The following is a 54,735-nucleotide window of genomic DNA, read 5'->3' as shown; positions in this document are numbered from 1 at the left end:
GCGTGATGCTCACTGCCTCGCACAATCCACCGACCGACAACGGGATCAAAGTCTTCGTCGACGGCGAGGAGTACGACCGCGAGTTGGAACGTGGCATCGAGTCTCGGGTCGCAGGCGAGCAGACGCCGGCTGCCTGGGACGTGTGGGGCCGATCCGAGGACGTCGACGTCCTGGCGGCGTACCGAGACGCAGTCGTCGCATACGCTCAGGGGCACGGTGCGCGTGCGGACGGACTCGACGTCGCCGTCGACTGCGGGAACGGAATGGGAGCGCTGGGGACACCGCCGGTTCTCCGGGACCTCGGCGCGCGGGTCGTCACGCTCAACGGCCAGGTCGACGGCTACTTTCCCGGACGGGAGTCCAAGCCCACCCCCGAATCGCTGTCGGACCTGCGGGCGTTCGTCGCGGACGGTGCCTTCGATCTCGGGATTGGTCACGACGGCGACGCCGACCGGATCGTAATACTCGACGGCGATGGGGACGTCGTCCACGAAGATACCGTCGTCGCGATCCTGGCTGAACACTTCACTCGAGTCGCGGCCACCGACGACCCGGTCGTCGTGACGACACCGAACGCCTCGGGACGGATCGACGAGCGCGTCCGGGCCGCGGGCGGCCGCGTCGAACGGGTTCGACTGGGCGCGCTTCACGAGGGGATCGCCGCGGCTCGCGCCGCCGGCGGCGACGTCGTCTTCGCCGCCGAGCCCTGGAAGCACATCCACCCCTCACACGGCGGGTGGATCGACGGCGTGGCCTCCGCCGCCGTGTTGACAAGGCTGGTCGCAAGCGACGGTCTCGATGGCCTTCGTGGGCCAGTCACCGAGCGTCCCTATCGCAAGGTGAGCGTCGAATGTGCCGACGACCGAAAGCGCGAGGCGATGGCACGTCTCGAAACGACGCTCCCCGAGTCGTTCCCCGATGCCGACGTGGACACCGAGTACGGCGTTCGCCTGGAGTTCCCCGACGCCTCGTGGACGCTGGTCCGACCGTCGGGCACCGAACCGTACGTCCGCGTGTACGCCGAGGCCGACGACGTGGACGCCCTCGTCGACGAGGTGACCGGCGTCGTTGAGCGCGCGGTCGCAGACGGAGACTAACAAATCGGGACCGCAGGCCCCGGTCCGTCGAGTAATCGACCGGGCTATGCCACGAGTGTCCGGGTTCCGGAACGGAGCGACGAATTTATGCGCATCTCGGTTCCCATTACTCCGTAGGTGTCCATAGTAATGGATAGACGCACGTTCGTGAAGGCGACCGGAGTTGCAGGAATCGCAGGACTGGCCGGCTGTAGCGGCGGCCCGTCGGGTGGATCCGAAGAGTCGACAGAGACTGCCACCGAAGAAAGCGGTGGCGACGGCGAGACGGAGACGACCGCGGCGGAAACGACCGCTAGCGGGCCGGCGGCCAACATCGGGATGGTCTACGCGACCGGCGGGCTGGGAGACGGGTCGTTCAACGACCAGGCCCAGCAGGGTGCGATCGAGGCCGAAGAGGACCTCGGGATCTCGTTCAACGAGGCGCAGCCGGAACAGGTCTCCGAGTTCAGCACGTTCCAGCAGCAGTTCGCGCAGTCGACGGATCCGGTGTACGATCTGATCTGCGCGATCGGCTTCCTCCAGGCCGATGCGGTCACAGAGACCGCCGAGTCCTATCCCGATCAGGACCTGATGATCGTCGACTCCGTCGTCGACGCCCCGAACGTCGCGAGCTACACGTTCAAAGAACACGAGGGCTCGTACCTCGCGGGCCTGATGGCGAGTATGCTCACCACCCGTGACTACTCCGCGGGGGCCGGCTCGACGGCCGGAGACTCCACGAACGTCGGGTTCGTCGGCGGGGTCGAGTCCGACCTGATCCGGAAGTTCCAGGCCGGGTTCGAGGCGGGCGTGAGCGAGGGCGACGGCGACGTGGACGTCCTGACGAACTACGTCGGCGGCTTCAACGACGTCGCCGGCGGCCGCGAGGCTGCGACGGCGATGTTCAACAGCGGCGCGGACATCGTCTACCACGCGGCCGGTAACACCGGAACGGGCGTCTTCCAGGCCGCCCAAGAGCAGGGCGGATTCGCCATCGGCGTCGACCGCGATCAGTCGATCACGAAGCCCTCCTACTCGGATGTGATCCTCGGGAGTATGGTCAAGCGCGTCGACACGGCCGTCTACAACGCGATCGAATCTGTCGTCAACGACAACTTCCCCGGCGGCTCGGCCGTCTCGCTTGGACTCGAAGCGGAGGGCGTCGCGCTGGTCTACGGCGATGAACTCGGCTCGGAGATCCCCCAGGACGTCCAAGACGAGGTCGCGAGCGCCCGGGACAGCATCATCGCCGGCGACATCTCGGTCCCGTCCTCGGTGCAGTAAGCGGTCCCCTCCGGCGTACCGGATCATTTTTCCGGCCCGGATCCTCGGTCCGATCTTTGCTGATGAGTGAGCCGAACGCGGAGGGAGGACTGCGGACTGGCCACCCGGGGAAACATCCAAACCTATTCGGTCACCCCCTTACCAAGGGGAAATAGATCTATGGCCACTGCCGTCCACCTCGAGGAGATCACCAAGCGGTTCCCCGGGGTCGTGGCGAACGACGACGTCGACCTCGAGGTCGAGCGCGGCACCGTCCACGCCCTGCTCGGCGAGAACGGGGCGGGGAAGACGACGCTGATGAACGTCCTCTATGGACTCTACGAACCGACCTCAGGGCGGGTTCGCCTCGACGACGAGGTCAAGTCGTTCGACTCCCCGCGGGACGCAATCGACGCCGGCGTCGGGATGATCCACCAGCACTTCATGCTCGTGGATCCGATGACCGTCACCGAGAACATCACGCTCGGAAACGAGCCCCGGAAGTGGGGCGGCCTCGCCGTCGACCGCGAGGCGGCACGGGAAGCGGTCGTCGAACTCTCAGCGCGCTACGGCTTCGATGTCGACCCCGACGCGCCCGTCGAGGACGTCTCCGTCGGCGAACAACAGCGCGTCGAGATTCTCAAGGCGCTCTACCGGGGAGCCGACGTGCTCATCCTGGACGAACCAACGGCGGTTCTGACGCCACAGGAGGTCGAGGAACTGTTCGGCGTTATCGAGGAACTGACCGCTCAGGGCAAGACGATCATCTTCATCACGCACAAACTCGGCGAGGCGATGCGTGCGGCCGACGAGATCACCGTCCTCCGCGACGGGCGGAACGTCGGCACCGTCGCCGCGGACGCGACGACCCGCGAAGAGCTCGCAGAACTGATGGTCGGCCGCGAGGTGCTGTTAGACGTCGATCGGGAGCCGGCACAGGCCGGAGAGGTCGTCGCTTCGGCTGCAGACATCGTGGTCGAGGACGAACGCGGCGTCCGCGCGGTCGACGACGTCTCCTTCGAGGTCCGCGCGGGCGAGATTCTCGGCATTGCCGGCGTCGACGGCAACGGACAGGCCCCGCTCGTCGAGGCGCTGACCGGGATCGAGACGCCGGACGCGGGCGAGATCCGCTTCCTCGACGAGGACGTGACGAGCGCCTCTCGCCGCGAACGGATCGCCTCGGGAATGGCGTATATCCCCGAAGATAGACAGGAGCGAGGCCTGGTGATGGACTTCGGCCTGATCGAGAACGCGCTCCTCGGCAGCCAGCACAGCCAGGAGTTCGGCCCGGGTGGGCGAATCGACTGGCCGGCGACCCGCGAGCACGCCGAGGCGATTATCGACGAGTACGACGTGCGACCGCCGGATCCCGAGGCCGGCGCGGAGTCGCTGTCTGGCGGGAACCAACAGAAGTTCATCGTGGGCCGCGAGTTCGAGCGCGATCCGAAGCTCGTCGTCGCCTCACACCCGACCCGCGGGGTCGACGTCGGGTCGATCGAGTTCATCCACGAGCGCCTCTTGGAACTCCGGCGACAGGGGGTGGCTGTGTTGCTCGTTTCCTCGAAACTCGAGGAGGTACAGGGGCTCTCTGACCGCCTCGCCGTGATGTACGAGGGCGAGTTCAGCGGCGTCGTCGACCCCGCAGACACGACCGAAGAGGAACTCGGCCTCCTGATGGCGGGCGAACAGCCCGATTCGGTCGACGAGCGGATCGACTCGGGAACCGAACAGACGGCCGCAGCAGACTCGACGGGCGGTGAGGGGGCGTGAGCGCGGCGGACAGAGCACGCGCGGTGCTCACCCGGCTGGTCGAGGCCTCGGCGATCGAACGCATCCTGATCAGCACGGCTGCGCTCGTGCTCTCGATACTCATCGGGACCGCGATCGTCCTCGTCGCGGGGCGGATGACGACCTGCGCCGCCACCGACGCGGTCTACTACCTGGGCACGGGGTTCTGCTACGATCCGGTCGTCGTCTTCGATCGGCTCTTTCTGGGCGCTCTGGGGGAACCGTTCAGCGGAAACTGGTCGCCCGACGGGCAGTTCGCCGTCACGCTCCGTGAGACGACGCTCCTCGTCTTCACCGGGCTGTCGGTGGCGGTGGCCTTCCGTGCGGGGATCTTCAACATCGGCACGCAGGGGCAGATGGTCGTCGGCGCGATGGCGACAGCCGTCGCCGTCCTGTGGGCGTCCTCGTTCGTCTCCGGCGCGCTGGGGACGGTGCTCTTGATCCCCTTCGGGGTCCTCGTCGGAGCCGTCTTCGGTGGGCTCTACGGCACGCTGCCGGGGTTGTTGAAGGCGTACGCCGACGCCAACGAAGTCATCACGACAATTATGCTCAACTTCATCGCGACCGGCGTGACGCTGTATCTGGTCAGCGGCCCGTTCAAAGATCCGGGGAGCGCGGCGAACCAGACGGTCCCGCTGCCGGAGTTCGCGCGCTTCCCGTCGCTGTTGTTCGGCAGTCGTCAGGACTTCTCGCTCGTCGCGTTCGCCATCGGGATCCTCGCCATCGGCGGACTCTACTACGTTATCGAACACACGGCGTTCGGCTACGACGTCCGCACGAGCGGGATCCAGCCGGAGGCCGCCGAGTACGGCGGCGTCGACGCGGCGAAGACCGTGGTGGCGAGCCTGACGCTTTCGGGCGCGCTCGGCGGCGTCGCGGGTGCGATGTACGTGATGATGATCCTCGGGACGTTCCAGACGGGGCTGCCGTCGTACGGGTTCGACGGGATCACCGTCTCGATCCTCGCGGGCAACAACCCCCTGGGAGTCGGCGTCGCCGCCCTGCTCTTCGGGATCCTCAAGAGCGGGACGACGGTCGTCCAGTTCGCGACCGACGTGCCGCCGCAGCTGGTGGGCGTCCTTCGCGGGCTGATCATCCTGTTCGTCGCGATGCCCGAGTTCTTCCGGCTCCTCGGCAGACGGCTGTCCCCGTCGGGACCGGAGCGCAACCCCGTCGCCACCGATGGCGGCCGCCGGGAGGGAGAGACAGATGAGTGAGGCCGGTGCGGACGCGCCCGTCGGGAGCCGACTCACCGACACCGTGGCGGCGTACTCGACCCGGGCACTGGCCGGCGGCACGACGATCGCGGCCCTGTTCGTCCTCCTCGTCGCGGGAGCGATCTTTCCGGATTCGATCGCCGGAACGCTCGCGGACGTCCTCACGAGTCGGAACACGCTCGCCTCGGCGCTCAGGCTCTCCGTCCCGATCGCGTTCGCCGCGCTGGGCGGCATCTTCGCCGAGAAGTCCGGCGTCATCAACATCGGCCTCGAAGGCCTGCTCATCATCTCGGCGTTCACCGCCATCTACGTCACCGACCTCACGGGCGGGATCTGGATCGGGTTCGTTGGCGGCGTGCTCGCGAGTACGCTGCTGGCGGGCCTGTTCGCGATCGTGACCATCGAGTTCCGCGCGGACCAGATCATCGCCGGTCTGGCCGTCTGGCTGATCGCGCTCGGCCTCGCGCCCTTCGCCTCGCAGGTGATCTACAACGGCCCGAACACGCCGACGGTGCCGACGCCGGACGCGATCTCCGTGCCGGTGCTCGCTGAGCTCCCGTTCTTCGGCGCGCTCTTCTCGGCGTCGCCGTCGGTCTACCTGCTCTTCCTGTCGGTGGCCCTCTCGTGGTACGTCTTCGAACGAACGGCGTTCGGCCGGTGGATCCGTGCCAGCGGGGAGAATCCGAAGGCACTCGACACCGCAGGCGTGAGCGTCAGGGGCGTCAGATACGCCGCCGTGCTGCTCTCTGGCGTCCTGGCGGGGATGGGCGGCTCCGCCTTTTCACTGGATCTGGGACAGTTCACGGGCAACGGCCCGACGATGGTCAACGGGAAAGGCTTCATCGCCATCGTGGCCTACCTGTTCGGCAACTACAATCCCGTCGGCGCGTTTCTCTCGACGCTCCTGTTCGCGGGACTCGACGCGATCCAGACCGTGCTGCAGCTCCGGGGGATCGGGATCCCGCGGCAACTCATTCGCATCACGCCGTTCGTGGTCGTCATCGTCGTGCTCGCACTCGTCGGCCGAACCCAGACCCCCGAAGCCGCCGGCGACCACTACGAGTCGGGCGAAGAGTAACCGACCCGGCGCGTCGTTTTTCGAGTGTGTTACCGCTGTCGGGACAGCGACAGCCGTGAACGCCCGGCAGCGACGCGTCGGGACTGTCACTCGGCGACGAGGCGCTCTGCCGTCGGGACGGAGGGGTCGGCGTCGACCCGGAGAGACCGGAACGTCTAACAACTTGGTTGTATCACTAGGTAATATGTCGTTCAGTGGATTCAGCCACGCGACAGACGCACAGGTGACAGAGGCCATCACGAAGTCCTGGAGCGACGAGTTCCTCGACTTCACCGACACGGAGGTCATCGTCGTCGGCGGCGGTCCGTCCGGACTGGTCACGGCGAAGGAACTGGCCGAACGGGGCGTGGACGTGATGATCGTCGAGAAGAACAACTACCTCGGCGGCGGGTTCTGGCTCGGCGGCTTCCTGATGAACAAACTGACCGTTCGGGAACCGGCGGATACGGTCCTCGACGAACTCGGTGTGCCCTACGAGGAGTCCGACACGGAGGGACTGCACCTGGCTGACGGTCCACACGCCTGTTCGTCGCTCATCGCGGCCGCCTGCGACGCCGGCGCGCGGATCCAGAATATGACGGAGTTCACCGACGTCGTCGTCCGCGACGATCACCGCGTCGCGGGGATCGTGATGAACTGGTCGCCCGTGCACGCGCTTCCACGAGAACTGACCTGCGTCGATCCGATCGCCGTCGAGGCGGACCTGGTCGTCGACGCCACCGGCCACGACGCGGTCGTCGTCTCGAAACTGCAGGAGCAGGGCGTCGTCGACGCGCCGGGAATCGAACACGCGGCGGCCCACGAGACCGGGATGGACACGACCGACGACGGCGAGTACGGCGCGCCCGGCCACGACTCGCCCGGCCACGACTCGATGTGGGCCGCCGACAGCGAGGACAAGGTGGTCGAGAAGACCGGGAAGATCCACGAGGGCCTGCTCACGGCCGGCCTCTCGACGGCGACGACCCACGGGCTCACCCGGATGGGCCCGACGTTCGGAGCGATGCTGCTGTCCGGCAAGCGCGCGGCCCAGGTCGCGCTCGACGAACTCGGGACGAACGCCCCGACAGTCGACCTGCCGGGGGACACGCCCGCCTCCGCAGACGACTGATGACGGCGTTCAGCGATCGCTTGCTCGACGCGGGCGAGGAGATCTGGGCGGCGCAGAAAGCGCACCCGTTCGTCCGCGAACTGGCCGCCGGAACGCTCGAGGAAGCGGCGTTCCGTCACTGGGTCACGCAGGACTACCGCTACCTGCTGGACTACGCTCGCGTCTTCGCGGTGGCTGGGACGAAAGCGACCGACGAGGCGTCGATGACGCAGTTACTCGATATCGCTCATTCGGTCCTCGATCACGAACTCGATCTCCACCGGGAGTTCGCCGAGAACTACGGGCTGACGCCCGCGGACCTCGAGTCGACCGAGAAGGCGCCGACCTGCGTCGCGTACACGAACTTCCTCCTCCGGACGGCCCACGAGGGGTCGTTCGCGGAGACCGCAGCCGCCATCTATCCCTGCGGGCAGGGCTATCTGGACGTCGCGGAACATATGGCCTCGCTCGCCGACGACGAGCACCGGTACACCCCGTTCATCGAGAAATACACCAGCGAGGCGTTCTGCGAGTCCGTCACGTGGATGCGCGAACTGGTCGACCGCTGTGCAGCGGAGTATCCGGGCGAGCGCGACGCGATGCGTGAGGCCTTCCTCACGAGCGCCAAACTGGAGTACCGGTTCTGGGAGATGGCCTACACGCAGGAGACCTGGGGGGTGTCGGCCTGATGGCCCCTGAGACGAGCGGCCGTCCTGCCACCGAAGTGCGACGCCCGGCACCGGTCTCGCTCCCGACCGCGCTGACGATCGCGGGCAGCGATTCCGGCGGCGGGGCCGGGATCCAGGCGGATCTGCGCACGATGGCGGCACACGACACTTTCCCGACGAGCGTCGTGACGAGCGTCACCGCCCAGCACACGCGCGGCGTCGACCGATCGACAGTCCTCGACGAGGCCGACGTCCGGGCCCAATACGAGGCTGTCGTTGACGACTTCGACGTCGGGGCCGCCAAGACGGGGATGCTCGGCACGGCCGAGATCGTCCGGACGGTTTCGGACTGTCTCGCCACGGCGGACTTCCCCGTCGTGGTCGATCCGGTAATGGTGGCGACGTCCGGCGACCGACTGCTCTCCCGAGCGGGCGAACGGGCGTACGAGGACCTGCTCTCGGCGGCGACCGTCGTCACGCCGAACCGGCGGGAAGCGGCCGTTCTCGTCGGTGACGAGACCGACGCCGGTCCCAGCGCCCGTTCAGCGGGGGAGAGGCTGGTCGAACTGGGAGCCCACGCGGCACTGGTGACCGACGGGCACGGTGCGGAGGACACGGTCTGCGACGTCCTCGTGACGACCGAGGGCGTCCACGAGTTCGAACACCCACGGATCGACACCGAAGCGACCCACGGGACCGGGTGTTCGCTCTCGGCCGCCGTGGCCGCGAACCTGAGCACGGGACTGGGGGTAGAGGCCGCGGTCGCGGGGGCGATCGATTTCGTCGCCCGGGCCGTCCGGTATCCCCTCGACGTCGGACAGGGGGCAGGGGCTGTCCACCCGCTCGCCGGCCGTCGGAACCGGGCGAGCGAACGCGAGACGGTGGCGTCCGTCCGCGACCTCGTGCGGCGCTTCGTCGACGCGGACGTGTCACCGCTCGTTCCGGAGGTCGGTATGAACGTCGCCGGCGCAACGCCGTACGCTGAATCGACCGACGAGGTGGCGGCCGTAGAGGGTCGACTCACGCGGACGATGGGCGGCGTCGAACCCACCGCAGGCGTTCGGTTCGGCGCGTCGAGCCACCTCGCGCGGTTCCTGCTCGCGGCCCGCGATCACGAGCCATCCCTCCGATTCGCGACGAACTGCCGACTCTCGTCAGCGACGCGAGAGGGGCTTGCGTCGCTCGACGCCCCCGTCGAGTGGTTCGATCGGACGGCCGAACCCGAGGACGCCTCGACGATGGACTGGGCGGCCGATCGCGTGTTCGGGCGGCCGGGCGAGTCGCCCCGAGCGGTCGCCGACGAGGGAGCCGTCGGGAAGGAACCGATGATCCGGGTCGTCGGCGCGACCCCCGACGAAGTCGCCGGGATCGTCGGCCATCTTCGCGGGGTGGCTGCCCGGGGCACCCCGACGTCGTAGATCAACGGCATTCCCGGGTTCCGGTCCTGGAATTCCGACAGATAAAGAGTTTTCCGCACGCACGCGAGATTCGGAACGATGAGTATCTCCCACGAGTACGACGTCGTCGTCGTCGGCGCGGGGACGGCCGGCTGCTACGCCGCGGCCACCGTCGCCGACGAAGGCCTCGACGTCGCCGTCGTCGAGCGGAAGTCCGAAGAAGAGGCGGGGCACATCGCGTGTGGTGACGCCCTGAAGGGTGCGGACGCGTTCCCCGAGGCGATCCCGAAGTCGCAGATCGAAGGCGCGTTCACCAACACCGGCGTCGACCACGGTCGCTTCGAGATTCCGCAGGAAGACACCGTCCTCGACATTCCCGTCCCGGGCGAACTGGCCGTCATCGACCGCCTGAAGTACGGCCGGCTGCTGATCGAGGGCGCTGCATCGGCCGGGGCGGACTTCCACTACGATACAGTCGTACAGGACGTGACGCAGGCCGACGACGGGAGCGTCACGGGCATCCGTGCCAGGCGGTCGGGCGACGCCGCCACCTACGACGCCGACATCGTCATCGACGGCGCGGGGTCGCTCTCCCTCCTCCAGGACAAGACGGACTTCTCGAATACCCACTTCGACACCAACGTCTCCTACTCGCAGTTCTGTTCTGCCTACCGCGAGATCGTCGAGGTCCCAGAGCCGGTCGAGTGGGACGACGCGCTGGTGTTCAAACCGACCGAGCGCGCTGCGGGCTACCTCTGGTACTTCCCGCGGACGGAGACGACGATCAACGCTGGCCTGGGGTTCCAGATGACCGAGGAGCCGATGAAACTGGTCGAAGACCTCAAGCGCGACCTCCGGACCCGCCCGGAGTTCGAGGGCGCGACGGTGACCGACAAACTCGGCGCGGCGCTCCCGACCCGCCGTCCGTACGACTCGGCGGTCGCCGACGGGTTCCTCGCGGCCGGCGACGCGGCGGGGCACGTCAATCCCACGACCGGTGGCGGGATCGCCGGGGCGGCCTACGCGGGAACGTACGCGGCCGAACAGGCGGTCGAGGCTATCTCCGACGGGGACGTGAGCGAGGACGCGCTGTGGCGATACAACGAACGCGTGATGGATCACTTCGGCGCGCGGTACGCCGGCCTCGACGTGTACAACGTCCTCTCGACCGCGGTCGACGTCGACGATCTGATGGGGCTGCTTGCGTCGCTCCCGGGCGAGAAGCTCGCAGAGGCGCTGTACTCGGGGACGACGTCGTTCGGCCCGACGCTACTCGCGAAGACCGCGAAGGAGTCCTTCGGCTACTGGAGTCAGATCGTCGAATTCTACCGGACGAAGAACCTCGCGGACGAACTGATGGAGCACTACGCGCGCTACCCGGGGCGCGCAGAGGCGCTGCCCGTCTGGCAGGAGCAGCGGGACCAGCTGATGGACGACATCTACGAGATGACCGGCGCGGAGCCGAAGTACTGAGTTCGAGACTCGCGTGGTAGCTGGCCCTTACTCCAGCCCCCCGACCTCAACCGGGGTGCCCACTGTCGGCACAGACGGACCAGACTGTTCCACACCGGGCCTCAGCACCACCCGATCCGGGTAGTCGGTCCACCCGGTTCTCCCAGCGCACCGGACTCGACTCACACAGGGTCACCCGACCGATTCCCAGTTTCGGTACAGTGCCACTCCGAACGCCAGGACGATTCCGCCGACACCGACCTGTCGGGCAACGGTCCCGAAATCTCCATCAGCGACGGCGACGACGGCGCGGACCAGCATCACGAGCGTGACGACGGTGACGAGCGTCAAGACGGCAGACCGTGTCTCCATAGCCGCACGTAGTGCTCTCGGATCCCAAAGTGATCAGTTGGCGCAGGACAAGGACTTGCTCCGCGGTCACACGTTCCGTTCTCACGCGACCTCGCCGTGGTTGTCCTGTGCCAAACACGAGGTTAACTCCGTAAACTGCGTATCTGCGACGTACGTAGCGGACTGAGCCAGTACAGCCAGAGGACCGACACACCGCTCTCACGACGCACACAATGCTCGACCCAATCATCGCAAGCAGACTCCAGTTCGCCCTGACGACGATTGTCCACATCATCTTCCCGGTAATGAGTATGGGGCTCGCTCCCTTCCTCATCTACTTCACGTGGCGGGACATTCGGGGCGGTGCTCCCGTGTACGAACAGTTGCGTCGGTTCTGGACCAAGATTTTCGCTATCTCGTTCGTCGTTGGGACCGTCACGGGCATCGTCCTCGAGTTCGAGTTTGGGACGAACTTCGCGGCGTTTTCGACGGCCGCAGGCGAACTGTTCGGGGGTCCGCTGGCCGTCGAGGGGATGATGGCGTTTATGCTCGAAGCGACGTTCCTCGGAATCTTCGTTTTCGGTCGCGAACGCGTCTCAGACCGATTGTACCTCGTCTCCAGCGTCGCCGTCGGTCTGGGGACGTGGCTCTCAGCCGTCTGGATCCTCATCGCGAACTCGTGGATGCAGACGCCTCAAGGCTACGAGATTGCCACCGAGAACGGCCAGACGGTCATCCACCTCGTCGATCCCATCGCGGCGTATCTGAACCCGCGGTTCCCCTATATGTTCGTGCATATGCAGAACGCCGCTGTCGAGTCAGTCGCCCTGTTTATGGCCGGTGTCGCGGCGTACTACGTCTACCGACACCACGTCTGGGGCTACGCTGTCGAAAACGTCGAATTCTGGGAGAAGACGCTCAAAATCGCGCTCGTCGCCCTGTTGATCACCGCCCCGCTCCAGGCGGTTCACGGAGACCTGTACGCGCGTCACGTCTACGAAACCCAACCGCAGAAGTTCGCCGCAATGGAAGCGGTCTGGGACACTGAGGGGTACGTGCCTGAGTACATCTTCGCAATCCCAACGGACTTGAGCCAACTCACCGACCCCCGCGCTAAGGAGTTGTTCGGGATCGGGATCCCCGGAGGCGCGTCGTGGCTCGCCAGCGGAGGAGATCCGACCGCCGAAATACGCGGGCTGAACTCCTTCGAATCGGCAGCACCGCCTGTCGCCATCGTGTTTTGGTCGTTCCGTGCGATGGTCGGCATGGGCTTCTGGTTCATCGTGCTCGCGTTCTGGGGCGGCTACCGGTGGTACACCGGCGACCTGTTCGAGGATGGGTTACTGCACAAAGCACTGATGGCCTCTAGCGTGCTGGGGATCCTCGCGGTCGAACTCGGCTGGGTCGTCACTGAGGTCGGCAGACAGCCCTGGGTGATACAGGGAATCCTCAAGACCAGCGCGGGCGTCTCGCCCGGTCTCACCGGGGCCGAAGCGCTGACCACGCTGGTCGGATTCGTCGGCGTGCACGCGACGATTCTCGCGCTGTACACGTACGTCGTTGCCCGGATTATCCGCAGCGGACCGCCCGGCGAAGAGGAGTTGAATTCGACTCAAAACCGTCAACCCGAACAGGAAACGCCGTCGCAGGGGGTCGTCGGAGATGATTAGCGTCGAGTCGCTCACCGCGAATCCACTGTTCGGCCTTCCGCTTCCAGAACTCTGGTACGCGCTCGTGTTTGCGCTTCTGGGAACGTTCCTGTTCCTTGATGGGTTCGATTTCGGCGCTGGCGCCATCTTCGCGACACTGGACGATACGCAGGCGCGGGAGACGGTCCTGTCAGCGATCGGTCCGTTCTGGGACGGGAACGAAGTGTGGCTGGTCGTCTTCGGTGGCGCGCTGTTCGCCGCGTTCCCGGCGGTCTATGCTGGCCTCTTCAGTCGTCATTACCTGCTTATGTTCGGCATTCTCGGCGCGCTCATCCTCCGCGGCCTCGCCCCGGAAATGTACGAACAACGCCACGACGAGCGCTGGCAACGCTGGTGGGGGCGGTCCTTCGTCGTCGGCAGCGTGCTCGCGCCCTTCCTCCTCGGCGCGTTCGCGGGGAACTGGCTCGTCGGGAGTCCCCGGTCGTTAACCCTCGTCGGCGTCGTCGTCGGCGGAACCGTCACAGCCCTGACTATCGCGTCGGGGGCGGCGTTCCTGCGAGTCAAAGCCGCGAGAGCTCTCCCGCAGTCAGTCAAACGGATCGGGATTACCGCCGTCGTAATGTACCTCATCTTGACCGTCAGCAGTCTGGGAGTCCTCGCGGCCAGTCTTCCCAGCGGGGTCAACGCGTTCCTATCGATCCCGGTACTCGTTCTAGTCGCTGCCTCCGTCGCACTTGCGGGGGGATACGCCATCGCAATCCGACGGGGCGCAAACCTGGCCGCACTCGCCTCGGCCGCGGGGCTGACGTACGGGTTGGTGGCGCTCGTCGCGGTGCTGATGTATCCGCGTATCGATCCGGCAGCGGGGCTGACCGTCGAGGAGGCGATCGTATCGACGCTCCCACTGAATCTGATGTCGATCGGCACCGCGCTGTTGCTCCCACTGGTAGTGACGTACTTCGTCGTCCTGTACTCCGCGTTCAGCGGGCCGATCACCGGCGGGGAGGCGTACTGAGATGAATGCCGATTCAGGGCTGTCGGAACGCGAACCACGAGCCAACACGCGGTTGCTCTCGCGCGTCCTGATCACGTGGGCGGAACTCCTGGTCGCCGGCTTCGCTGGCGCCGCACTCGGCGGGGTCGCGTCGGGACCGCCGCAACTCCTCATCTATCTCGGAACGATCCTCGCGTCGGTCGCAGTGCTGCTGTACAACGTCGACCGTCTGATCGCGACCCGGACCCGAGGAGACTCGTGACTACGTCCCAGATCGACACTGCCGTCCGCTCCTGTCGCCTTCCGGGCCGGATCTGCCGCGAAGAGTCCGAATACGATACGCCGGTACTCCAGTCGCGATGGTGGCCGCCAAGTAGCGGCCGGTTCGATCAGCGTCGCGATGCAGTAAACGGCCCGATGCCGTGTCTCGTGGCGACGATCCCGAACAACAACAGCGCACTCGGAACGAACAACAGCGCCCCGAGTGCAGTGACGATGTCGTCGTGGGAAAGTCCGAAGACGATCCCTCCGATCCCGGCGCCGAGTGCGACGATGGCGGGGATCAACAGACCGTCTCGCAGTGTCTCTCGTCCCTGCTCGGCCGAACTCTGTAGGACCATACAGGACGAGATAAGTAGGATGGACCCATATCGTCAATGTTGTCGAGATCCAACCGGTCCGCTCCGTCGGAGACAGACACCCAGGTTTCCGGGATGAGCACAGCACGAACACAACCGATTCACTCAACAGTAACCGATAGATCAGTCCAGTCCCCGATGTACGATTTCAGCTTCGAAATCACGTACGACGCCGGTGTCGACGAGTTTGTCGACCTGTTCATCGATCGCGAATCCCTCCGATCGGAAGCGATTCACTCGTGTCTCGATCCCGTTGAACTGTGGACACTCGAGTCGGTGACGGGCGATCCGGACGACCTCGAAGCCATCGACACCCTGCTCTTCGACAAATCGGTTGATCGAGAGTCGATCAACGACCGCGAGTGCGATCCCACCCGAGCCACGAGCCTCTTGACTAACGAGCAACGGCAGCGGATCGTCTACACGTACGTGTCCGATGTGGACTTCTGCGAGGCCGTCCCGCTCATTGTTGCGAAGTACCTGGACAGTGGCGTACTCTTCGAACAGACCCGGACGGGAAATACGGTCCGGTGGCGTGTGTTACTGCAGGACGACTCGAAGGTCGGCCACCTGTACGACACGATATCTGCGAAACTCGGTGACGGACTCTCGTTCTCCTTCGAACACTTGACCGAGGTGGACTCCTGGGAGAGTAGCCTCTTACCGCAGGCCAACATCCGTGCCGAACAACGCGAGATACTGTTGGTCGCCGTCGAACGCGGCTACTTCGAGACGCCGCGGGAGGTGACGCTCGACGAACTTGCCGACGAGGTGGAGCTTCCACGGTCGACGGTGTCGTACCGCCTCCGACGCGCGACCGCAGAGTTAGCCAAACGATTCGCGGACAGACAACTATGACGACAGATCATAACCGCAATGGCGAGAACCGGGTGGAGACAGACGGCCCGCCCGAACCAGAGTACCCGACTGACGTACTCGTCAGTCCGGCGTGGGTCGAGTCACGGGTAGACCAGTTGGCCTCCGAAGGAACCGATATGAGGCTACTCGAAGTCGACGTGAACACCGCGTTCTACGAGGCCGGCCACGCCCCTGGTGCCGTCTCTGTCGACTGGCGGGAGGATCTTCGGTCGGCGGATGCCCACGACATCCTCAGTCCCCAGGAGATGAGGTCGTTTCTTGAATCCTGTGGCATCACTGAAGAGACAACAGTCGTCGTTTACGGGGACAACTCGAACTGGTTCGCGGCCCATCTCTACTGGCAACTCACCTACTACGGGCACCAGGACGTTCGGATTATGGACGGCGGTCGTCAGTGCTGGGTCGACTACGATTATCCCCTCACAGCAGATCCGGTAACGCCCCCGACGGTGGCGTACGAACGCTCGCTCGAACCGCCAGCCAGACCGGGTGTGCGGGCGTATCGTGACGACGTCCGTGACGCACTCGACACTGACACAGTGTTCGTCGACGTGCGTCTCCCCGCAGAGTTCCGTGGCGAGATCGTGAAGCCGCCGGGCATCGATGAGGGCGCCCGACGCGGAGGGCACGTTCCCGGTGCCACGAACGTCTTCTGGGCAGAGAACGTTCGTCCCGACGGTCGATTCAAGACGCCAGCGAGACTCCGCGCGCTCTACGATTCACGCGGAATCACGCCCGACGACGACATCATCGTGTACTGTCGGATCGGCGAGCGCTCGTCGGTCACGTGGTTCGTCTTGGAGGAACTGCTCGGATACGAGCGCGTCCGGAACTACGACGGTTCGTGGACCGAGTGGGGGAATATGATCGGCGTGCCGATCGAAGTCAGCGAATGATCACGACCGGAGCCGAGCGACGGTCGTGTCGTCCCGCTCTGCCACTGTGACGAGTCCGTCGTCCGCGAGGTCCGAGAGCAACGCTGAGAGCCACTCGCGGCCGTACTCTCCGTCCGGGGCGTAATCCACCCGTACCCGTGGCCCCAGCTCGTCCAGCCCGAGTTCGTTGTACTCCTTCAGCGTCGAGATCACCCGACCACGCATCTGTCGCCGGCTTCCCTCGAACTCCGGCTGAGTCGGCACGTCGGGGGCGGTAAAATCACCGGTGGCGTACGCGTGACACCACTTACGCCACGGACAGCCCGCTTCGTCGCAGCGTGGGTTCTTGCCGCAGGCGACGCCACCGAGTTCCATGATCGCGTTGTTCCAGACGCGGGACTGTCCCTCGGGCAGCAGTTCGGCCGCGACGCGTTCGAATTCGCTGTCGTCGTCCGGGATCTCGAACGCGCGGTAGAGGACTCGCTTGACGTTCGTGTCGACGACGGCATCCCCGTTGTTGAAGGCGAACGACGCCACTGCGTTCGCCGTGTAGGGGCCGACGCCCATCAGTTCGGCGAGTTCCTCCGGCGTGGTGGGGAACTCGCCGTCGTACTCCTCGCGGACCTGCTGTGCCGCCTCGTGGAGGTACTTCGCACGGTTGTTGTAGCCGAGCGAGTGATCGCTCCAGAAGGCGACGACGTCGGCGCGGTCGGCGGCCGCCAGCTCCGCACCCGTGGGCCACCGATCCAGGAAGTCCTCCCAGGCGTCGACGACGCGGTCGAGTTGCGTCTGTTGGCTCATCACCTCCGAGACCAGGATCTCGTAGGGCTCTTCGGTCTCGCGCCACGGGAACGATCGGTGGTCTGCTTCGTACCACGACACGAGGGCTTCCCGGACCGCCGCGACCTCCCCGGGGAGCGGATCCGTGGTAGCCTCCTCGCGTCCGGTGTCACCGTCCGTCATCGTCGGTGTCTCGGACCGGCAGGGCTTGGGGGTTCTGGTCTCGATTCGAGAACCGGCCCGCGAGGCAGTGAGTCGCCAGCGCGGGCGGGCACCGGTTCGGAGACGAAAGCCGTTTGCCCGCGCCACCCGAGAACCGGGGTATGAGCCTCGACGAACTCACCGGCGACGTCGAATCGACGTACACCGACATCGACGAGGAGCAATCGGTCTCGCTCGACCGCGAGACGCGACACGAACTGGCGATGCTCGGAGCGGCGTTCGGCACCGAAGACACCGACGAACTCCTCCGGCGCGCGGTGCACCTGTTGTTCCAGACGACCGTCGATCGCGGCACACTCGATTTCCACCTCCGACAAGCCTACGACGTGACCTACGACGAGTACCTCTCGGGGATGACCTACGAGGAGATGACGGGGCAGGACCAGTACCCCCAGCGCGACGATGAACGACGGTACCAGATGTGACGTACTCCGCGACGAAGGGTTATATACGGGGAGGCGGCCAGCCCCCCTGTGACCTAGGAGCGACTCTCGCGCTGAACAGCGGGTGTTCGGGACCTCGGCGCGGGAGCGAGACGGGACATCGAGGGACCGACTGTTCGCCAGAACCCACAGCGACCCAGTGATCGTCCAGCGGCCACAGACGCCAGCGGTCAGCAGCCCGGCAGCGGGACGGGGACTGAGAGTCGGCAGCGACGCCCGCTGGCGGGCGACGGTGAGGACCGAGAGAGACCAGAGCCTCTCGCATCGGTAGCGGCGGACTTTAAGCCGCTGAGTCACCGACACCGAGTATGGACACCGAGGAAGTCGAGCAGCGGATCGAAGCGGGGATCGAAGACGCCGACGCCAGCGTCACGCTTCCGCGCGTCCCCGACGAGGACCACGAGGACGCTCACTTCGCGGCCGTCGTCGTCTCACCGGCCTTCGAGAATAAGACCCTCGTCGAGCAACACCAGATGGTCTACGACGCGCTCGGAGAGGCGATGACGACCGATATCCACGCCCTGGAGATGAAGACGTTCACGCCCGAGGAGTACCGAAATCGGGACTAGAGCGGCGGCTCCGACGTGCCAGGTCCCGGAGGGATCCGTCTCCGACGACCTCTCAGTCGGCTACGCGAACACTCGCTCGAACTCGCGGACGCTCTGATCAGTCCCGGCGACGATCAGTCGGTCGTCGGCCTGAATACGGGTGTCCGGCCCGACGTCGGTCACGATGCCAGCGTCGCGTTCGATGGCGACGATGGTACTCCCGGTTCGGGCGCGGATGTCGGCGTTGCCGACCGTCTGTCCGACAGCCCTCGGCGCCTCCATTCGAATGACCTCGATCTGCTGGTCTAACGAGAGCACGTCCCGGTCCCGGAGCACCCGCGAGGCGATCATCCGCCCGGTCACCGTCGCCAGCGACAGGACGTAGTCGCCACCGGCGCGGAACGTCTTCGGAATGCTGGGGGCCTCTTCGACGCGAGCGATGATCTCTATCTCGGGCGCCAGGTCCCGGATCACGAGCGTCGCGAACTCCGTCGTGGTGTCGTCGGGGAGCGCGAGGACCACCGTTCGGGCATCGTTGATGCCGGCCCTCTTGAGTGTCTCGGGGTCTGTCGCGTCGCCGACGATGTCGACACCCGACTGCTCGGAGTCGTCGATCGTCGTGTAGGGAGCACCTGCTTCGTCAAGCACGCCCGCGATGGTCCGCCCCACCTGTCCGTGCCCCACGATGAGCGTCTGGCCGGTGCCGAACTGCCTGAGACCGGCCCGGGTCATAGTGAGGAGTTCGGCCAGTTGTTCGGACCGGCCGGAGACGAACAGGACCGTTCCGGCAGTCAGTTCGTCGTCCGGTGAGAGTCGGGCCGTGAACTCCCCGTGGAACCACGCGCCGATCACGTTCACACCGGTCTCTTCTCGGATCCCGCTGTCGGCGAGGGTCGTCCCCACGAGGGGACTGCCGTGGTGGACCGGCACCTCGGCGAGTTCTAAGTCGTCGCTGATCTCGATCGCCTCGTCGATCTCCGCGGTCAGCGCCGTCGTCACCTTGGCCGCGAGGCTCTCACCGAGCAGCGAGCGCGGCGAGAGGACCTGGTCGGCCCCGGCCAGCCGGTGATATTTCGCCCGCTCCGGTTCTTCGACGACACTGAGGACCTCGACGTCCTCGGCGACTTCCTTCGCCGCGAGGACGATACTCGCATCCACCTGATCGTCGCCGTCGGCGACGAGCGCCTGTGCCTCCGGCAACCCCGCCCGTGTCAGCCCCTCCGTCGATTCGGGGTCGGCGAGAATCACCCGTCGCCCGTCCTCGTACAGTTCGGTGGCCTGCGCTCGGTCCGATTCGACGATGACGTACGGCACGCCCTGGGAGTCGAGTTCGGTGGTGAGCGCCTCGACCCGGGGCGTGTACGAGCAGATGACGATGTGATCTTCGAGCGCATCTTCGAGGGCCTTCGGGACGGTCGTCGAGAAGGCACGCTCCAGAAACGGCGTCGCCAGAACCGGGAGCGTCCCGATCAGCAGCGCCATCCCCACCAGATCCATCACGGTGATGAAGACGTTCATCTGTGGACTCGTCCACGGCGAGTCGCCGCCGAACCCAGTCGTCGTGAACATCTCGACGACGACCTGAAGCGAGTGGAGAAACGTGACCGGATCTGCCTCGTACGTTCGCATCCCCCACTGATAAGTCAGCGCTGTCAGGAGCATCACCGCCACGAGAAACACGGTGTATCCGATGACGCGCCGTCCCCACGTGTTCACAGTTTCAGGTGGGCGGGGAGTCTCTTAAACGGACGGGAAGGGACTCCTGGATCAGGGGGCCGAGCCGCGTACACACCCAGCCCGACTGCGACCTCCGCACAGAGACCGACGGGTTTTACGCGCCGGCCCGCCGTCGATCCGCATATGTCCGACGACGAGTACCGCACCGAGCGGGACAGCCTCGGCGAGATGCAGGTACCGAAAGACGCCTACTGGGGGGCGCAAACGCAGCGCGCCGTCGAGAACTTCCCCATCTCGGGGATCTCGTTCGGACGCCGGTTCGTCCGCGCGCTCGGGATCGTCAAGAAGGCGGCCGCACAGGCCAACCGCGACCTCGACCTCCTCGATTCGGAGACCGCCGACGCCATCGTCGCGGCCGCCGACGAGGTCATCGCGGGCGACCACGACGAGGAGTTCCCGGTCGACGTGTTCCAGACCGGTTCGGGCACCTCGTCGAATATGAACGCCAACGAGGTGATCGCCAACCGCGCGGCCGAGATCCTCGGTGAGTCGATCGGCGACCGCGTCGTGCATCCGAACGACCACGTGAACTACGGGCAGTCCTCGAACGACGTGATTCCGACTGCGATGCACGTCGCCGCACTGGAATCCGTCCAGAAAGATCTGGTCCCGGCGCTGGAGACGCTCGCGGACGAACTCGGAGCCAAGGAGTCCGAGTTCGACGGCGTCGTCAAGACGGGCCGTACGCACCTGCAGGACGCGACGCCGGTCAGACTGGGCCAGGAGTTCGCCGGCTACCGGACCCAGGTCGAGAAGGGCGTGACGAGAGCCGAGCGCGTCAGCGATCACCTCGGTGAACTCGCCCTCGGCGGGACCGCTGTCGGCACGGGACTCAACACGCATCCGGAGTTCCCCGAGCGCGCCGCGGCGTACATCTCCGAGGAGACCGGCCTCGAGTTCCGGCCCGCCGACAGCCACTTCGAGGCGCAGGCCGCCCACGACGCGATGAACGAGGCCCACGGGGCGCTCCGGACCGTGGCGGGATCGCTGAACAAGATTGCGAACGACCTCAGGCTCCTCGCGTCGGGGCCCCGCAACGGCCTTGGCGAACTCGAGCAGCCGGAGAATCAGCCGGGCAGTTCGATTATGCCCGGGAAGATCAACCCAGTCGTCGCGGAGGCCGTCAATCAGGTCCACAAACAGGTCGTCGGCAACGACGCGGCCGTCGCCGCCGGGGCCGCCGAGGGCCAGATCGACCTGAACCTCTACAAGCCCGTCATCGCCCACAACTTCTTGCAGTCGAGCGAACTGCTCGCGAACGCCGCCGCGGTGTTCGCCGAGCGCTTCGTCGCGAAACTCGAAGCCAACGAGGCCGTCTGTGAGGAACAGGTCGAGCGCTCGATGGCGCTGGCGACCGCGTTGAACCCCACCATCGGCTACGACAAGGCCAGCGACGTCGCGAAGACGGCACTCAAAGAAGACAAGACGGTTCGCGAGGTCGTCGTCGAAAAAGGGTACCTCAGCGAGGCGGAGGCCGACGAAGTGCTCGATCCCGAGTCGATGACGCACCGCGGAATCCTGGGCGAGGACTGAGAACGCGGCGGCTCGCTTCCGTTCCGAACCGACGCGACGGCTGTCTGAGATTTTTGTGGCTTCGCCCGTACGTGAATCTATGGCAGGCCCGAGTCCCGATGATCTACGGCGGACTGTCGCGGACTTCCCAGCGCGCCCCGACGATGCTGCCGTCGAACGCATCGACGGACTGCTCGACGGCGCTTACAGCGCGATGATCGATCGCTGGCATCCGGAGTTGGACCGGTTGGCGACCGCCTACACCGAGGGCGACGTGCTGCGCGAACGGGTGCTCGAACACGTCGAGTCGGTGCCTTCGGTCCGACTCTCTGACGGCGCTGCGCCGCTTCAGGACCGACGCGACGACCTGCGGACCGCCGCGGAGATCCGTCCGGAGGTCGCGGCCGTGTCACGGTGGTACAACGAACTGAGAGGACTGTTGACCGACCGGCCGTCGGCGTTGACGCCGCTCGAACGGGTGCTCCACGGGTTCGGCTACGTGTTGGCACATGGACTGTTCCTCGGGGCGTCCTCGCCGGCGGCGGTCGTCCGCCGACTCAGACTCGCGTACCGATCCGTCGGCGTCCGCATCGACGACACCGACGCCGAGGCGGGCGCCGAGCGGACGACGTTCACCTGTCCGTACCGGGACGTCGCGGCCGGACAGTGCGGCGAACGGTGGGTCTGTCACGAGAAACTGGACCGCGTCGACGACGGGTACGTGACGTACCTTCGCGAGCGGGGCATCGACTATCAGCGGCCGCGGGGGTGTCCGGGCTCCGAACAGTGTTACTCGACGGTCGCCCGGGCCGGTCCCGAGCAGTGGTGGCCGAAGACCCCGCCCGGGTCGCTCGCCGGTGACCCGTGACGGGACGGGAGTCTCCCGCCGACCGCGCGGTCGACGACATCGCGTTTACCCTCGAGCAGGCCCGTCGCGTCCAGCGGAACTACGGCGCGTGGGCCCCGCTGTACGGTTGGTTCGCGCGGGCGACGGCCTCCGTCGGTGGGGTGCGCGAAGGTTGTGTCGACGCGCTCTCACTCACCCCCGGCGACACCGTCGTCGACTTCGGTTGCGGCCCCGGCGTCAACCTCCCCGCGCTCCGCCGCGCCGTCGGCCCCGACGGCCGCGTGGTCGGCGTCGACATCACCGGACCGATGCTGGAGCGCGCCGGCCGTCGGATCGACCGTCAGGGCTGGGCGAACGTCTCGCTCGTTCGGGGCGATGCCACGAGACCACCGATTCGGGACGCCGACGCCGTGCTCTCGACGTTCGTGACCTCGTTGTTTTCGGACCCCGCCCCGGTCGTCCGCCGGTGGTGTGCGTTCGCCGACAGCGTGGTCGTAGCCAACTTCGCGCCCCGCGGGACCCGTCCCGCGAATGCCGCGCTCGAGGCTTTCGCCCGGGTGAACGCACGACTGTTCGACGTCGAGGACGCAAATCCGCTCAGCCAACTCGACGAGCGAACGGCCGCCTCGCGCCGTGCCCTCGAAGCCGAGATGGACACCGTCACCACCCGGAGGTACGTGTGGGGGACGATCGAAGTGAACGCGGGACACCGGTCGAGCGAATGACGGGCGGAAGCCGCGGAGCCAGTCGGCTCGGCGTCGGCTGTAGAGCCACAGGAAAACCGACACGTTGATACTCGAAACCATCGATCTCAAGGTATGCAAGGGCTCCAATACAGTCGGGATCAGGGGCGCGACCTCCTCGAATGCCGGCACTGCGGCGAGACGTTTCCCGAAGGACAGGCGACGACCGACGGCTGGCACTACGCCTGTCCGGAATGCGAGGAAGGGCGCGGCATCGGCGACGGACTGCGACGACTGTAGCCCGCGGACCGCTCGCCCGGACGCGGACTGAATCATTTTTACCCCGGGCGTGCGCACCGTAGGATAATGACTGCGTACGACTACGACGATCTCGGCCTCGTCGCGGGCCTTGAGATCCACCAGCAACTCGATACCGCGACAAAACTGTTCTGTGGCTGTCCGACCGAAGAACGCGATCCCGACTCGGCGACGCGGTCGTTCACGCGGTATCTCCACCCGACGAAGAGCGAACTCGGCGAACTCGACGAGGCGGCGCTCGAAGAGAGCCAGGTCGAACGCGAGTTCGAGTATCTCGCTTACGACACCACGTGTCTCGTCGAGGAAGACGAAGAACCGCCACACCGCCTCGACGAGGAGGCCCGCGCGGTCGCCCTCCAGATCGCCGACCTGCTCGATATGGAACCCGTCGACCAGGCACACGTGATGCGAAAACTAGTCATCGACGGGTCGAACACCTCCGGGTTCCAGCGGACGTCGCTCGTCGCGCAGGACGGGCAGATCGAGACCGACGACGGCCCGGTCGGTGTCGAGGATCTACTGCTCGAAGAGGAGTCTGCCCAGCGCGTCGAAGAACGCGGCGACGGCGTCACGTTCTCGCTCGACCGCCTCGGCGTGCCGCTCGTCGAGATCGGAACGCGCCCCGACATCGACTCCCCCGCGCAGGCACAGGAAGCCGCCGAGACCATTGGGATGTTGCTCCGATCGACCGGCGCAGTCAAGCGCGGGCTCGGGACGATCCGGCAGGACGTCAACGTCTCGATCGCCGAGGGCGCTCGCGTCGAAATCAAGGGCGTCCAGGCGCTCGATCAGATCGCTGACATCGTCCGTCAGGAGGTCGGTCGACAGGTCGAACTGCTCGACATCCGCGAGGAACTGGCCGCGCGAGACGCCAGCGTCGGTGACGTGCAGGACGTCTCCGACGTCTTCGCCGGGACCGACTCCGGCGTTATCGGGGGCGCGCTCTCGGACGGCGGCTCGGTGCTGGCCGTCCCACTCTACGGCTTCGACGGCCTCGTGGGTCGCGAGATCCAGCCCGATCGCCGTCTCGGAACCGAACTCTCCGATCACGCCAAACGGCACGGCGCGGGCGGGATCTTCCACACGGACGAACTGCCCGCCTACGGCGTCACGGCAGCGGAAGTCGAGGCGCTCTCGGAAGCGGTCGGTGCCGGCGACGACGACGCCGTCGCGATCGTCGCCGACGACGACGAGACCGCCGCACAGGCGATCGAGGCGGCGGCCGAGCGCGCCGAGACGGCGCTCGAGGGCATCCCCGAGGAGACCCGCGGCGCCAACGACGACGGCACGACGCGGTATCTCCGCCCGCTGCCCGGCGCAGCGCGGATGTACCCGGAGACCGACGTGCCCCCCGTGGAACTGGACCCCTCGACCGTCGAGACCCCCGAACTGCTCACCGAGAAGGTCGACCGCTATCAGGCCGAGTTTGGACTCGACGCCGGACTGGCCGAGCAGGTCGCCTACGGGCGTCGGATGCCGCTGTTCGAGCGTGCCGTCGACGAGGGGATCGATGCGACGTTCGCGGCCGGACTCCTCGAATCGACGCTGACGGAACTGCGTCGTGACGACGTCGCAGTCGGTGAACTGACAGACGAGCACCTGCTCGCGACGATGCGGCTCGTCGAAGACGGCGACCTCGCGAAAGAGGGCGTCGGCGACGTGCTCACCGAGCTGGCGGCGGATCCGTCGCTGTCGGCCGAGGAAGCCGTCGAGGCGGCCGGACTCTCGGGCGTCTCGGAGGCCGACGTCCGCGACGCCGTCAGCGACGTCGTCGACCGGAACGCAGAGCAGGTCGAAGCGGAGGGAATGGGGGCGTTCTCGGCCCTGATGGGCGAAGCGATGGGCGCACTCCGTGGCAAGGCCGACGGCGAAGTCGTCAGCGACGTCCTCCGCGAAGAGATCCAGAAGCGCGCCTAAGCGCCGACCTCGCGGCGTTCAGAGAGTAATCACCTGATCGACGCCGACATCGCCGAGTGCCGCATACAGATCCGGGAAACAGCCGACGGTCGCCGGCTCGACCGTGTTCGTCGCCTCGAAGTGCTCTCGACCGGCGTCGTCGGTGTGATCGGACGCGGCGAGCCCACGCTTCTTCGCACACTGGTCACACAGCATCAAGAGCAGTTCCTGGTCGCTGGCGACGTCGGCGAGTCGCTCGCCGATCGGGTCACCTTCCCGGAGCGCGTAGGTGTTGTCGTGGAAGAAAAACATCCCCACGACCTCGGCGCCGTGGGTCCCGCTCTCGAGTTGTGGAAGAATCATCTCACCGAGCACGTAGTCGATCGTCTGGCCGGCCGTGGCAAATACGTATGCGACCTTCACACCCGGTCGTCTCGACCCAGGAGCATTCCTCTACCGACCCCGGTGCGAATAGCCGGTGTCTCTGACGAGCGACCGTCTCCGTAGACCCTACTCGGCCGAGATCTCGGGATCCGACTCGTGCGTGACGTCGATGGCGCAAGACGCCGTGTACTCGACGTCGTGGACCGAGTCGATCGCCGGGTCCTCGCCGCAGACGGGACAGTCGGCTTTCTTCGTGATCTCGACGGTGTCGAACTCCATATTCAGCGCGTCGTAGAACACCATCCGGCCGTCGAGGAGGTCGCCCTTGCCGATGATCGCCTTCACAGTCTCAGTGGCCTGAATACACCCGACCGTCCCCGGGAGGACGCCCAACACACCCGCAGTCGCGCAGTTGGGTACCATTCCCTCCGGCGGGGCCTCGGGGAACATACAGCGGTAACACGGCGAGTCGTCCCCGCCGGCGAAGGTGGTGATCTGGCCCTCGAATTTGAAGATCGAGCCGTGCGAGAACGGGACCCCCGCCAGTGTGCAGGCGTCGTTGACGAGATAGCGCGTCTGGAAGTTGTCGGTCCCGTCGACGACGAAGTCGTAGCCGTCGATGAGGCCCTCGATGTTGTCGGGTCGGACCCGGAGGTCGTGCTTTTCGACGTCGACATCCGGGTTGAGTTGCGAGACGAACTCCGCGGCGCTGTCGACCTTCTTGCGACCGACGTCGTCGTTGCCGTGGATGACCTGTCGCTGGAGGTTCGACAGTTCGACCTCGTCGTCGTCGGCGATGCCGAGGGTGCCCACACCGGCCGCCGCCAGGTACTGGATGATCGGCGCGCCGAGGCCGCCGGCCCCCAGGACGAGGACGTTCGCATCCAACAGGTCCTTCTGCCCCTCTGGACCGACATCGTCCATGATGATGTGTCGGGAGTACCGATCGAGCTGTGTCGGATCGAGGTCGAGGTCGCTCATACCGCAGACAGGATTTCGTGGCCGATAAGCGCGGCGGAGACGTGCACACCTGCCGCTATTCCGGTTGCCGCCGACACACCGCTTATGTGTGGGACCGGCCAAACGAGGGTATGCCCGAGATCAAGGTACCTGCGGTACTCGGGGGCGGCAGCGCCTCCTCTTCGGTCGAAGTCGCCGGCAGCACGCTCGCGGAACTGTTCGAGAACCACGCCGCGGAACACGGCCCCGAACTCCGCGACAGCGTGGTCGAAGACGGCGAGATCAAGGAGTTCATCAACGTCTACGTCGACGGCGACGAGGTCTCTAACCTGGATGCGTCGGTCGAGGACGACAGCCGGATCCGCGTCATTCCCGCCGCCAGCGGCGGGCGACGCTGAGGCGTCGAGACAGCGTCCGGACGGTTACGCCTCGCCGAGGTCGACGTCGAGGTACTCCGCCCACAGCGGGATGTCTGCGTACTTATCGCCGCGGTCACAGAGCACCATCACGACCGTATCGTCTGTATCGAGCGGCGAGTCCGCGTGCAGTTCGTGGATCGCCTGCACGCCAGCGCCTGAGGAGGTGCCGACGACGAACTGGCCGTCGACGCGGAGGTGTTCGCTGACGGTCGCTTCGTCGTACTGCCCGGGATCGACGATCGGAATCTCGCGATCCCGATACTGCTCACGGAGGGCCCGTGCGCGCTCGTACGCGTCGTCCGTGTTCACGTACACTTTCTCATCGAGGACGGAGTCGTCGTAGGTCTCGGGGTGGTAGTGGTCGCCCGTTTTGAGGTATTTGAGCCCGTCGATGGCGTGGAGCGCTTCGCCGGGCTCGAACCCGACGACCGTCACGTCGCCCCGGTCGTGGAGGCCGCGACCGGTACCGGTGATCGTCCCCCCTGTCCCCGCCCCGGCGACGAAGTGCGTCACCTCGCCGTCGGTCTGGTTCCATATCTCCGGGGCGGTCGTCCGCTCGTGCGTCCCCGGATTGTCCGGGTTCTCGTACTGATTCGGTCGGTAGTAGCCCTCAGGGTCGGCGGCGATCAGTTCCTCACAGCGCTCGATGACCGCGTCGTAGCCGAGGTCGGCGTCGACGAAGTGGATCTCCGCGCCCGCGTCCTCGACCGCGCCGATCTTCCCGCCGCTCGCGTTGTCTGGCATCACGATCTCGACGTCGTACCCGCGATCGGCTGCCAGGCGGGCGACTTCGCTGCCGGTGTTGCCGCTGGTCGGCTCGATGACGGTCTTGTCGGGCGTCAACGCGCCGCTCGCCTCGGCGCCGTCGAGCATCCCTTTCGCGATCCGGGATTTGATCGACCCGCCGCCGTACGGCGCTTCGTAGAGGTTCATCCACTCCACCTTGGCGTAGACCGTCGCCGGGACGTCGACGTCGAGTTCGACGAGCGGCGTCTCCCCGATGTGAGCCTCGTCGAACGAGGTCGCCTCGCTCATACGGGAATCACCGCTCTGCGGGCGCAAATGGCTGCCGCCTCCGGACGGGTCTCTCGGAGTCGGCCGGACCCTGTCGCCACCGGACGGATCGATCCGTCAGATCGCACAGCCCACCTCCCGGTAGAGCCAGTGAGTCATCACGTACGTCCCCAGGATGATCCCCGCACCGGCGAGAATGGAGTGCAGCGACAGGAGCGCGACGCCGCTGAAGAGGTTCGCGATGTTACACCCCGGCGCCAGGCGCGATCCGACGCCCATCAGGAGGCCGCCGACGACCGGGTTGGGAAGCCGCTCGACCTTCGGCCACCGGATCCGGAAGTCCCCGGACGCCCGCGCGGCGAGGAACGAGCCCACGACGACCGACAGCACCATCAGCATATCCACCGTGACCGAGATGCCGCCGCCGCGAAACAGGATCGAGCCCCAGTACTCGACGCCGGTGACGTCGACGCCGGCGCGCGAGAGAAGCCAGCCGGCCCACTTGGCCTCGGACCCGGTGATGGCCCACGCGCCGTAGACCCAGAACCACAGGCTGGCGACCAGTGCGAGGCCGATTCCGGCGGTCCGAGCGTCCCAGGAGTCCCGCAGCCGGTCAGCGAGCGGGCGGTCGTCCGTGCGGATCCCCTCGACGTAGGCCCGCGTCCCCTCGAACAGCTCCGTGAGGCCGATCGAGAGGGCGCTCACCGACCGCGTGGGGAGGCTCGCTTGAGCCCGGGCATCGGCGGGGGCATCGGTCCCGCCGCGTGGCTCGTCCGGCAATTGCGACCGCCCGCGTACGAACGCGTACAGAAGGACGATGGCGGCGGCGACCAGCACCCCGGTCAACGCGGGCGGCCAGGGCAGCGCCAGATAGAGCGTCGCCCCCGACCCGAAGCGAAGCGGTTCGAAGTAGACCGAGCGGAGCGTCGGGAACGCGTACGCGAAGGCGACGTAGCCGACCCCCATAAACAGGAGCGTGATCCAGAACTGCACGTACCCCTGGCCGGCCCGATAGAGCGTTCCCGAGGCGCAGCCGCCGGCCATCGTCATTCCGATGCCGAAGACGAAGCCGCCGAACAGCGACGCCAGTCCCCACGGCGGCGTCCAGAACCCCCGGAAGAAGCCCAGGGTCGCCTGGAGGCTCCAGAACAGCGTCATCACGATCACGCCCGCGATGACGCCCTTCAGCACCCGTGTGTCTTTGAACGCGACGAAGTCCCGGAACGCGCTGACGAAGCAGAAGCGCGCCTTCTGGAGGAGCACTCCGAAGGCGAGGCCGACCCCGATCGAGACGAGGACGTACCCCAGTGGCGAGAGCGAAGGCATACGAGGTCCCTCTCGCTCCCGCCGCGTCCCTTTGACGAAACAGATCAGTCTTGCCCGTTGACGTTGAAAACGGCAACATTTGCACGCGTCGGGGACAACGGGCAATGGCTGATCGCTCCGACGTACCTAACCGCATACGCGGAGTGTACCCGACAATGAGCGACGAGTCCACAGACGACATCCTGTATCCGAACCGGGGCACTTCGGGGGACGATGACGGCGGCCGGGTCTCCCGCCGGACGCTCCTCGCCAGTTCCGCGGCCGCCGGCACGGCCGCCACAGCGGGGTGCACCGGGTTGACGGGCAGTGACGGATCCGGAGACGGGAGCGGCGACGCCGGCCCGCCGACCGTGTTCGTCTTCAACACGGGCGATATGACTGTTAGCGTCATCGATGCCGCGGCCGACGAGTTGGTGACGACGACGTATCTGGGCGCGACGGCGTCGTTCCCCTCGAATCAGTACATCGTCGACCAACTCGACCAGGAGCGATCGGTGGCGTGGCTCAACGTCGACAACGGCGTCCGCGGCGTCGACGTCGCGTCACTCTCTGAGGAGACCGCCTTCGAGACCGGCTCGGGCGCCAACTGGCAAGAGGTCACGCCGGACGGATCCCACCTGGTCGTCAGTGCGCGCGAGCCGACCCACAAGCAGTTCCGACTCGACGCCGACCCGAGTTCGGACACGTTCGGCGAGGTCACCGCAGAGATCGACCGGAAGCCCGAGGGCGGCCGCGGCGACAACGACGGCCCGGGACCGTGCGACATCACGGTCCACCCCGACGGCGAGTACGCGTTCGTTCCGGACATCTACAGCGACACGCTCACCGTGCTCCGGATCGATCCGTTCGAGATCGTCACCCAGGTCGACGTCGACCCGGTCGTCGACGGCGTCGACGCCGTCGCTCCGTGGATGGACACCGCCACCTGGGACGGCGAGACGCTCCTCGTCGAGAACAACGAGGGCGACCACGGGACCGAGAGCATCTGGGACGTCAGCGACCCGGAAAACCCCGAGGAGGTCACGCGACTGACCGCCGAAGACGACCTCGGAGCCCTGCCGCTGACCAGCGAGGTCGGCCCGGACTCCCAGACCGCGTACGTCTTCACGGCCAACTCCGAGGACGTGACCGTCATCGATCTGGAGGCAGCCGAGGTGACAGCCCGACTCGACGTCGGCGGCTCGGCCTTCGTGGGGACGTGGGGACCATCGCGGGAGAAACTCTACGTTCCCGTGCAGACGTCCGACGAGGTCAAAGTGATCGATCACGCGGCGGGCGAGATCACGGAGACGATCAGTGTCGGTTCGAAGCCGTACGGAGCGACTGCGGGGACCGTCCGCCCGGACACCGACACCGCGAGTGATCTGATGGCCACGATGGCAACGCTCGGCGTCGAGTTCTCGAACGCCGGGACGACGTACTGCATCGGGAACTGCGCGTGCGGCCACCAGCTGTAATGAGCGACGACAGTCCCGCCGACTCGTCGGCGACCAACCGGGCGCTGACCCGTCGCTCACTGCTGACGGCCGCCGCCGGCGCGGGCGTCGCCAGCACGGCGGGCTGTGCCGGCGTGAGCACACCCGCCGACGTCGCCGAAGCGGCCTCGATCAGCGGCAACGTGGCGTACTTCCGCGGCCCCGATCAAGTCGGCGCAGAGTCGGAGATCTTCCTCGACGCGAGGAGTCGGTCGCAGTACCGAACCGAGCACGTCTACGGCGCGCGCCACGTTTCGATCGACGACCTCACGCCGCAGACCGAGACTGATTCGGGACGAGTGCCGGATGCAGACGCGCTCGCCGACCGACTGGGCGCGCTCGGCGTGACCCGCGACACCGACGTCGTCGTGTACGGCAGCAGCGTCGGCTCCCGCGTCTCACGGGTCGTGTTCGTCCTCGAGTACCTCGGCCACGAAGGCGACGTCTCCGTCTTGAATGGCGGCTACGAGGCCTGGAACGGTCGCGTCGGGGTCGGCTCCCGATCGCCTCCCGAAGCCACGTACGAGGCGTCGCCACGCGAGGAACTCGTCGTGACGCGAGACTGGATCGCCGACCGGCTGGGTTCGTTCAACGCCGACGGCCCGGGACTCCTCGACGTGCGGTCGCCGGAGGCGTACCTGGGCGCGCGCAAGTCGCAGGCGTTAGTCGACACCAACGATCGTCACGGGCACATCCCGGGCGCGGTCGACGTCCACTGGACCGGCAACGTCGAAAGTCGGATGCTCGCGGAGCCGGGGACGCTCGCCGGGCTATACTTCGACAGCGCGGGACTGAGCCAGCAGGACCGGGTCGCCGTGTACGGGCAGGGGAACATCAATCCGACCCACACGTGGCTCGTGCTCCGGTCGCTCGGCGCGGCGGACGTCTGCCTGTACGACGGCGGCTTCTCCGAGTGGGCGAACGTCCCGGCCGACAGCCGTGGCCGCTACCCCGTGGAGACGAAGACCACGACCGTCGTCGAGACGTCAGGCAGCGCCGGCGGCGGGGGCGACGGCGGGTTCTCCTGCACTGGCTGATGCTGGTCGCCGTCCCCTGCGCGGGCGCGGACTGTGTGCTCCTCTGCGACGGCGAGGACGGCACCGAACGGGGCCGGATCGACGTGGGAGCGCACCCCGTTCACCTGGCCGCAGTCGGGAGCGCAGTGTTCGTCGCGACGATGGGTGCGCGTGCGATCAGCGTCGTCGACGGCGGAGCGGTTACGCGGATCGGGACGGGCACACTCGGCCCCTCACACTTCGCCGTGACGGACGACGGGCTGGTGTTGGTTCCCTGTACCGGCGGCGACGTTCTGGCGGTCATCGACGCCGGGTCACGCTCGCTCCGGCGGCGCGTCGGCGTCGGTCCAGAGCCGCACGACGTCGCCGTCACCGGCGGCTTAGCGTACGTCGGCAGTCGGGTCGACGGAACCGTCTCAGTCGTCGACCCGAACGCGGGACAGGTCCAGCGGACGATGGAAACCGACGGAGACGCGCGGATTCAGGGGGTCGACGCCGGATTCGGAGCGGTGTACGCCGTCGATCAGGCCGGGGCGCGGATCGTCCGCGTCGACGACACGGGGGTGACGGCGAGGGCGTCGGTGGGTGAGAACCCCTACGAGGCGGTCGTGGTCGCGAACCGCGTCCTCGTCGCCGGCAGAGATGACGGGACCGTGACGTCGCTCACGCCGGCTCTTTCGGACCCGACAGTACACGAGGTCGGCGGCCGGCCGACGGCGATTGCGGCCGTCGACGGGACGCCCTGGGTCCTCGACCGCGACCGGGACCGGATGCTGTCGCTCGACACCGAGCGCTCGATTCCGCTTCCGGCCCCGGCGTTCGCCGCGGCCCCGACGGGCGACGGCGACACCGTCGTGGTCGCTCACTACGACGACGACCTGATCAGTCTGGTCTCGACGGCTGACCGCGAGGTCATCTGGACCAGTGAGACGCCGGCGGATCCCTTCGAACCGCTGGTGCTGTGAGTATCGCGTCCACCACACTCGGTTCTGCGCTCGGTGGGACGAGAATCCGGATCGCACCTTGCTGAGTCCGCGTCAAAGATACGGGAGATGCCTGCGACGTCCGTAAAGAGTATGCTTGCAGATGACCGATAGTCCTGTATGTCAGAAAGCGGCTGGGAAGATGTCGTCGACCTTCCCGACGAACTCGACGACGGAACCGCCGAGGAGCTCTACGACACGGCCGACGAGGTACAGGATATGACCGGTGAGGTCTGTCCGTATCCGCAGGTCGAGGCCAAGAAGGCCATCCAGGGCCTGTCGTCCGGTGACCTTCTGGTCCAGGAGACCGACCACGTCCCGAGCACCGAGAACGTCCCGAAGGCCGTCGAGGATCTGGCCGAGGCCAACGTCTGGAAGAGCGGAGACGGACGCTACCGCATCTTCCTCCGGAAGCGATAACGATGGTCGACGAAGTCACCCCCGAGGAAGTCCACGAACGCCTCGAATCAGAGGACGCGCCGCAGGTCATCGACATCCGGAACGAGGCCGAGTTCGAACAGGGCCACATCCCCGGCGCCATCAACGTCCCGATGACCGAACTCCCGAGTCGCATCGACGAGATCGAGTGGGGCGACGACGTCGTCGTCGCGTGTCCCATCGGACAGTCATCCATCCAGGCCGCCCGGCTGATCGGGAGCTACGAGGACGTCGAAGACGCCGAGAACGTGCGGAGTATGTCCGGCGGCTATCAGGCGTGGGACTACGAGCTCGAATCGGGATCGGAGACGACGCCCGCAGAGGAGTAGTGTGAGCGCTCGCGACCTCGTCCTCGCACGGGACGCCTACGACGACATCGTCTATCAGGGCTACGACGGCGGTGCAGAGGAGATTTGCGGCGTCCTCGCCGGAGCATACGGCGACGACGAGAGCGTCGTCCACGAGGTCCACCAAACGGAGAACGTCGCTGAGACCCCCCAGATCCGGTACGCGATCGATCCCGAGGAACAGCTTCAGGTCATCGAGTCGGTCGAGGACGCCGGCCTCGAGATCGTCGGGTTCTATCACACGCACCCGTCGGGACCGCCGCACCCGAGCGAAACCGACGCCGAGCGCGCGACCTGGCCGGGCTACTCGTACGTGATCTGTGCCTTCGATGGCTACCCGTACCTCGGGTCGTGGCGGTGGACCGACGACGGCTTCGAGCGCGAGACCGTCGTCCTCGACGAAAGGAGCGGCTGAACCCACCGGAGTGGCGAATCTTCCCGCAAATAGGGAAGCCACCGTAATTATTATATTTGGTACTTAGCGGCAAAGTATTTTCCTCGGGGTAGCCTCGCTTAGTGTATGGTAAAGGCTACGGCCGGATCTGTGGGGGGAAGTCCGGGGCTGAGAAACATCGAATCTGCAATCCGGAATTACATCAGGTACATTCCGAGTGGGGACACGATCCCCGACGAGACGTGGCGAAAGCGGCATCGGAACATCGTGCTGGCACTGCTCGCACACATTCCGTTCTTACTCGCGCTCGGATTCTACGAAGGCACAGAGTCGTTCTCGGGGGCACAGATTCCAGCAATCGAACTGCAAACGATCGTTCTCCGCGTAGGGGTCGTCACCGCCATCGCGTTGCTGGCGGCCTATCCCGGACTCGGTCGGCGGGTCCGAACCTCGCTGGCGACGCTCGGGTTAGTGATGTCCTCGGCGGTCCTCGTGTACTTCTCGGGGGGGTACATCGAGGCCCACTTCCACTTCTTCGTCGTAATGGGGATCGTCGCGGTTTATGAGGACTGGGTCCCGTTCGGGCTGGCGATCATCTTCGTCGTGATCCAGCACGCGGTCTTCGGGTTCTTGATGCCGGAGATGGTCTACAATCACGCCGCGGGTGCCACGCGCCCGTTCATCTGGGCGGGCATCCACGCCGCGTTCGTGCTGATGCTCTGTACTGCGCTGATGACCAACTGGATCTCGATCGAGCGGTCGCGCGAAGAGGCGCGGGAGCAACTCGCCGAGACCGAGGCGGCCGAGGATCTGAAGGCCAAAGCCGAGGCTCGCCAGCGCGAGGTCGAAGAGATGAATCAGCACCTCGAGGCGAAGGCCGACGAGTTCAGTGCGAAGTTGGGGCGGGCGGCCGACGGCGACCTCAGCGTCAGGCTCGACACCGAGACCGAAAGCGAAGCGATGGCGCAGATCGGCGAGGACTTCAACGTGATGATGAACGAGATGGAGTCCGCCGTGCAGGACATTCAGGCGTTCTCCCAAGAGGTCGCCGCGGCCAGCGAGGAGGCCAGTGCTGGCGCGGGCGAGGTCAAGCAAGCCAGCGAGGACGTCAGTGAAGCGGTGCAGACGATCTCACGCGGCACCGACGACCAGCGCGAGATGCTCGAAGACGTCTACGACGAGATGACGGATCTCTCGGCGGCCGTCGAAGAGGTCGCCTCCTCGGCGGAGTCGGTCGCGGAGACGTCACACGAGACGGCGCAGGTGGCCGATGCCGGCGAGTCGACCGCTCGGGGGGCGATCGACGACGCACAGGAGGCACAGACCGCGATCGACTCGACGCTCTCGAACGTCGAACACCTCGACGAGCGGATGAGCGAGATCGGCGACATCGTGGAACTGATCAGCGACATCGCAGAGCAGACGAACCTCCTCGCACTGAACGCCAACATCGAGGCCGCACGTGTCAGCTCCGCAGGGAACGGCGACGGTGACGGGTTCGCCGTCGTCGCCGACGAGGTGAAGCAACTGGCCGAGGAGACCCAGGAGTCCGCGACCGAGATCGAGGAACTCATCCAGGAGACGCAGAGCCAGACCTCGACGACCGTCGAGCAGGCGCGGACGGCGCAGGAACATATGTCGGAAGGGGTCGAGGCCGTCGAAGAGGTCCTCGAAGCCTTCACGACGGTGTCTGCGAACACTGCGGAGACCGACAGTGGTATCCAGGAGATCAGCGATGCGACCGACGACCAGGCGAAGAGCGCCGAGGAGTCCGTCTCCGTGGTCGAAGAGGTCGCAGAGATCAGTCGGAAGACCGCAGACGAGGCGGGCGAAGTGTCCGCGGCCGCCGAGGAGCAGGCCGCGTCGATCTCTCAGGTCAGCTCGAACGTCGAGCAGTTGACCGAACAGGCCGAAGAACTGCAATCGCTCCTCTCGCGATTCAAAGTCGGCGGGGAGGCGATGGAGACGCCCGACCCCGACACCAACGCCGGGCCGGGGATGAACGTCGCGATGAACGACGGCGGTCGTCCGGAGTAACGCCGGTCACTCACCCCGGGCCTCGGACGCCGACCGCTCGGCCAGTTTTTGCAGCCGCGAAACCCGGTCTTCGGTCGGCGGATGTGTCGAAACGTACTGCCTGAGGCGACGCTCTTCTTCGGATTCGACCTCACCGTGCGTCCAGACCGGCGAGAGGGACCCGAACCGCGGCGCTGCGGCCCGGTCGATCTTCGTGAGCGCACTCGCGAGTGCGAGCGGGCGTCCCGTCACCTCGGCGGCCCGCTCGTCGGCCCCGAACTCCCGGCGACGCGCGTAGGCCCGAATGAGGAGCGTCACCGTCATACCGACGAGGGCGACGCCCGATTCGATCCGGCCCCGGATGCGTCCCGGGAGCGTCGCAGACCACGACCGGGGGTCACCGCGGATCCACGCGACGCACAGCGCCGTGCCGGTGAGGAGAAACACCGCCGGAGACAGCACGAGTTCCAAGACGACGATGACGAGTTGCGAGAGCGCGAGCGCGATGCTCCCGAGGAATCCGTCGCGGCGTTCGAGGTGCGCGAGTTCGTGCGCGAGCAACGCCTCGAGTTCCGGGCCGTCGAGCAGTCGAAAGAGCGAGGCGTCGAGGACCACCGTGTTCTGGCCGCCGGTTTCGAGCGCAAACGCGTTTGGCGACTCCAGCCGGGCCACGAGGAGTCGCGGGGACTCGATCGACATCGAGGCCGCGAGGTCTTCGAGCATCGCGTAGACCCGCGGGAGCCGTGACTTCGGGACTTCGCGGGCCGCAAGCGTCGAGAGGACGCGTCGCGTCCCGATCCGGAGCGACAGGAAGGCAGCGAGGACCGTTCCGATGAGGAGGCCGGCGACGGCCGCGACGGGGTCGAGTCGGATCTGCCACACCGCCAGGACGATGCCGAGACTCGCCGCGGCGAGCAAGCCGTAGAAACCGAACGCGGCGAGTCCGACGAGCACCGCCCCCAGACGGCTCACGCGACCGCGTCGGTATCGCTCGGCGGGATCGGGTGGGGATGCGGGCATCCTTCGGGTGACCAGTGGGCCGTTCAGTCGGGATCCGATTCGGCGGGGGTTCGACCGCGACCGGTAATATCGCCTTCGCCGGGAGCGGTGTCGTCGTCCGCAGCGTGAGCAGCGTCCCCGCTCTCGGCGGGGGTGGCTCCATCACTCGCTGGGTCCGAGCCGTCGGGATCGTCGTCGGTGTGATCGCCGAAGGAGCGATCGCCCAAGAGTTCGTTCGTCCGGCGGAAGATCCCCGTGAGCGTGGTGATCTCTCGCTCCGTCGGGTGGGCGCGGCCGAGCAGTCGCCGCATCATCACTTTCGTCTTCGCCCGTTTGTGCTCGCGCCCCTCGACCGATTCGTGGAACCGCTCGAAGAAGTCGTAAAAGCGGTCGATCTCCGCCTCGGCGGCGCGCTCGCGCTCGACGTCCGGGAGTTGCGTCTCTCCGACGGTGAGCGTTCGGAGTTCGTAGAGGAGAATTGTCGCTGCCTGTCCGAGGTTCAACACGGGGTACTCGGCGCTGGCGGGGATCGAACACACCTCGTCGAGCCGTCGCAACTCCTCGTTGTCGAGGCCGGTCCCCTCGCGACCGAACACCAGCGCCGTCTCCGTGTCGACGGTCGCGAGACTCTCGCGGATCTCGACCGGCGTCTTGAACGGAAATCGCGTGTGTTGTCTGCTGTCCTCGTTCGTGATCGCTGTCGTCCCGATCGTGTGATAGTTCTCGACGACCGCGTCGAAGGTGACCTCCTCGGCGTTCGGCAGGACGTCCTCGCGGGCGTGGCCGGCGAAGCCGTACGCCTCGCCGTCCTCGTCGAGTTCGGGCGGATCGACCAGTTTCAGATCAGTGAGCCCGAAGTTCTTCATCGCGCGGGCGATCGTCCCGACGTTGCCGGGTGTCTTGGGTTCGACGACGACGACGACGGGGTCCTGAGTGCGTGGCGCCATCGACTACTTGGTGGGGTAATCGCGGTCGAGTTCGGCGGCGTCGAGCGAGGGGACGTCGTCCTCCTCGTCCTCGACGACCGTGATCTCGCCGGTCCGAAGGTCGATCTTCTTGCGCTCGCCGTCGTAGTTCTCGTTGAGCCGCTGATTGAGTTCTTCGGGGTCCGGAGGTGATGGGAGGTCCTCGGGGTCGGTGTCGACGTACTCCAGACCGGCGTACCCCTCCGGGGCGCGGTTGCCGCTGGCGAACCACTCGTGGAACTCGTCGCGGAACGTCTCCGTCCCGGTGCGCTCGCTGCCGCCCGCCTCGCGGAACCAGTAGAGAAAGTCGGGTTCGTGCGTCTGACAGAGGAGGACCTCCTCCATCGGCTCGCCGTAGACGATTTCGGCCTGATTCGCCCGATTTTTCTCCGCCTCGCCGTGGATCAGGTAGCAGGCGTCGCAGGGCTTCCCCTGAAGATAGGTCAGTCGGATGAGCCGCTTTCGGGTGTCGTCCGATACCTCCTCGAGCGGGCGAAACTCCCCGTCCTCGGAGAACACCGCTTCCTCGTCGAATCGCCATCCTCGGAGGCCGATGCTGATCTTAGTCATTACCGGACGATAGCGTACCGGCAAATAAAAACAGCGTGTCTCCGGGGCGACCGTCCGATCACGGCCCCGGTGGGCGGTCGATCTGGCTCGACCGAAGTATGAAGAGCGGGCACGGGGAAGAACCCATTATGGGAGACAAAGATACGGGCGGGTCCGAGACGACAGCCGGGAATCGTGGCTCGCTCGGACTGTCGCCACGGGCCGAGCGACTGCTGCTCGGGCGTCGGCCGGGGACGGCCGTCAGACTCGCAGCGGTCGCTGGCGTGCTGTTCGCAGGGACGTTTCTGGTCCACCTCCCGCCTCGCCTCGTCGGGGGGGTCTCCTTCCCGTTCGGTCTCCTCTTACCGCTTCTCGTCGGACTGGCGTTCGTCGCCGCCGCGGCGGGGGCGTACCACAACGACGGCCTCGTAGTCAGCGTCGCGCTCGCCGGTGGTCCGAGTTTCGGCTTCTACCTCCCGCTTGGCCTGTTCGACCTCACGTACCCGAGTGCGACGATGTTGACCGCCCTGGGGATCGGAGCAGCGATCGCGGTCGGCGTGGGGACGGCGGGCTTCGTCGTCGGCGCCGGAGCGCGGCGACTCGTCGATCGGGCCGGGTGAACCGCTCGATCGCCGCGGCGACTCACGATGCAGACCCACTCGGCTGGACGGCGGTGACCGGAACGTGCGCCTTTTCTTTCCCCCGGGAGAATCAGGGGGTATGGATCCGAAGCGGGAACTCACGAGCGTCGATCTGGCCGCCCTCGTCACCGAACTGAACCGGTACGAGGGAGCAAAAGTCGACAAGGCCTATCTCTACGGCGACGACCTGCTCCGCTTTCGGATGCGCGATTTCGATCGCGGTCGGGTGGAACTCATCCTCGAAGTCGGCGACGTGAAGCGCGCGCATACCGCGGACCCCGAACACGTCCCCGACGCGCCGGGGCGGCCGCCGAACTTCGCGATGATGCTGCGGAATCGACTCTCCGGGGCCGACTTCGTCGGCGTCGAGCAGTTCGAGTTCGACCGGATTCTGGTCTTCGAGTTCGCCCGCGGCGACGAGAACACCCGACTCGTCGTCGAACTCTTCGGCCAGGGGAACGTCGCCGTGCTCGATGAGACCGGTGAGGTCGTCCAGAGCCTCGAGACCGTGCGACTGAAATCTCGGACGGTCGCGCCGGGGTCGCAGTACGAGTTCCCCGCATCGCGGCTCAATCCGCTCACCGTGGGGTACGAGACCCTCGAGCAGCGGATGGACGACTCCGATACCGACGTCGTGCGGACGCTCGCCACGCAGTTGAACCTCGGCGGACTCTACGCCGAGGAGCTCTGCACCCGTGCGGGCGTCGAGAAGACGATGTCGATCGAAGACGCGGGCGACGAACAGTACCGCGCGATCCACGACGCTATCGAGGAACTCCGAACGCGACTCCGGAGTGGCGATTTCGATCCTCGTGTCTACACCGACGACGAGGCGGTCGTCGACGTCACGCCGTTCCCGCTGGAGGAACGGGAGCGCGAGGGCCTCGACAGTGAGGGGTACGACAACTTCAACGACGCGCTGGACGAGTACTTCTACCGCCTCGATCTGGAAGACGACGACCCAGAAGAGATGGGGCAGCAGCGGCCGGATTTCGAGGCCGAGATCGAGAAGAAAAAGCGGATCATCGACCAGCAGGAGGGGGCGATCGAGAACTTCGAAGAGCAGGCCGAAGCCGAGCGCCGCCGCGCGGAACTCCTGTACGCGAACTACGATCTCGTCGACGAGGTCCTCTCGACTGTCCAGGAGGCACGCGGGAACGACGTCTCCTGGGACGAGATCCGCGAGACGCTGGAAGCCGGTGCCGAACAGGGAATTCCGGCGGCGGAGGCGGTCGTCGACGTCGACGGCGCGGACGGAACCGTGACGATCGAACTCGACGACACCGAGGTCGCGGTCACTGTCGACACCGGCGTCGAGAAGAATGCCGATCGTCTCTACACCGAGGCCAAACGGATCGAAGAGAAGAAGGAAGGCGCGATGACCGCGATCGAAAACACGCGCGAGGAACTCGAGGAAGTGAAGCGCCGGCGGGAGGCGTGGGAGGCAGACGACGAGGGCGAGGCGGAACCCGACGACGAGGCGGAGGGCGAGGACCGCGACTGGCTCTCCGTCGAGTCAGTCCCGATCCGGACCTCCGAACAGTGGTACGAACGGTTCCGGTGGTTCCGCACCTCAGACGGCTTCCTCGTGATCGGCGGCCGCAACGCCGACCAAAACGAGGAGATCGTCACCAAGTACCTCGACACGCACGACCTGTTCTTCCACACGCAGGCCCACGGCGGACCGGTGACGATCGTGAAGGCGACCGGCCCGTCCGAGCCCTCCGAGGCAGTCGAGTTCCCCGAGGCGACGAAGGAGGAAGCCGCTCAGTTCGCGGTCTCGTACTCGTCGACGTGGAAAGAGGGCCGCTTCGCCGGTGAGGCGTATATGGTGACGCCGGATCAGGTGTCGAAGACGCCCGAGTCGGGGGAGTACATCGAGAAGGGATCATTCGTGATCCGCGGGGACCGGACGTACTTCCGAGACGTCGAGGCCGAGGTGTCGATTGGCGTGCAGTGCGAGGGCGAGACGCGCGTCCTCGGTGGGCCGCCGGCGGCCATCGTAGACCGCGTCGAGACCTCGGTCCGACTGCAACCCGGACGCTACGCGCAGAACGACGCCGCGAAGATGCTCTACCGAAAGTTCAAGGAGCGATTCACCGATCAGTCGTTCCTCCGGAAGGTCGCGAGCCCCGACAAGATCCAAGAGTTCCTCCCGCCGGGCGGCAGCGAGATCGTCGAGGAGTGAGCGCACCGGCGGGCAGAGCGGGTACCGCGGCGGTGGGGAACGCGACGCTCCGTTGCTGTCGTGTCAACTGCTATTATCGTTCAGTATGTATTTATGCTGACTCACCGCGTCTCTGTAACTGAGCGAACATCGGAACAGACCACCTCCGTCGCTCGGTGAAGCCAATGATTCAACAATCCCTACAGTACCTCCGCAACGACGAAGACTCCTGGGTCACCACGGTTCTCATCGGGGGAATCTTGAGCCTGCTCAGCCCGCTCGTGATCCCTGCGATCCTCGTCCTCGGCTATCTCGTCCGGGTCGTCCGCGAGACGATGCACGGCAACGAGGACGCGCCGGTCTTCGACGACTGGGGCGACCTGTTCAGCGACGGCATCCGCGCCTTCATCGTCGTCTTCGTCTACGGGTTCGTCCCCGCACTCGTCGCGGCACTCGTCCTCGGCGGCGGGGTCCTCTCGTTCCTCGTGGTCGGCGGGTCGGCGAGCGGGGTGGCCGGTTCGCTCGGCCCCCGGAGCGGCCTCGCGGCCGGTCTCGGACTGCTCGTGGTCCTCGTCGGCGGCGTCGTCGCGTTCGCTGTGAGCCTGCTTGCGGCCTACGTCGTGCCCGCAGCACTCGCGAGCCTGGCCGAACGCGAGGATCTCAGCGGGGCCTTCTCGCTCCGCGAACTCCGTCCCGTGCTGACCACTGGAACCTACGCGACGGCCTGGGTTTCCGGGCTCGGGATCATCTTCGTGTTCGGCTTGGTCGCGAGCGCGCTGAACGCGATTCCCCCGGTCGGGTTCCTGGCTGGCGGCTTCCTCGGCTTCTACGGCGCGGTCGCTGCGTACTACCTCATCGGGCACGCCTGGGGCGAACTCCACGAGGTGAACGTGAACGACGAGCGTGACTCGATGGACGAACGGCCGGCGGTGTGAAGCCGCTCGGGCGTCACGGCTCCGCGCGCTCCTCATCGGTTGAGGAGGGGCGCACGACCCCTCCGGGCCAGATCACTCCGCGACCGATGGTCACTCTTTGTCCGCCGACGCGACGTGTGCGGAGATTTAATGCCCAGGTCGTGGTACCGTTTCTCACTCCAGTCAGGATGTCCGCAGATTCCCCACGGGACATAGCCGACGAAGTCACGCGCTTCTCGGGCGTGGCGTCCCTCCAGGGAGCCACCGGTCACGGTATCGGAAGTCTGGGGTTTCTCCTGGGAGGGATCGTCGGATTCGTCGTGCTCGACTCCCCAAGCGTGGGATTCGGGGGAGTGGTGTCGGCCAGCCTGCTGAGCGCCAACGGGGTCTCGATCTATCTGTGGGACCGAATCAGAGACGCCGTCATCGACGGGGCACCGAACGGGGGCGACACTGCGAATCAATCCCCCGACGAGGAATCCGGTCGGACGCTCTCACCGCCTTCGCTATCGGCAGAGCACAAGGCCGAGTTGGTAGGCGGCCTGGGACAGATCGTCGGACTGCTCGCGGTCCTCGCGGGGGTGATCGGCGCTGTTCGTCTACTGGGCGTCGAGCGGGGGTCCTACCTGCTGGGCGGCCTCCTCGCCGCCGGCAACCTCGCGGCGCTGGCGTTCGCGTGGCGAGACACCGACGGATAGCAGGATCTTTCCGCCGTGGCCGCGGAGCAGCACGTATGCGTATTTCGAGTCGCGGCCGCGGCGAGGAGGGCCGCGAGCGGATGACGTTGGTGCCCGAGAACGTCGACGACCTGTGGCACCTCTCGCACGTCCTCGAATCGGGAGACTTCGTCTCCGGGGACACGACCCGTCGCATCCAACGCAACGAGGACAATCTTCGGGACACGGGGGGACAGCGCGAACACCTCTTCGTCACGATCGAAGTCGACGACGTCGAGTTCGCCCGCTTCGCCAATCGGCTCCGGGTCGGTGGCGAAATCGTCGAGTGTTCCCGGGAGGACCAACTCGGACACCACCACACGATCAACGTCGAGGAGCACGACGAACTCACCATCGAGAAGCACTTCAAACCGGATCAGATCGAACGGATCGAAGCGGCCGAAGAGGCGGCTGAGAACGCTGACGTGGCGATCGCGACCGTCGAGGAGGGAGAAGCGCACATCCACACCGTCGCCCAGTACGGCACCGAAGAGCGCTTCTCGTTCACCGCTCCGACGGGGAAGGGAGCGTACGCCCGTCCGCGCTCGGAACTCTTCTCGGAACTCGCCGACGCGCTCGCGCGGATGGACGTCGACGCGATCATTCTCGCGGGTCCGGGCTTTACAAAGCAGGACGCCCGCGACCACATCGAGGAGACGCACCCCGAGACTGCGGACCTGATCACGATGGTCGATACCGCCGCCGTCGGGGACCGCGGCGTTCACGAAGTGCTCAAGCGCGGCGCGGTCGACGAGGTCCAGACACAGACGCGGATCTCGAAGGAGGCAGAACTGATCGACGACCTGATGGCGGGGATATCGCAGGGTGAGAAGGTTGCCTACGGGATCGAGGCGGTCGCCGAGGCCGCAGAGTTCGGTGCCGTCGAAGAACTGCTCGTGGTCGACGACCGCCTCCGCCAGGAGCGACAGGGCGAGGGCGACTGGGACGTCGACGTCAACGACGTCATCCAGTCGGTCGAACGCCAGGGCGGCGAGGTCACCGTCTTCTCCGGGGAGTTCGATCCGGGCCGACAGTTGCGGAACCTCGGTGGGATCGCGGCGTTACTCCGCTATCGACTGCAGTAGCGCTGGGTTCACGGATCACAGGAACGGGAGCGCCAGCGCCGACGTGAGGCAACTGATGAGAAACCAGCCGGCGAAGTTCCACCACGGGACGCCACGGAACCGCGGTCCGGGAAGCGAATCTCGGTACGTCCACTGCCCGTTTTCGACGCCGTAGTGGTCGGTCAGGACGTCGTACGTCGTCGCGAGCCCCGCGGCCAGGACGACGGCCGCCCAGCCGTCGGTAGCGAGGAGCGCGATCCGGAATGTCAGGTAGACGATGCCCGTCCAGCCAAACAGAACGTAGAGTGGCACGCCGAGGACCTTCGGCCCGATGTGGTGTTCGAGCCAGTCAAGTGCGATGACGAACCCCTCGGCGACGAAGGCGACGACTGCGCCGCCGCCGAAGAGGGCGGCCGTGGCAAACAGCGGCCACGTGACGGCCGCGTGAGCCAGTAGTATGACCCCCAGCACGACGGTCGTGACGGCAAATCTTCGAGTCCGTGACATCGTGGCGAGCGTCGCTCGCGTCACTCGCCGGTGAGTGCCTCGCTCCCGGGCGCGATGTCGAGCGTCGTCCCCAGGTCCTTCTCGACGGCCTTCTCATAGAGCAGAGATGCGCCGGCGACGGTCTCGATGCCCGTGCCGCCGCTGTCGAAGACCGTGATCTCCTCTGCGGACTCGCGGCCGGGGGCCTCGCCGGCGACAACCTCGCCGAGTTCGGCGTGGATGCCGTCCTCGTCGATCACGCCGGCCTCCTGGGCGTGGAGGAACGATCCCGCGTCCTGGAAGGCCCGCTCGCGGAGATCCGGCACGTACTTGGCCCGCTCGATGGTCGTCTGGTCGAGTTCGCGCTTCTCGGGGTCGTACTGTCCCATCGCCGTCACGTGCGTCCCGGGATCGAGCGCCTCGCCGTCGAACACAGGGTCGCTCGCGTTCGTCGCGGTGACGATGATGTCGGCCCCCTCCACAGCGGCCGCAGCGGAGGCGACGGCCGCGACGCTCGCTTCGAGCCGTCGATCCATCTCGCCGGCGAAGTCCTCACGGTGCGCCTTCGTGGGGGAGAACACCCACACGGTTTCGAGGTCGCGGACGGTCGACAGCGCCCGGAGTTGTCCCTTCGCCTGGGGTCCACTCCCGATGATCGCGACCGAGGATGCGTCGTCCCGAGCCAGCGCGTCGGCCCCGACGGCACCCGCTGCTCCCGTCTTGTAGGGGTTCATACTCGCGCCGTCGACGAGGGCGAGCGGCTCGCCCGACTCCGCATCGAACAGGGGCGTCATGAACCAGGCGTCCTCGGCTCCGAAGCCGGCGGAGTACATATAACCGCCCATCGCACCCGTGTCTGGCAGGACCGCGGCGTAGGCGGTGAAAAAGCCCGGCGGGTCGGCGTTCGTGAGTTTCGCCCTGGGTTCGGCGGGCGCGCCCTCCCCGCGCTGACGGTAGCCGTCGCGGACCGCCTCGACGAACTCTGCGGGCGTCGCGAGCCCGTCAACCGCCGAACTGGAGAGGAACAACGTTTCTGTCATACCCGGCGGTTCGACGGCCAGCGGTAAGAACGTGCGGGAACCCCTCGGTCGAGTGGAACGAACCGGAGGACAGCGGCGTCAACGGGGGGACCGGATGGCTCGGCTCGCGGCGATCAGTCGGCGCTGTGGACGGCCGAATTCTGTCGCGTCTCGCCGCCGTCGTAACTTGGAAGCGAACTGCGGGTCACCGGAGCGCGGACGAACATCGCGTGGCCCACGATGCCGGCGGCGACCGCCGCGGCGATGGGGACCGCCTGCGTCAGCGAGAGACTCGTCTGGACGAGGCCACCGGTCAGTCCGAGCAGTGCGAGTGGAATGAGGCCGAGAACGTAGTCGTAGTATCCGGTCATTGTATACGTAATAATTCGGGTATGGGGAATATAAATTTTTCTCGTTGCCAACCAGTTGATTCGGTGTGGGCCTTCCAGTACTTTCTCATAAGTTATCAGGGCAATTCACGATAGAGAACCTTTCTCACGAAAAATTCCGGAATACGGCGGAAGACGGACGCTACTCCGCCTTCTCGAGCTCGGTTCGGAGATCGGCGTGGCTCGCTGACTCAGCACTGCCGAAGCGCCCGGATCGAGCGGATCGGAGCGTTAAATTGACCCCTGCTCGGAAGGTCGTACGTGAACTCGAACGACCGGGCGATCGTCGGACTGGTCAGCCTCGCCCACGGGATGGTCCACACCTACGAACTGTCGATCCCGATCTTTGTCTCGATCTGGCTCGCCCAGTTCGACGTGCTGTCGCTCGGCTTCACGGAGGTCGAGGTGACGGCGGCGACGCTCGGGATCGTCGTGACAGCAGGCTACGGGCTGTTCGGCGTGGGGTCGTTGCCGGGCGGCGTCTTAGTCGATCGCATCGGTTCCTCGCGGCTCATCACAGTGTGTCTGTTCGGGATGGCCGGGTCCTTCGTCCTGCTCGGTCTCTCGCCGAATCTCCTGGTGGTGACCGCGGCGCTGCTACTGTGGGGCGCGGCCGCCAGCGTCTACCACCCGGCGGGGTTGACGCTGCTCTCGAAGGGTGTCGAAGAGCGCGGCACAGGGTTCGCGTACCACGGGATCGCCGGCAACGTCGGGACCGGCCTCGGCCCGCTGTTGACCGCGACGCTGCTGCTGTTCGTCGAGTGGTCAGTCGTCGCGATCGTGCTCGCTCTCCCCGCACTCCTCGCCGGGGCCTACGCGCTGCGCGCGTCGTTCGACGAGACGGCGGCAGTCCCCGGCCAGTCCGACGCCACCGAGGCCGACGGCGGCGATTCACGGGCGAGCAGCGTCTCCTCACTGGGAGAGTTCGTCTCCGAGTCACGACGGCTCTTCGTCGGGGCCTTCGCGCTCGTCTTCGTGGTCGTGATGTCCTCAGGGCTCTACTACCGCGGCGTGCTCACATTCCTGCCCGATCTCCTCGAGTCGTTCCCCGGGTTCGAGCCGATCCCCCTCACCTCGCTACTGCCACCGGCGGTTACGGACGCGCTCGGCGTCGCTCCCGGGTCCCCCCGCGCGCTGAACCCCGAGCGGTACTTCTACTCCGGCCTACTGATCATCGGCGTCTTCGGACAGTATCTCGGGGGGAAACTGACCGATCGGATCCCGGTCGAGTACGGACTGGCCGGCGGGTTCGGCCTGCTCGCAGTGCTGGCAGTGATCTTCCTCCCGGCCGCGAACGCGGGGATCGGACCGGTGCTCGTCGTCGGGGCCGTGCTCGGCGCGGCCCTCTTTCTCGTCCAGCCCCTGTATCAGGCGACCGTCGCGGAGTACTCGCCGCCGGGAACGCGCGGGCTGTCCTACGGGTACACCTATCTGGGTGTCTTCGGCGTCGGGGCGCTCGGGGGAGCCATCGCCGGCACGATCCTCACGTACGCGACGCCCGCGGTGCTGTTTGCCGTGCTCGCGGGATTCGCGCTGACCGCCGCGGGCATCGGGGTCGTCCTGTCGCGTCGTCTGTGAGCGGGCTATCAGGTCGCCGCTCGGGCCGACAGTGACGTCACCCGACGATCTTGAAGAAGAGCCACCGGCCGACGACGAGCGCGAGACCGCCCGTCACGAGCATCACTGCGCCGAACGTGAGCTGAAAGCCGCCCGAGAACGCCGGGGAAGCCCGGAGCGCGAACCCGATGACCGCGCCCGGGATCCACGCGCGAATCGCGAGCGGGATCGCTGCCTTCGCAGACTCCGCTGCGCCGGCCGAGTAAGCCCCGATCAGCGGGCCGGCGACGGCCCAGCCCACGAGGAAGGGGACCAGAGTCAACAGCCAGCCGGCCGGGTCGGCCGAGAGGTACCCGACGCTGTTGTGGTTGATCACACCGATCGTCAGCACGGCCGCGAGCGCGAGCAGATCCACCACGGCCAGGGGAGCGGCCGCGCCGTCGATGCGTCGCGCGAGGAACGACTCCTCCGAGGTTGCCATACCGAAGCATTCGAACGCTCCCTAATGGCTCTCTCGGAATGGGTCGCTCAGGATCCCGATTCGGGTTCCGGAACGCGACCGACGGCGACGTAGTCGAATCCCTCGCGGACGATGCGGGCCTCGAACCCGGCTGTCGAGAGCGCTCCACAGAGTTCGTCGGGGGTCCAGAACGTCGAATCGAACCCGACTGCGGCCTCGGCGGCGACGAGCGCGCGCCCCCGGATCCCGCGGGGGTGGAACTCCTGGACCGCGACCACGCCACCGGGGCGGACGACGCGAGCCGCTTCCCGAAGCCCCGCCTGCGGGTCCGGAATGTGATGGAGCGCGTCGACGACGACGGCGGCGTCCACCGTGTCGTCACCGAACGGAAGCCGCTCTGCGTCGCCGCGGACGGTCTCGTGTCCCGCGGCTCGTGCCCGCGAGAGCATCCCGGCCGAGACGTCGACGACGACGGGCTCGTACCCGACGGTGGCCAGTCCCCGAGCGGCCCGTCCTGTGCCACCGGCCAGATCCACCACGCGGTCGATCGGCTGGGTCGCGAAGGCGAACGCATCGACGAACGGCCCGGGTCGTGAGGGCGGCATCGCGGCGTCGTAGAGGCGAGCGATCCGGTCGAAGAAGTCGACGTCGCCCCGGCCGAATCGAGAAGCCATAGCGGCCCTACCGCGTCGACGATGAAGGAACTGTCGGACCGCCGCACTCTTTTCGGTCCGTCCCGTTCGGCCGGCAATGGCGTTCGCCGTCCTCGGGTGGCCACCCGCCGGACCGACCCTCAGGCTCGACTACCGCCGGTTCGCCTACGCCGGGAAGTTCGTGATGTCCTCCACCGGGAAGGCGGTCGTCCGCGACGGCGGTCGACGAGACGCCGTCGACGAGGCGCCGGAGACGCCCGCGTCAGTCGACGCCGACGAGTTCGCTGACGACGTCGTCGCCGCACTCGCGTTCAACGAAGACCGCACGGACGAGTCGACGCTGTGGTATCGCTACATCACCGTCCGGGCCGACGCGAAAGGCGAGGGCCTCGGTCCCCGATTGGCGGCGTTCGTGGCTCCGAAGGCGGCCCAGCGGGGCTACGAGCGGCTCCGAATCGCCGTCAACAACCCCTTCGCGTACGAGGCGATGTACAAGGCGGGGTTCACGTGGACCGGGCGTGAGACCGGCGTCGCGGAACTGGTTCTCGAGCGCCCTGCGGACCCCGCGGAGGCTGTCGACCGGGACGGGGACGCCAACCGCTATCGGGCGGGCCTGCGCCTGTATCGCGAGCGCGGCCGCGGCGACCCCGAGGCGTCGTTCCTGGCCGCGCGGACCGACGCCGACCCGCCGGAACGCATCGATCCTCGGCCGTCGGAACCGGACGATTAAGCCCTCGGGCCACGGAGCCATCGACGATGGGAAACGCAGATCTGCGGAGTCTGGCGGCCCTCTCGACGGTCGCCTTCGACGACCTCGGTGCGAGCGTCGTTGCGGTCGACGCCCACAACTGGCTGTATCGGTATCTCACGACGACGGTCAAGTTCACCCGTGAAGAGGCGTACACGACCGAGGCGAGCGAGGAAGTCGCGAACCTCATCGGGGTCGTCCAGGGGCTCCCGAAGTTTTTCGAGCACGACCTCACGCCGGTGTTCGTGTTCGACGGCGGCGTCACGGAACTGAAAGACGACGAGGTCGCAGAGCGGCGTGAGGCCCGAGAGCGAGCCGAAGCGCAGCAGCAGGCCGCCGAGGAACGCGGCGACGACGTCGCGGCCGCGCGGCTGGAAGCCCGGACGCAACGACTGACTGACGTGATTCACGAGACGACCCGCGGCCTCCTCGAACGGCTCGACGTGCCGGTCGTCGAAGCGCCAGCCGAGGGGGAAGCGCAGGCCGCACATATGGCGATCCGCGGCGACGTCGACTACGTCGGCAGCGAGGACTACGACACGCTTCTGTTCGGCGCACCGTACACGCTCCGTCAACTCACCTCGAAGGGCGATCCCGAGTTGATGGATCTGCAGGCGACGCTCGATGACCTCGACCTCACGCGCGAACAGCTCGTCGACGTCGCGATCCTGTGCGGAACAGACTTCAACGAGGGAATTTCTGGCGTGGGGCCGAAGACGGCGCTCTCGGCCGTCCGCGAGCACGGGGACCTGTGGACGGTGCTCGACGCCAGAGACGCCTACATCGAGAATGCCGATCGGGTCCGTGAGCTGTTCCTCGACCCGCCCGTGACGGACGAGTACGACTTCGAGACGACGATCTCGCCGGATATGGAAGCCGCCCGTGCGTACGTCACCGAGGAGTGGGCGGTCGCGCCCGACGAGGTCGAGCGCGGCTTCGAACGGATCGAGTCGTCGATCGTACAGACCGGACTCGACGACTGGACCTGATCGAAGACTGACGGTAACTGAAACGCGCGTTCGACCTATCCCAACGGGTATGATACCCCGTTTCGTAGTTCCGGGCGATGCGTCGCCGCGACCTCCTCGCTGCCCTCCCCACCCTCTTCGCCGGGTCGCTGTCCGGCTGTCTCGCCACGGCCGGGAGCGACACCCCCACGAGCGAGACGACCACCGAACAACTGCCGCCGAGCGGCTACGGGAGCCTCTCGAAGTTCGATGCCGGCGACCCCTTCGAGACCGAACGAGTCGGCGACCCCGCGTCGAATCGACACCACCAGATCGCCGTCTGGAACGACGACGCCGAAGAACGGTCGGTTCGTCTCACGCTGCGTGACGTAGAGCGAGACGAGGCACTCGTCGACGTGGAGCGGACCTTTCCTCCGTACGGATCGTTGCTCGTCGAGGTGTACCGCCGGGCCGACTACGTGTTCGAGGTGACGCCGCCGACCGGCGATGGACGGACGCTCGGCGTGCGGCGCGACTTCGTCGATTGCAACGACTCCGCGACGCACGTCGCCGTCCGTCCCGACGGGAGCGTCCGCGCTCGTGTGGTCTCAACTGCGATGGCGTGTGCGATGGGGACGGCGAACGAATCGACTGACTCGGCCACCACTACCGACGCCGAGACCGAGAACGCGCCGACGGCCACGCCGCGGTAGACTTTTGGTCCGTCGCAGTCCCTCCTTCGGTATGTCGGCGCCTGAATGGAACCGGTCGCGAGCGTCGTGGTGGGGCGTCGGACTCGCGCTTGGTCTCGCGCTGGCGTACATCGTCTACTCGTTCATCGGGACGTTCGTGTTCGGGGTCTTCATTTACTACGCGACGCGGCCGATCTACCGTCGGATCAGAAAGCGCGTGCGGCCGCCGAGTCTCGCGGCTGCAGTCGCGCTATTCGTCCTCGCGCTGCCGGCGCTCGGACTCATCGGTTACACCGGCGCTGTTGCCGTGAGCGAAGTCCTCCGCCTGACGAACGAGGGTATCTTCGATCTCTCGCGGTATCCGATCACGGAGGGCCAACTGACCCGGCTGACTGACATCGAGAGCTTGCTACAGTTCGACCCCGCGACGCTCTCGGTCGGGCAGATCGAGCAGTTGGTCTCCTCGCTCGGATCGGCCGGAAACGTCCTCGCGTTCGTCGGGGTCGGACTCGTGCACCTGTTCGCGATGATCGCGTTCGCGTTCTACCTGCTCCGGGACGACAAGCAACTCACCAAGTGGGTTCGGCGGAAGGTCGGCGACGACCGCGGCGTTCTCGAAGCGTTCATCCGCGGTGTGGATCGGGACTTCACGAGCATCTTCTTCGGGAACATCCTGAACGCGGTTCTCACCGGAACGATCGGCGTCGTATCGTACTCGGTTCTGAACGTGGTCGCTCCGGCCGGGGTCGCAATCCCGGCCGCGGCGTTGCTCGGGCTGCTCGCCGGCGTCGCGAGTCTGATCCCCATCGTCGGAATGAAACTCGTCTACGTTCCTGTCACCCTGTATCTCGGGGCCGTCTCGTACCTCGCGGATCCGTCGACGTTGTGGTTCACCGCCGTCTTCGTCGCGGTCTCGTTCGTCGTCGTGGACACGATCCCCGACCTCGTCCTTCGACCGTTCGTGTCGGGCCGGACGCTGCACGTGGGCGCGGTGATGATCGCGTACACGCTGGGGCCACTGCTCTTCGGGTGGTACGGGATATTCCTGGGCCCGATCATCCTCGTGTTGCTCGCGAACTTCTCACGGCACGTGCTGTCGATACTGATCGATCGCGAACCGCTCGTGCCGTACGCGGTGGATCCGGGCGTCGCCACGGGCCAGGAGACGGGGCGCTCGCCGCCCGGTGGACCGGCCGTCGCTGCTGATGGGGCGTCACAGGAGGGTGCGGGGGAACAGTCGACACCGCTCGGGGGCGACGGCTCCGAGGGCGACCCGAGTGCTGGGCGGAACGCGAGTGCGTCGCCGGTCACCGACCGGGACGACGACGCAACCCGCGCGGGTGGCTTCGAGTTCGGGGGGCAGGTCGCCGACCGGGAGTGAGGGCGTGTAGCGATGGCGTGCCGCGCAGGACCACGGTGCCTCAGGGTGGGATGGGCTTCGCTCACGGGGGACGAGTGGCTGTGTTCCGCGAGGGCGTGATCGCCGGGACGGAACCGTCCGTCTCAGTCGTCGATTCCGTCGAAAGAGACGTTGATGTAGGTCCCTTCCCAGTCTTTCCGGGCCGCGATTTCGCGGCGGCCGCGTCGCGTGAGCGTGTAGTAGTTCGTTCGGCGATCGCGCTGTCCTTTATCCACGAGCCCTTTCTCGACCAGGGTGTCGAGATTCGGGTAGAGCCGCCCGTGGTGGATCTCTTTTTCGTAGTACTCTTCCAGTTCTTCTTTAATTGCGAGTCCGTGCGGTTCGTCGAGTCCGGCGATCACGTACAGCAGGTCACGCTGGAATCCTGTCAGGTCGTACATCCGTACACTCTACGCTAACATTAGTGTTCTCCAAAATAAACATATCGACATACCACGTGTCTTCTAACGGGCCGTTGACGGGCGATGAGCCATCTCACGTTGATTCCAATAAGGTAACATATCCTGCCAGTTATCCGTACAGTGTAGAATATCTAATATCTCAACACTGAAATTTCGAGCGACGGCGTGCGCCGGCCCCGTCCCGAGCGATCGCGACGGCTGTGACTGTCGCGCCTCACAGACTGGTGGCACTCGGCGAGTAGGTGCAACGGAAAAGGAAAGCAAGCCGCGTGAAAGCACGCGGAAGCTTGCCGCCCTGAATTGGTCCCCGCTGACGCTTCGGCCCTCCAGACGAAGCGTCACCTGACAGTTACGGAGTCCCGTACATAAGTATGTCGGCTACGGCGATGTCGTTGGGTTCGGCTGGCCGAATCATCTCCCCGCAGGGGGCGGTTCAGCGTCGCGACGCGTTTTTCTCGCTGCGAACCGACCCTCCGAGTATGCGCGTTCGTGGTCGTCGCCGCTGTACTGAGTGTGGACACGAGTGGTCCTACTTCGAGACCGGTGAAGTGGCGTGTCCGGACTGCGACAGTCTCCGAAGCGTCGGCACCGGCGAGCGACAGCGCCACACCGACAACCCGGTCGAACTTGACCTCTCGGCGCACCGGAACGAACTCGAATCGGTGACCGACGTCGGCGGCATCGCCGACGGGCTGAAAGCCACGCTCCGGGAGTACGTCCGGAAACGCGGATTCGTGAGCGGCGGTGACCTCCGGACGGTCGACGATACCATTCTGGCGGCCGCGGAGCTCCTCCACGCTGTCGACGTCTTCGATCGGTCCCGTGAGCCGACCGAGTCCTCTCGCCTCTACGTCTTAGAGCTGCTTCGCGGCGCCGACAAGAACGAACGACCTGCTCCGGATACGGTCCCGGAATCGATGGCTGACGCTCGGGGACTGGCGTACGCCGAAATTCTCGACGCGTTCTGCAGCGACCTCGGAACGTGGCTCGACGACCACCCCGACCCTGCCGCAGCGCGCGTCCGGGAGACGCTGCGGACGCACGTGAAGCGCGTCGACGCCGTCTACGGTGACGTCCCGGTGGCAGAGTCGGAGGCGCTCGTCCGCGCGGCCCGCGAACTCGTCACGTACCTCGTCGAGGGCGACGAAGCGGCGCTCGCAACGGCGGAGGATCGGCTCTCGCGGCTGGAATGACCCGCCTGTTCGACGACAATCTCTTTGCCGACAGGCCGGCCACTCTCGGGCGATGACCGACCGATTCGATCAACACGCCGTCCGCCACCGGATGAAACTCCTCCGTGACGACGGCGACGTGACGCTCTATGAGAACCGCGACGATGTCGCCTGTCCCGCGTGTGAGGACCCGTTTTCCAGGCTCCTGCTCACAGAGCACCGCGCTCACTCCTTCGACACGAGCGGGTCAGCGCGGCTGTGCGTGGTCCACGAGGACGAGCGACTCGTCGTCTGTCTGCACCGGTGAGAGACGGCCAAGTACACCGCCAGGTCCCGAGCGTTTATCCCGGAAGCCGGGACCAGCACCACCGTGCGATGAGGATCGACCGCGGCGGTCACGGCGGGTGCGCGGCGCGCCGCCGCGGATCGGTGGGACGCGCCGCCTGTTCGCCACGCAGATAGCGACTGTCACTCGACGGGCTATCCCTTGATGTTGCAGACGGGGTACGTGCGGGCCACCTTGTCGCCGATGCCGAGGTCGTCGGAGACTCGGACGACCTCGTCGACATCTTTGTAGACGCCCGGGGCTTCTTCGGCGACCGT

Annotated in this window: 59 protein-coding genes (2 of these 59 only partly in view); 41 read left to right on the top strand and 18 right to left on the bottom strand. The window is 66.4% G+C overall.

Annotated features, from left to right (window positions below):
* The 9 genes from BLU74_RS10925 to BLU74_RS10885 form a co-directional block, all read left to right on the top strand.
* Window positions 1-1,097, top strand: the 3' portion of a protein-coding gene (locus tag BLU74_RS10925) for a phosphohexomutase domain-containing protein (RefSeq protein WP_089767321.1). It extends 277 nt beyond the left edge of the window; only the last 1,097 of its 1,374 coding nucleotides appear in the window; its start codon lies beyond the left edge, outside the window; it ends in the stop codon at window positions 1,095-1,097.
* A gap of 129 nt (window positions 1,098-1,226) precedes the next feature.
* On the top strand, window positions 1,227-2,360 hold the full coding sequence (locus BLU74_RS10920) for a BMP family lipoprotein (RefSeq protein WP_089767320.1): 1,134 nt from the start codon (window positions 1,227-1,229) through the stop codon (window positions 2,358-2,360).
* Window positions 2,361-2,519: 159 nt separating this feature from the next.
* On the top strand, window positions 2,520-4,109 hold the full coding sequence (locus BLU74_RS10915; RefSeq protein WP_089767319.1) for an ABC transporter ATP-binding protein: 1,590 nt from the start codon (window positions 2,520-2,522) through the stop codon (window positions 4,107-4,109).
* Complete coding sequence (locus tag BLU74_RS10910) at window positions 4,106-5,344, top strand: ABC transporter permease (RefSeq protein WP_089767318.1); 1,239 nt, start codon at window positions 4,106-4,108, stop codon at window positions 5,342-5,344. Before BLU74_RS10915 ends, BLU74_RS10910 begins: the two co-directional genes overlap by 4 nt.
* The gene (locus BLU74_RS10905) at window positions 5,337-6,422 is read left to right on the top strand and encodes an ABC transporter permease (RefSeq protein ID WP_089767317.1); all 1,086 of its coding nucleotides are present in this window, start codon (window positions 5,337-5,339) and stop codon (window positions 6,420-6,422) included. Before BLU74_RS10910 ends, BLU74_RS10905 begins: the two co-directional genes overlap by 8 nt.
* Window positions 6,423-6,606: 184 nt before the next feature.
* Window positions 6,607-7,533, top strand: a complete 927-nt coding sequence (locus BLU74_RS10900; protein WP_089767316.1) for a sulfide-dependent adenosine diphosphate thiazole synthase — start codon at window positions 6,607-6,609, stop codon at window positions 7,531-7,533.
* Window positions 7,533-8,201, top strand: a complete 669-nt coding sequence (gene tenA / locus BLU74_RS10895; RefSeq protein WP_089767315.1) for a thiaminase II — start codon at window positions 7,533-7,535, stop codon at window positions 8,199-8,201. The genes BLU74_RS10900 and tenA overlap by 1 nt, the downstream gene beginning before the upstream one ends.
* Window positions 8,201-9,598, top strand: coding sequence for a bifunctional hydroxymethylpyrimidine kinase/phosphomethylpyrimidine kinase (gene thiD, locus BLU74_RS10890; protein WP_089767314.1), 1,398 nt, complete (start codon window positions 8,201-8,203; stop codon window positions 9,596-9,598). The genes tenA and thiD overlap by 1 nt, the downstream gene beginning before the upstream one ends.
* Window positions 9,599-9,676: 78 nt before the next feature.
* On the top strand, window positions 9,677-11,050 hold the full coding sequence (locus BLU74_RS10885; protein ID WP_089767313.1) for a geranylgeranyl reductase family protein: 1,374 nt from the start codon (window positions 9,677-9,679) through the stop codon (window positions 11,048-11,050).
* A 171-nt stretch (window positions 11,051-11,221) separates the two neighbouring features.
* Here the strand turns inward: BLU74_RS10885 and BLU74_RS10880 are convergent, their stop codons facing one another.
* Complete coding sequence (locus BLU74_RS10880) at window positions 11,222-11,401, bottom strand: DUF8073 family membrane protein (protein ID WP_089767312.1); 180 nt, start codon at window positions 11,399-11,401, stop codon at window positions 11,222-11,224.
* A gap of 212 nt (window positions 11,402-11,613) precedes the next feature.
* Here BLU74_RS10880 and BLU74_RS10875 point away from each other — a divergent pair, with 212 nt between their 5' ends.
* The 3 genes from BLU74_RS10875 to BLU74_RS10865 are packed head-to-tail and all read left to right on the top strand — an operon-like array spanning window position 11,614 to window position 14,285.
* A complete protein-coding gene (locus BLU74_RS10875; RefSeq protein ID WP_089767311.1) occupies window positions 11,614-13,050 on the top strand; it encodes a cytochrome ubiquinol oxidase subunit I in 1,437 nt (478 codons plus the stop codon).
* Window positions 13,043-14,044 carry a cytochrome d ubiquinol oxidase subunit II gene (locus tag BLU74_RS10870; protein WP_089767310.1) on the top strand — a complete coding sequence of 334 codons (1,002 nt, stop codon included), beginning with the start codon at window positions 13,043-13,045 and terminating at the stop codon, window positions 14,042-14,044. Before BLU74_RS10875 ends, BLU74_RS10870 begins: the two co-directional genes overlap by 8 nt.
* A 1-nt stretch (window position 14,045) precedes the next feature.
* Window positions 14,046-14,285, top strand: a complete 240-nt coding sequence (locus BLU74_RS10865; RefSeq protein ID WP_089767309.1) for a hypothetical protein — start codon at window positions 14,046-14,048, stop codon at window positions 14,283-14,285.
* A gap of 127 nt (window positions 14,286-14,412) precedes the next feature.
* Here the strand turns inward: BLU74_RS10865 and BLU74_RS10860 are convergent, their stop codons facing one another.
* Window positions 14,413-14,643: a hypothetical protein gene (locus tag BLU74_RS10860; protein WP_089767308.1), complete on the bottom strand. Its 231-nt coding sequence runs from the start codon at window positions 14,641-14,643 to the stop codon at window positions 14,413-14,415.
* Window positions 14,644-14,799: 156 nt separating this feature from the next.
* Here BLU74_RS10860 and BLU74_RS10855 point away from each other — a divergent pair, with 156 nt between their 5' ends.
* Entirely contained in the window at window positions 14,800-15,519 is a 720-nt protein-coding gene (locus BLU74_RS10855; protein WP_089767307.1) for a helix-turn-helix domain-containing protein, read from the top strand.
* Window positions 15,516-16,436: a sulfurtransferase gene (locus BLU74_RS10850; protein WP_089767306.1), complete on the top strand. Its 921-nt coding sequence runs from the start codon at window positions 15,516-15,518 to the stop codon at window positions 16,434-16,436. The genes BLU74_RS10855 and BLU74_RS10850 overlap by 4 nt, the downstream gene beginning before the upstream one ends.
* Here the strand turns inward: BLU74_RS10850 and BLU74_RS10845 are convergent, their stop codons facing one another.
* Window positions 16,437-17,378: an HhH-GPD family protein gene (locus BLU74_RS10845; RefSeq protein ID WP_089767305.1), complete on the bottom strand. Its 942-nt coding sequence runs from the start codon at window positions 17,376-17,378 to the stop codon at window positions 16,437-16,439. It abuts the gene before it with no gap.
* A gap of 140 nt (window positions 17,379-17,518) precedes the next feature.
* Here BLU74_RS10845 and BLU74_RS10840 point away from each other — a divergent pair, with 140 nt between their 5' ends.
* Window positions 17,519-17,842 carry a ribbon-helix-helix protein gene (locus BLU74_RS10840; protein WP_089767304.1) on the top strand — a complete coding sequence of 108 codons (324 nt, stop codon included), beginning with the start codon at window positions 17,519-17,521 and terminating at the stop codon, window positions 17,840-17,842.
* A gap of 326 nt (window positions 17,843-18,168) precedes the next feature.
* Window positions 18,169-18,429 (top strand): BolA family protein, encoded by a 261-nt coding sequence (locus BLU74_RS10835; RefSeq protein ID WP_089767303.1) that lies wholly within the window; start codon window positions 18,169-18,171, stop codon window positions 18,427-18,429.
* A 60-nt stretch (window positions 18,430-18,489) separates the two neighbouring features.
* On the opposite strand, the gene BLU74_RS10830 is transcribed toward BLU74_RS10835, so the two are convergent.
* Entirely contained in the window at window positions 18,490-20,124 is a 1,635-nt protein-coding gene (locus tag BLU74_RS10830; protein ID WP_089767302.1) for a potassium channel family protein, read from the bottom strand.
* Between the two features lie 144 nt (window positions 20,125-20,268).
* Between BLU74_RS10830 and BLU74_RS10825 the strand changes: the two genes are divergently transcribed.
* From BLU74_RS10825 to gatE, 5 genes are all read left to right on the top strand, one after another.
* The gene (locus tag BLU74_RS10825) at window positions 20,269-21,678 is read left to right on the top strand and encodes a class II fumarate hydratase (protein ID WP_089767301.1); all 1,410 of its coding nucleotides are present in this window, start codon (window positions 20,269-20,271) and stop codon (window positions 21,676-21,678) included.
* A 79-nt stretch (window positions 21,679-21,757) separates the two neighbouring features.
* On the top strand, window positions 21,758-22,525 hold the full coding sequence (locus BLU74_RS10820) for a hypothetical protein (protein WP_089767300.1): 768 nt from the start codon (window positions 21,758-21,760) through the stop codon (window positions 22,523-22,525).
* The gene (locus BLU74_RS10815) at window positions 22,522-23,229 is read left to right on the top strand and encodes a class I SAM-dependent methyltransferase (RefSeq protein ID WP_089767299.1); all 708 of its coding nucleotides are present in this window, start codon (window positions 22,522-22,524) and stop codon (window positions 23,227-23,229) included. The genes BLU74_RS10820 and BLU74_RS10815 overlap by 4 nt, the downstream gene beginning before the upstream one ends.
* Window positions 23,230-23,322: 93 nt before the next feature.
* Window positions 23,323-23,487 (top strand): HVO_2901 family zinc finger protein, encoded by a 165-nt coding sequence (locus tag BLU74_RS18940; protein WP_175454617.1) that lies wholly within the window; start codon window positions 23,323-23,325, stop codon window positions 23,485-23,487.
* 66 nt (window positions 23,488-23,553) lie between these two features.
* The gene (gatE, locus tag BLU74_RS10810; protein WP_089767298.1) at window positions 23,554-25,422 is read left to right on the top strand and encodes a Glu-tRNA(Gln) amidotransferase subunit GatE; all 1,869 of its coding nucleotides are present in this window, start codon (window positions 23,554-23,556) and stop codon (window positions 25,420-25,422) included.
* Between the two features lie 18 nt (window positions 25,423-25,440).
* Here gatE and BLU74_RS10805 read toward each other — a convergent pair whose 3' ends face one another.
* A complete protein-coding gene (locus BLU74_RS10805; protein ID WP_089767297.1) occupies window positions 25,441-25,824 on the bottom strand; it encodes a SaoD/DsrE family protein in 384 nt (127 codons plus the stop codon).
* 87 nt (window positions 25,825-25,911) lie between these two features.
* Entirely contained in the window at window positions 25,912-26,766 is an 855-nt protein-coding gene (gene ubaA / locus BLU74_RS10800; RefSeq protein WP_089767296.1) for an SAMP-activating enzyme E1, read from the bottom strand.
* A 110-nt stretch (window positions 26,767-26,876) separates the two neighbouring features.
* Between ubaA and BLU74_RS10795 the strand changes: the two genes are divergently transcribed.
* Window positions 26,877-27,143, top strand: a complete 267-nt coding sequence (locus BLU74_RS10795; RefSeq protein WP_089767295.1) for a MoaD/ThiS family protein — start codon at window positions 26,877-26,879, stop codon at window positions 27,141-27,143.
* A gap of 24 nt (window positions 27,144-27,167) precedes the next feature.
* Here the strand turns inward: BLU74_RS10795 and BLU74_RS10790 are convergent, their stop codons facing one another.
* Both BLU74_RS10790 and BLU74_RS10785 read right to left on the bottom strand, forming a co-directional pair.
* Window positions 27,168-28,199, bottom strand: coding sequence for a PLP-dependent cysteine synthase family protein (locus tag BLU74_RS10790; protein WP_089767294.1), 1,032 nt, complete (start codon window positions 28,197-28,199; stop codon window positions 27,168-27,170).
* Between the two features lie 96 nt (window positions 28,200-28,295).
* Window positions 28,296-29,504 (bottom strand): YeeE/YedE family protein, encoded by a 1,209-nt coding sequence (locus BLU74_RS10785; protein ID WP_089767293.1) that lies wholly within the window; start codon window positions 29,502-29,504, stop codon window positions 28,296-28,298.
* 155 nt (window positions 29,505-29,659) lie between these two features.
* Between BLU74_RS10785 and BLU74_RS10780 the strand changes: the two genes are divergently transcribed.
* From BLU74_RS10780 to BLU74_RS10750, 7 genes are all read left to right on the top strand, one after another.
* On the top strand, window positions 29,660-30,961 hold the full coding sequence (locus BLU74_RS10780) for a YncE family protein (RefSeq protein ID WP_175454616.1): 1,302 nt from the start codon (window positions 29,660-29,662) through the stop codon (window positions 30,959-30,961).
* Entirely contained in the window at window positions 30,961-32,016 is a 1,056-nt protein-coding gene (locus BLU74_RS10775) for a sulfurtransferase (protein WP_089767292.1), read from the top strand. The genes BLU74_RS10780 and BLU74_RS10775 overlap by 1 nt, the downstream gene beginning before the upstream one ends.
* Complete coding sequence (locus BLU74_RS10770) at window positions 32,016-32,960, top strand: NHL repeat-containing protein (protein WP_089767291.1); 945 nt, start codon at window positions 32,016-32,018, stop codon at window positions 32,958-32,960. The genes BLU74_RS10775 and BLU74_RS10770 overlap by 1 nt, the downstream gene beginning before the upstream one ends.
* Before the next feature lie 138 nt (window positions 32,961-33,098).
* On the top strand, window positions 33,099-33,398 hold the full coding sequence (locus tag BLU74_RS10765; protein WP_089767290.1) for a sulfurtransferase TusA family protein: 300 nt from the start codon (window positions 33,099-33,101) through the stop codon (window positions 33,396-33,398).
* Window positions 33,399-33,400: 2 nt separating this feature from the next.
* Window positions 33,401-33,745, top strand: a complete 345-nt coding sequence (locus BLU74_RS10760; protein WP_089767289.1) for a rhodanese-like domain-containing protein — start codon at window positions 33,401-33,403, stop codon at window positions 33,743-33,745.
* 1 nt (window position 33,746) lies between these two features.
* Window positions 33,747-34,178 (top strand): desampylase, encoded by a 432-nt coding sequence (locus BLU74_RS10755; protein ID WP_089767288.1) that lies wholly within the window; start codon window positions 33,747-33,749, stop codon window positions 34,176-34,178.
* A gap of 105 nt (window positions 34,179-34,283) precedes the next feature.
* On the top strand, window positions 34,284-36,194 hold the full coding sequence (locus tag BLU74_RS10750) for a methyl-accepting chemotaxis protein (RefSeq protein WP_089767287.1): 1,911 nt from the start codon (window positions 34,284-34,286) through the stop codon (window positions 36,192-36,194).
* Window positions 36,195-36,200: 6 nt separating this feature from the next.
* Here BLU74_RS10750 and BLU74_RS10745 read toward each other — a convergent pair whose 3' ends face one another.
* The 3 genes from BLU74_RS10745 to BLU74_RS10735 are packed head-to-tail and all read right to left on the bottom strand — an operon-like array spanning window position 36,201 to window position 38,707.
* A complete protein-coding gene (locus BLU74_RS10745) occupies window positions 36,201-37,193 on the bottom strand; it encodes a M48 family metallopeptidase (RefSeq protein WP_089767286.1) in 993 nt (330 codons plus the stop codon).
* A gap of 23 nt (window positions 37,194-37,216) precedes the next feature.
* A complete protein-coding gene (locus BLU74_RS10740) occupies window positions 37,217-38,119 on the bottom strand; it encodes an RNA methyltransferase (RefSeq protein WP_089767285.1) in 903 nt (300 codons plus the stop codon).
* Window positions 38,120-38,122: 3 nt separating this feature from the next.
* Window positions 38,123-38,707 (bottom strand): DUF8114 family protein, encoded by a 585-nt coding sequence (locus BLU74_RS10735; RefSeq protein ID WP_089767284.1) that lies wholly within the window; start codon window positions 38,705-38,707, stop codon window positions 38,123-38,125.
* 128 nt (window positions 38,708-38,835) lie between these two features.
* On the opposite strand from BLU74_RS10735, the gene BLU74_RS10730 reads away from it, so the two are divergent.
* The 5 genes from BLU74_RS10730 to BLU74_RS10710 all read left to right on the top strand — a co-directional run bounded on the left by BLU74_RS10730 (window position 38,836) and on the right by BLU74_RS10710 (window position 44,209).
* Window positions 38,836-39,306, top strand: coding sequence for a hypothetical protein (locus BLU74_RS10730; RefSeq protein ID WP_089767283.1), 471 nt, complete (start codon window positions 38,836-38,838; stop codon window positions 39,304-39,306).
* A 100-nt stretch (window positions 39,307-39,406) separates the two neighbouring features.
* A complete protein-coding gene (rqcH, locus tag BLU74_RS10725; protein WP_089767282.1) occupies window positions 39,407-41,515 on the top strand; it encodes a ribosome rescue protein RqcH in 2,109 nt (702 codons plus the stop codon).
* Between the two features lie 164 nt (window positions 41,516-41,679).
* On the top strand, window positions 41,680-42,429 hold the full coding sequence (locus tag BLU74_RS10720) for a DUF4013 domain-containing protein (RefSeq protein WP_089767281.1): 750 nt from the start codon (window positions 41,680-41,682) through the stop codon (window positions 42,427-42,429).
* Between the two features lie 167 nt (window positions 42,430-42,596).
* Entirely contained in the window at window positions 42,597-43,106 is a 510-nt protein-coding gene (locus tag BLU74_RS10715; RefSeq protein ID WP_089767280.1) for a hypothetical protein, read from the top strand.
* A gap of 35 nt (window positions 43,107-43,141) precedes the next feature.
* Window positions 43,142-44,209: an mRNA surveillance protein pelota gene (locus BLU74_RS10710; protein ID WP_089767279.1), complete on the top strand. Its 1,068-nt coding sequence runs from the start codon at window positions 43,142-43,144 to the stop codon at window positions 44,207-44,209.
* Window positions 44,210-44,224: 15 nt separating this feature from the next.
* Here the strand turns inward: BLU74_RS10710 and BLU74_RS10705 are convergent, their stop codons facing one another.
* The 3 genes from BLU74_RS10705 to BLU74_RS10695 form a co-directional block, all read right to left on the bottom strand.
* Complete coding sequence (locus BLU74_RS10705) at window positions 44,225-44,695, bottom strand: carotenoid biosynthesis protein (protein WP_089767326.1); 471 nt, start codon at window positions 44,693-44,695, stop codon at window positions 44,225-44,227.
* A gap of 20 nt (window positions 44,696-44,715) precedes the next feature.
* Window positions 44,716-45,714 carry an ornithine cyclodeaminase family protein gene (locus tag BLU74_RS10700; protein ID WP_089767278.1) on the bottom strand — a complete coding sequence of 333 codons (999 nt, stop codon included), beginning with the start codon at window positions 45,712-45,714 and terminating at the stop codon, window positions 44,716-44,718.
* 113 nt (window positions 45,715-45,827) lie between these two features.
* Window positions 45,828-46,064, bottom strand: coding sequence for a DUF8015 family protein (locus tag BLU74_RS10695; RefSeq protein WP_089767277.1), 237 nt, complete (start codon window positions 46,062-46,064; stop codon window positions 45,828-45,830).
* 279 nt (window positions 46,065-46,343) lie between these two features.
* Here BLU74_RS10695 and BLU74_RS10690 point away from each other — a divergent pair, with 279 nt between their 5' ends.
* Complete coding sequence (locus tag BLU74_RS10690; protein WP_089767276.1) at window positions 46,344-47,660, top strand: MFS transporter; 1,317 nt, start codon at window positions 46,344-46,346, stop codon at window positions 47,658-47,660.
* 37 nt (window positions 47,661-47,697) lie between these two features.
* Here BLU74_RS10690 and BLU74_RS10685 read toward each other — a convergent pair whose 3' ends face one another.
* Together BLU74_RS10685 and BLU74_RS10680 are read right to left on the bottom strand one after the other, a co-directional pair.
* The gene (locus tag BLU74_RS10685) at window positions 47,698-48,120 is read right to left on the bottom strand and encodes a DUF3054 domain-containing protein (RefSeq protein ID WP_089767275.1); all 423 of its coding nucleotides are present in this window, start codon (window positions 48,118-48,120) and stop codon (window positions 47,698-47,700) included.
* 47 nt (window positions 48,121-48,167) lie between these two features.
* Window positions 48,168-48,773, bottom strand: a complete 606-nt coding sequence (locus BLU74_RS10680) for a class I SAM-dependent methyltransferase (protein ID WP_089767274.1) — start codon at window positions 48,771-48,773, stop codon at window positions 48,168-48,170.
* Between the two features lie 76 nt (window positions 48,774-48,849).
* On the opposite strand from BLU74_RS10680, the gene BLU74_RS10675 reads away from it, so the two are divergent.
* The 4 genes from BLU74_RS10675 (at window position 48,850) to BLU74_RS10660 (ending at window position 52,520) form a co-directional block, all read left to right on the top strand.
* Window positions 48,850-49,482 (top strand): GNAT family N-acetyltransferase, encoded by a 633-nt coding sequence (locus BLU74_RS10675; RefSeq protein WP_089767273.1) that lies wholly within the window; start codon window positions 48,850-48,852, stop codon window positions 49,480-49,482.
* A 26-nt stretch (window positions 49,483-49,508) separates the two neighbouring features.
* Entirely contained in the window at window positions 49,509-50,489 is a 981-nt protein-coding gene (gene fen, locus BLU74_RS10670; protein ID WP_089767272.1) for a flap endonuclease-1, read from the top strand.
* A gap of 77 nt (window positions 50,490-50,566) precedes the next feature.
* Entirely contained in the window at window positions 50,567-51,160 is a 594-nt protein-coding gene (locus BLU74_RS10665; RefSeq protein ID WP_089767271.1) for a hypothetical protein, read from the top strand.
* A 31-nt stretch (window positions 51,161-51,191) separates the two neighbouring features.
* The gene (locus BLU74_RS10660) at window positions 51,192-52,520 is read left to right on the top strand and encodes an AI-2E family transporter (RefSeq protein ID WP_089767270.1); all 1,329 of its coding nucleotides are present in this window, start codon (window positions 51,192-51,194) and stop codon (window positions 52,518-52,520) included.
* Between the two features lie 122 nt (window positions 52,521-52,642).
* Here the strand turns inward: BLU74_RS10660 and BLU74_RS10655 are convergent, their stop codons facing one another.
* A complete protein-coding gene (locus BLU74_RS10655; RefSeq protein WP_089767269.1) occupies window positions 52,643-52,939 on the bottom strand; it encodes a PadR family transcriptional regulator in 297 nt (98 codons plus the stop codon).
* Between the two features lie 500 nt (window positions 52,940-53,439).
* On the opposite strand from BLU74_RS10655, the gene BLU74_RS10650 reads away from it, so the two are divergent.
* Both BLU74_RS10650 and BLU74_RS10645 read left to right on the top strand, forming a co-directional pair.
* The gene (locus BLU74_RS10650) at window positions 53,440-54,153 is read left to right on the top strand and encodes a DUF7117 family protein (RefSeq protein WP_089767268.1); all 714 of its coding nucleotides are present in this window, start codon (window positions 53,440-53,442) and stop codon (window positions 54,151-54,153) included.
* A gap of 52 nt (window positions 54,154-54,205) precedes the next feature.
* Window positions 54,206-54,439, top strand: coding sequence for a DUF7385 family protein (locus BLU74_RS10645; RefSeq protein ID WP_089767267.1), 234 nt, complete (start codon window positions 54,206-54,208; stop codon window positions 54,437-54,439).
* 173 nt (window positions 54,440-54,612) lie between these two features.
* Here BLU74_RS10645 and BLU74_RS10640 read toward each other — a convergent pair whose 3' ends face one another.
* Window positions 54,613-54,735 carry the final stretch of an RtcB family protein gene (locus tag BLU74_RS10640; protein WP_089767266.1) on the bottom strand. It continues 1,398 nt past the right edge of the window, so only the last 123 of its 1,521 coding nucleotides appear in the window; its start codon lies beyond the right edge, outside the window; the stop codon is at window positions 54,613-54,615.

This window comes from Halobellus clavatus (assembly GCF_900107195.1).
Lineage (GTDB): Archaea > Halobacteriota > Halobacteria > Halobacteriales > Haloferacaceae > Haloquadratum > Haloquadratum clavatum.
Note: the sequence above shows the minus strand (reverse complement) of the source record. Positions and strands in the feature narration are given on the sequence as shown.

Excerpts from the sequence above, each read along its gene's own strand:
- BLU74_RS10870 (WP_089767310.1), top strand. The coding sequence starts at position 13,043 with ATGATTAGCGTCGAGTCGCTCACCGCGAATCCACTGTTCGGCCTTCCG.
- BLU74_RS10775 (WP_089767292.1), top strand. The coding sequence starts at position 30,961 with ATGAGCGACGACAGTCCCGCCGACTCGTCGGCGACCAACCGGGCGCTG.
- BLU74_RS10915 (WP_089767319.1), top strand. The coding sequence starts at position 2,520 with ATGGCCACTGCCGTCCACCTCGAGGAGATCACCAAGCGGTTCCCCGGG.
- fen (WP_089767272.1), top strand. The coding sequence starts at position 49,509 with ATGGGAAACGCAGATCTGCGGAGTCTGGCGGCCCTCTCGACGGTCGCC.
- BLU74_RS10720 (WP_089767281.1), top strand. The coding sequence starts at position 41,680 with ATGATTCAACAATCCCTACAGTACCTCCGCAACGACGAAGACTCCTGG.
- BLU74_RS10660 (WP_089767270.1), top strand. The coding sequence starts at position 51,192 with ATGTCGGCGCCTGAATGGAACCGGTCGCGAGCGTCGTGGTGGGGCGTC.
- BLU74_RS10835 (WP_089767303.1), top strand. The coding sequence starts at position 18,169 with ATGGACACCGAGGAAGTCGAGCAGCGGATCGAAGCGGGGATCGAAGAC.
- rqcH (WP_089767282.1), top strand. The coding sequence starts at position 39,407 with ATGGATCCGAAGCGGGAACTCACGAGCGTCGATCTGGCCGCCCTCGTC.
- BLU74_RS10730 (WP_089767283.1), top strand. The coding sequence starts at position 38,836 with ATGGGAGACAAAGATACGGGCGGGTCCGAGACGACAGCCGGGAATCGT.
- BLU74_RS10795 (WP_089767295.1), top strand. The coding sequence starts at position 26,877 with ATGCCCGAGATCAAGGTACCTGCGGTACTCGGGGGCGGCAGCGCCTCC.
- BLU74_RS10645 (WP_089767267.1), top strand. The coding sequence starts at position 54,206 with ATGACCGACCGATTCGATCAACACGCCGTCCGCCACCGGATGAAACTC.
- BLU74_RS10685 (WP_089767275.1), bottom strand. The coding sequence starts at position 48,120 with ATGGCAACCTCGGAGGAGTCGTTCCTCGCGCGACGCATCGACGGCGCG.
- BLU74_RS10900 (WP_089767316.1), top strand. The coding sequence starts at position 6,607 with ATGTCGTTCAGTGGATTCAGCCACGCGACAGACGCACAGGTGACAGAG.
- BLU74_RS10700 (WP_089767278.1), bottom strand. The coding sequence starts at position 45,714 with ATGACAGAAACGTTGTTCCTCTCCAGTTCGGCGGTTGACGGGCTCGCG.
- BLU74_RS10855 (WP_089767307.1), top strand. The coding sequence starts at position 14,800 with ATGTACGATTTCAGCTTCGAAATCACGTACGACGCCGGTGTCGACGAG.
- BLU74_RS10745 (WP_089767286.1), bottom strand. The coding sequence starts at position 37,193 with ATGCCCGCATCCCCACCCGATCCCGCCGAGCGATACCGACGCGGTCGC.
- BLU74_RS10695 (WP_089767277.1), bottom strand. The coding sequence starts at position 46,064 with ATGACCGGATACTACGACTACGTTCTCGGCCTCATTCCACTCGCACTG.
- BLU74_RS10705 (WP_089767326.1), bottom strand. The coding sequence starts at position 44,695 with ATGTCACGGACTCGAAGATTTGCCGTCACGACCGTCGTGCTGGGGGTC.
- gatE (WP_089767298.1), top strand. The coding sequence starts at position 23,554 with ATGACTGCGTACGACTACGACGATCTCGGCCTCGTCGCGGGCCTTGAG.
- BLU74_RS10760 (WP_089767289.1), top strand. The coding sequence starts at position 33,401 with ATGGTCGACGAAGTCACCCCCGAGGAAGTCCACGAACGCCTCGAATCA.
- thiD (WP_089767314.1), top strand. The coding sequence starts at position 8,201 with ATGGCCCCTGAGACGAGCGGCCGTCCTGCCACCGAAGTGCGACGCCCG.
- BLU74_RS10785 (WP_089767293.1), bottom strand. The coding sequence starts at position 29,504 with ATGCCTTCGCTCTCGCCACTGGGGTACGTCCTCGTCTCGATCGGGGTC.
- tenA (WP_089767315.1), top strand. The coding sequence starts at position 7,533 with ATGACGGCGTTCAGCGATCGCTTGCTCGACGCGGGCGAGGAGATCTGG.
- BLU74_RS10780 (WP_175454616.1), top strand. The coding sequence starts at position 29,660 with ATGAGCGACGAGTCCACAGACGACATCCTGTATCCGAACCGGGGCACT.
- BLU74_RS10675 (WP_089767273.1), top strand. The coding sequence starts at position 48,850 with ATGGCGTTCGCCGTCCTCGGGTGGCCACCCGCCGGACCGACCCTCAGG.
- ubaA (WP_089767296.1), bottom strand. The coding sequence starts at position 26,766 with ATGAGCGACCTCGACCTCGATCCGACACAGCTCGATCGGTACTCCCGA.
- BLU74_RS10905 (WP_089767317.1), top strand. The coding sequence starts at position 5,337 with ATGAGTGAGGCCGGTGCGGACGCGCCCGTCGGGAGCCGACTCACCGAC.
- BLU74_RS18940 (WP_175454617.1), top strand. The coding sequence starts at position 23,323 with ATGCAAGGGCTCCAATACAGTCGGGATCAGGGGCGCGACCTCCTCGAA.
- BLU74_RS10860 (WP_089767308.1), bottom strand. The coding sequence starts at position 14,643 with ATGGTCCTACAGAGTTCGGCCGAGCAGGGACGAGAGACACTGCGAGAC.
- BLU74_RS10865 (WP_089767309.1), top strand. The coding sequence starts at position 14,046 with ATGAATGCCGATTCAGGGCTGTCGGAACGCGAACCACGAGCCAACACG.
- BLU74_RS10840 (WP_089767304.1), top strand. The coding sequence starts at position 17,519 with ATGAGCCTCGACGAACTCACCGGCGACGTCGAATCGACGTACACCGAC.
- BLU74_RS10885 (WP_089767313.1), top strand. The coding sequence starts at position 9,677 with ATGAGTATCTCCCACGAGTACGACGTCGTCGTCGTCGGCGCGGGGACG.
- BLU74_RS10740 (WP_089767285.1), bottom strand. The coding sequence starts at position 38,119 with ATGGCGCCACGCACTCAGGACCCCGTCGTCGTCGTCGTCGAACCCAAG.
- BLU74_RS10735 (WP_089767284.1), bottom strand. The coding sequence starts at position 38,707 with ATGACTAAGATCAGCATCGGCCTCCGAGGATGGCGATTCGACGAGGAA.
- BLU74_RS10765 (WP_089767290.1), top strand. The coding sequence starts at position 33,099 with ATGTCAGAAAGCGGCTGGGAAGATGTCGTCGACCTTCCCGACGAACTC.
- BLU74_RS10850 (WP_089767306.1), top strand. The coding sequence starts at position 15,516 with ATGACGACAGATCATAACCGCAATGGCGAGAACCGGGTGGAGACAGAC.
- BLU74_RS10825 (WP_089767301.1), top strand. The coding sequence starts at position 20,269 with ATGTCCGACGACGAGTACCGCACCGAGCGGGACAGCCTCGGCGAGATG.
- BLU74_RS10820 (WP_089767300.1), top strand. The coding sequence starts at position 21,758 with ATGGCAGGCCCGAGTCCCGATGATCTACGGCGGACTGTCGCGGACTTC.
- BLU74_RS10770 (WP_089767291.1), top strand. The coding sequence starts at position 32,016 with ATGCTGGTCGCCGTCCCCTGCGCGGGCGCGGACTGTGTGCTCCTCTGC.
- BLU74_RS10655 (WP_089767269.1), bottom strand. The coding sequence starts at position 52,939 with ATGTACGACCTGACAGGATTCCAGCGTGACCTGCTGTACGTGATCGCC.
- BLU74_RS10750 (WP_089767287.1), top strand. The coding sequence starts at position 34,284 with ATGGTAAAGGCTACGGCCGGATCTGTGGGGGGAAGTCCGGGGCTGAGA.
- BLU74_RS10650 (WP_089767268.1), top strand. The coding sequence starts at position 53,440 with ATGCGCGTTCGTGGTCGTCGCCGCTGTACTGAGTGTGGACACGAGTGG.
- BLU74_RS10875 (WP_089767311.1), top strand. The coding sequence starts at position 11,614 with ATGCTCGACCCAATCATCGCAAGCAGACTCCAGTTCGCCCTGACGACG.
- BLU74_RS10710 (WP_089767279.1), top strand. The coding sequence starts at position 43,142 with ATGCGTATTTCGAGTCGCGGCCGCGGCGAGGAGGGCCGCGAGCGGATG.
- BLU74_RS10680 (WP_089767274.1), bottom strand. The coding sequence starts at position 48,773 with ATGGCTTCTCGATTCGGCCGGGGCGACGTCGACTTCTTCGACCGGATC.
- BLU74_RS10665 (WP_089767271.1), top strand. The coding sequence starts at position 50,567 with ATGCGTCGCCGCGACCTCCTCGCTGCCCTCCCCACCCTCTTCGCCGGG.
- BLU74_RS10880 (WP_089767312.1), bottom strand. The coding sequence starts at position 11,401 with ATGGAGACACGGTCTGCCGTCTTGACGCTCGTCACCGTCGTCACGCTC.
- BLU74_RS10715 (WP_089767280.1), top strand. The coding sequence starts at position 42,597 with ATGTCCGCAGATTCCCCACGGGACATAGCCGACGAAGTCACGCGCTTC.
- BLU74_RS10845 (WP_089767305.1), bottom strand. The coding sequence starts at position 17,378 with ATGACGGACGGTGACACCGGACGCGAGGAGGCTACCACGGATCCGCTC.
- BLU74_RS10790 (WP_089767294.1), bottom strand. The coding sequence starts at position 28,199 with ATGAGCGAGGCGACCTCGTTCGACGAGGCTCACATCGGGGAGACGCCG.
- BLU74_RS10920 (WP_089767320.1), top strand. The coding sequence starts at position 1,227 with ATGGATAGACGCACGTTCGTGAAGGCGACCGGAGTTGCAGGAATCGCA.